A 47,038-nucleotide genomic window follows, 5' to 3' on the forward strand; every position below is an offset into this window, starting at 1 on the left:
ACGAAAGTCATTCAGGCACGTATGCACTTTCGCAAGGAGACAGGAGCACTTATAGAAGTGTTCCTTATGGAGCCAGCACAGCCAACAGACTATGAATTGATGTTCCAAACTAATCACGAGTGTGCGTGGCTTTGTATGGTTGGCAACCTTAAGAAGTGGAAGGAAGGGGCATTAAAGCGTGCGTTTGAAATCAAAGGACATAAGTTGACCCTCACTGCAACTATGGACCGTAGCAAGGTGCATGAGCAGGCAGGTGGTACTAATCATTGGATTCATTTTGAGTGGGATAATGCTAACATCTCGTTTGCTGAAATCCTTGAAGCCGTAGGCGAATTACCTATCCCTCCGTATCTTAACCGTGCGACAGAGGAGAGTGATAAGGAAACCTATCAGACGGTTTATTCAAAGATTAAAGGTTCTGTAGCAGCACCTACGGCTGGACTTCATTTTACAGATAAGGTGTTAAATGCTTTGGACGAGTATGGTATTGACCGTGAAGAACTCACACTCCACGTGGGTGCAGGTACTTTCAAACCTGTAAAGAGCCACGAGATAGAGGGACATAGTATGCACACGGAGTATGTAGTTGTTCGTCGACAAACCTTAGAGAAACTTTTACAGCATAATTGCAATGCTGTTGCTGTTGGAACAACAAGCGTCAGAACTCTTGAAAGCCTTTATTATATGGGTGTGAAACTTGTGTCAGCTCCCGATATGGCTGAGAAGGACCTCCACGTTAATCAGTGGGAACCATACGATTTACCACATAATGAAGAAGGACTGGTCGAGGTGAATGGCAAAGCTGTATCTGTTGATGAAGCTATAAGGAACTTACTTACTTATTTAGACAGGGACGGATTGAACGCACTTCACTCAAGCACACAGATTATCATAGCGCCAGGATATTCATACAAGATAGTCAAAGCACTTGTAACTAATTTCCATCAACCACAATCCACACTGCTACTTTTGGTAAGTGCATTCCTGAAAGGTGATTGGCGCAAGGTCTATGACTATGCACTTAGTCATGATTTTCGTTTCTTAAGTTATGGTGACTCCTCTTTACTTATACCTTAATATAATAAGGTGAATATAAGATTTTGAGGTACCATTCCAAATGATCGAGTGCATTATTTCCACTGGTAAGATATATTAGGAGGTGTGTGCTCAATAAATAATACTCAATGGGGAGAAGACGCGACTAAACTTTTTAATGTAGATAGATGTGTCAATCCCAAAAAACTTTAATGATAGGTTAAAGATGAAAATAGGAGATAAAGTTAGATTTCTGAGCTCTACGGGCGGTGGAATCATTGCTGGTTTCAAAGGAAAGATAGTGTTGGTTGAAGATGAAGATGGCTTTCAGATTCCAACGCCTGTCAATGAGGTTGTTGTCGTTGAAGATGCTGCAACCGACCGTGCCAAGCTGCGTATCGACCAGCAGCAACGTAAGATGGAGAAAGGTGAGGATAATCGCAGTATTAAGCAACGATTGACAGCTGCGGGAGCAGAAGAAGAGGAGGTAGGTGAGAATTGGCGTGATGTCGATGCTGACATTGAGCTTAATGATGACCCTTCCCTTAATTTTGAAGCCCCAGTAAAAGAGCGTATTGGTGGTGATGAATTGTCTGTCTATTTGGCTTTCACTCCTACTGATATTAAGAATCTTACGACGACACACTTCAAGTCTTACCTCGTCAATGATTCTAATTACTATGTTCATTTCTCTTACGCATTGAAACAAGAAGAGAAGTGGGTACTGAAAGCTGTTGGTGAGTTAGAACCTAATATGAAGTTACTCATAGAGGATTTCACACTTGCCGACCTCAATAACATGTTACAGGGCTGTGTTCAGCTTCAGAGTTATAAGAAGGATAAGCCTTTCACCCTCAAGCCTACTTGCGATCTTCAAGTTAAGATTGATGCCGTGAAGTTCTATAAGCTTAATACTTTCCACGAGAGTGTATTCTTTGAACAACCAGCTTTGATATACACGTTAATAGAGAAAGACAAGCCAGCACAGCATCCGATGTTAGAACCTCTGACAAGGAAAGCAGAGGACGAGGCTACCGAGAAACTGAAAGTGGGATATTCTTCTCCAAGTCGTCTTTCTGAAGAAGAAATCGACAAAAAGACTGAGGAACTTGCTAAACGCTACAAAGTTGAGCGTAAGAAGCCTGCGAAGCAGATTCTTAACGATGATAAGATTATCATAGATCTTCATGCTGATGAGTTGCTTGAGACGACAGTTGGTATGACCTCAGCCGATATTCTTGAATATCAATTGGATGTTTTCCGTCGTACACTCGACCAGTATAAGGGGCAGCGTGGTAAGAAACTCATCTTTATTCATGGCAAGGGCGAAGGTGTTTTGCGCCATGCCATCATCCATGAGCTCAACTATAAATACAAGCATTATTCTTATCAGGATGCTTCTTTCCGTGAGTATGGCTACGGAGCTACCCAAGTGACAATTAAATAAATTAGTTTTTTATATGAAAAATGGACTTATAAAGGTTGCTGCAGCTATTCCAGCGGTGAAGGTTGCTGATACGAAGTTTAATCTCATAGAGACTGAGAAGCAGATTGCCGTTGCTGATGGACAGGGTGTAGAGATTATTGTTTTCCCAGAATTGTCATTGACGGGTTATTCTTGTCAAGACCTATTTCAACAACAGTTATTGTTGGATGATGCCGAACAATCTGTCCTTAGATTACTTGAATTTACACGCCAGTTAGATATAACAGTCATTGTGGGTGCACCCGTTACTGTTGGTCCGCTGCTACTTAACTGTGCAATCGTGATACAGCAGGGTAAACTACTTGGAATCGTTGCAAAGACATTCCTTCCTAATTACAGTGAGTTCTATGAGAAGCGATGGTTTGCTTCCTCACAGGATTTACGTCCACAGCATATTCACTTTGCAGGGAGTAATATCCTCGTAACACCCGAACTACAGCTTTTCCGCACATCAGAAGGTGTGACCTTCTCTATTGAGATTTGCGAAGATGTATGGGCTCCAACCCCGCCAAGTAATCATCTTGCTTTGGCTGGTGCTGAGATTATCTTTAACCTGTCAACGAGTGACGACCTTATAGGTAAGCATGATTACTTAAAGAATCTTTTGTCTCAACAGAGCGCACGCACCATCAGCGGGTATGTCTATAGCAGTAGTGGTTTTGGTGAAAGTACACAGGATGTTGTCTTTGGGGGTAATGCTTTAATCTATGAAAATGGTACACTCCTAAAACAAGCGAAGCGTTTTCAGATTGATCCACAGTTAGTTATATCTGAAATTGATATCGAACGTCTGCGTGGAGAACGTCGCACTAATAGTACATTTGTCAATGCGCAGCGTCCTGTTGCTTCTGGACTTGTCGGTATTACAGGACAAATCGGTAAGTTGGGTATCCATGTTGAATGTATGCCACCACTTAATCCTATGCGCGACTTTGTGCTGACACGTGAGTTTGATAAGCATCCTTTCATTCCCAAGTCAGAGAACATAAAGGATGCTTGCGATGAGATTTACAATATCCAAATTAGTGGTTTAGCGAAGCGATTAGTACATACAAATTGTAAGACGGCAGTCATTGGTATCAGTGGTGGACTTGATTCTACCCTTGCTTTACTTGTAGTTGTCAAGACGTTCGATAGACTTGGGCTTGATCGTAAGGGTATTGTGGGTGTCACTATGCCAGGTTTTGGAACCACTGGGCGTACCTACAAAAATGCAATGTTACTCATGGAACGTCTTGGAATAACAATACGAGAAATTGATATTAAGGCTTCTGTCTTGCAGCACTTTGAAGATATAGGCCATGATGCCAATGTTCATGACTCAACATACGAGAATGCGCAGGCACGTGAGCGTACGCAGATTTTGATGGATTTGAGTAATCAGTTGAATGGACTTGTTATTGGTACAGGCGACCTTAGTGAGTTAGCTTTGGGCTGGTGTACCTATAATGGCGACCACATGAGTATGTATGCTGTTAACTGTAGCATACCAAAGACGCTGATACAGTATCTTGTTCGTTATGCAGCTGATACTGCAAAGGATAAGACAGTAGGTCAGACTTTGATTGATATTGTAGACACGCCAATCTCACCAGAGTTGACACCAGCTGATAATAAGGGAGATATAGCACAGAAGACAGAAGACCTTGTCGGTCCATACGAGCTTCATGATTTCTTCCTTTATTATGTCTTGCGCTGTGGTTTCCGTCCTTCTAAAATCTATTGGATGGCACAGAATGCCTTCCGTGGTGTTTATACTGATGATGTTATTCTAGATTGGTTACGCCTCTTCTATCGTAGATTTTTCTCACAGCAGTTTAAGCGTTCGTGCTTACCTGACGGACCAAAGGTGGGCAGCGTGAGCCTTTCTCCACGTGGCGACTGGCGAATGCCTTCAGACGCTATGTCTACAAATTGGCTCAAAGAGTTAGAAGAATTATCATGAAACGGACAGTTTTAAGTCTTTTCATCCTTTTATTGATTCCTCTGTGCAGCCTGGCACAGGGGAATCTTCCTTTGCTCCAAGTCCCTATATTAGACCTGTTACAATATCAGGTGCAGAAGGGTAAAAGGACAATAGCCCCCTTTCTTTTTAGCAAATACGGATTTAGACGAATACCGACTGAGCTGGTGAATGACGATGCTCGTCAGCTTTGGGGATGGCATGTCGGTCCAAACAGCGAATTCAATCAAGTGAAACAGCCTTTTTATCGACTCTTTGCAAAGAAGGATAATTCGAGTATAGCAATCATTGACGATAGGGGAGGAGCATTACAAGTCGTCTTTTGGAACAAGGAATATTACCATGTTTTTATCTCTGGACTTCAATTGCATGGCTATCGACTACAACCCATGAAGCATACGAGTAATATTCTTCGTTTTCAGCGAGAGGGTAGTTCTGTGATTGTTGATGTAACGGTGTGGTCGGATATATATGTTTTAGAACTCCATAACTAAGTTTGCTATTGTAGGTTTTCTTTTACTTGGAGTAAAAGAACTACCTTATTTGTTGAATGTAATAAAATATATTTACATTATTTTGCGGGTAGTTGGGTTGGGGAATGAAACAGATGTCTTTTAATCTTTCTTACAACTATCTCGTTCTTAGATAGTTATAGATGGCGTTGGAGAAGACGCCTAACAAGAGTCAAGAAAGGCGTTAACAACATGCTAAAAGGGCGTCTTTTAGATGGCAGTAAAGGCTTAGTTCGACTGTAGTTAAGCCTTAGTACATTTGGAATAGAGGAAAAATATTAACATTCTTGCTTGCTTTCTGTTTCTGTACGAAGAAGATATTTAGATTTAATAATCTATTCTATACCTAAAATGTAATCGTTATTTTAGTATTTTACATTCACTTTCTTCGTTTTCTGTAGGATATTACTTAACTTTGTAAACACATTAAACAATCTTTATCATTGATATAATCTAAATATAAAAACATCTTATGAGAAACGGACTAATTTTGTTGTTAATGTTATTATTTTGCTGCAGTAATGTACATGCAAAAGATGATGCAATCCCTGTTCAAGGGCGAGTGCTTGATAACATGACGGGAGCTGGAGTGCCAAGTGCCAAGGTTTACCTGATGACCTTAGACAGTGTTGTTATAGATAGTTTGATAGCCGCACCTGCAGAGGCTGGAGAAGATGCGGGCTTCTACCGCTTTGAACACTTGACAAAAGTCGGGAATTACATCGTACGTGCAAGTGCTGAGGGGTATGAGGACGGCTATATGCACTTTGTGTTGAGGAGTAAGCGAGAGTTTTTTGTACCTGTAAAGCCTATACGATTGGCAAAGGCGCACGAATTGGCAGAAGTGACAGTAAAGGCTACAAAGGTTAAGATGGTTGTTGCGGGCGATACGATTATCTATAATGCTGATGCTTTCAATCTTGCAGAGGGTAGCATGCTTGATGCGCTAATTAGCAAGTTGCCAGGCGCACGACTGACCAAAGATGGGCAAATATTCGTCAATGGCAAGTATATTCAAAGCCTTTTAGTCAACGGACGAGAGTTTTTCAGTGGAAACCCAATGTTGGCATTGGAGAATCTACCTGCCTATACGGTTAATAAAATCAAAGTTTTTAACAAGTCGGGAGCAGCTTCAAAGTTGGCAGGACGTGATATGGGCGATAAGAACTATGTGATGGATGTAAAGCTGAAGAAGGAGTATGCCGTAGGCTATATGGGTAACGTTGAAGCTGGTGCTGGTTCGAACAACAGATATAAGCTACGTGGCTTAGCCATAAAGTTCTCTGACAAAGAACGCATCGGAATATTTGCCAATAGCAACAACCTTAACGACAATCAGCGAGCAGCACTTAATGGCGAGTGGAGCCCACAAGATGTAGGGAGTGGATTGCAGACAACTAAAACGATTGGTGCTCAATATATGCGCTTTTTAGGAAATGATTTTTCTTGGTTCGACCTTAGTAGCCTTTGGAATCATACAAATACTGACAACGAGTCTCACTCATCTAAACAAACATTTTTGTATGGTGGAGACTCATATCAGCATAGCAGGTATAAATCGTTAGGAAGTTCTGATAATTGGTCAGCGGGCAGCAATTTATGCATCCAAAAAGACGAATATTATACGATTAATAATCTTTCCTTTTCCTATGCCAATAGCCATGGCTTAAATAATAGTAGTATTGAGACATCTGATAATCAATCACTGCTTAACCGTATGCTATCGGCAAATAGCCTTGAATCGAGGAATGTTGATTTTAATATTCAAAACAGAAATGGTATCGGCATTATTGCTGATATGATTAGGTGGAACTTTGGAATCAATTATAACCGTAACACGCAAAAGACATTTTCCCTACAGGATTTGACCTATCTACAGCATAGTCTTCCTCGTGATTATCGTAATCAATATATAGACCGCCTTAATCAAAACCTTAAGTTGTCAGCTGGTATCAGTTATAATTGGGCTTTTAGAAATATCAGTTTACAACCTGAGTATAATTACGCATATTCTTATATAAAAACGGATCATCCACTCTATCGTCTTGATAAGATTTCTGGACGTGATAGTAGTTTGTTCGATAGATTGCCCTCTGCCACAAGCATCTTGGCTACAGTCCTTGATAATGGGAATACTTATCACTTTACTGAGTATCAAAATAGTCATCAATTTAACTTCTGCTATAGAGACTTGCATAGTAAACTCTTGAATTGTGAGATAAGTGTCAATTTGCCTGTTCGTATAGCTCATGCCAACCTTTATTATCAACGCATGGGACGACACGATGTGTCTCGACAGAGGATATTCTTTGAACCTAATATATGGTTAAAGGGTAACGCATGGGAGATAAAAGCTAAGATGAATTCTGAATTCCCTGACCTCACAACAATGGTTAATTATCGTGATGACAGCAATCCTATGAATATCATATTAGGCAATACGCAGCTTCGTAATATTCATTATTATGACATAGAAGGTGGTAAGACATTTGAGGGGAAGAAACATAGTCGCCTTAACATTAATACGGGTTATCATCAGACGGATAATGCTGTGGCTTATAGTCTTGTATTTGATAAACAAACAGGTGTTTCAACCGTTCAGCCCATTAGCGTAAATGGTAATTATCGCATTGATTTAGGGATAGGATATACCCGTCCATTGGATAAAAAAGAGAAATTAAGTATTGATAATCAAGCATCCTTTAACTATAATCATAACGTTGACATGGCAATGCTACAAGGGGCTACACAAAGTCAACGAAGTATTGTAAATAACTGGAAGATAAGTAACGTCTTGAAACTTAATTATCGTCCCGATGATAACTATGAGTTCACACTTCATGGCGGAGGTACATATTATCTTATCAAGAGCCAGCGTGAGGGATTTAGTAATATTCATGCAGGAGATTATAATATAGGTATGAATGCGCAAATAACTTTGCCTTGGAAACTACAATTAACAACCGACCTAACAATGTTTGCTCGCCGTGGTTATCAGCTCTCAGAGATGAATACTACTGACTGGATATGGAATGCACAACTTAGTCGCAGTTTCATTAATAAGAAACTTTTAGTTAAGTTGCAAGGCTTTGATATGCTCCGTCAGCTCTCTAATACTCAATACTTAATGAACGCACAAGGAAGAACAGAAACATGGAATAATAGTATTCCACGATATGTAATGTTGTCCCTGTCATGGCGATTTAATGTAAATCCTAAAAAGAAATAAACACTTCAAAATAATCGGTCTTGATAACATTTTTTCGTTATAAGCCCTTTGTGGTATCAAAAAATGTTCGTATCTTTACACCTTGAAAAAGTGCGAAAACGGCTCAGAAAGGAAATAAAGGCTATTGTGGGCAATTTTAGTCTTTCAAAGAAGAGCTCGTTAAAGTGATAGAAACTTATAACAGAAAAAATATATAATGGACGAAAATCAGACAATTGATCAGGACAGAATTATGAAGATCAACATCGAGGAGGAGATGAAAAGCTCCTACATCGACTACTCAATGTCGGTGATTGTGGCACGTGCCCTCCCTGATGTTCGTGACGGTTTTAAGCCTGTTCACCGCCGTATTCTCTTCGGTATGCGCGGTATTGGTAACTTTAGCAACCAGCCTTACAAGAAGTGTGCCCGCGTTGTTGGTGAGGTACTTGGTAAGTATCACCCACATGGTGACTCTTCTGTCTATGGTGCGCTTGTGCGTATGGGACAGGAATGGAATATGCGCTACAAGTTGGTTGACGGACAGGGTAACTTTGGTTCTGTCGATGGTGACTCTGCTGCTGCGATGCGTTATACGGAGTGCCGCCTCTCAAAGATGGGTGAGCACGTTATGGACGATATCGAGAAGGATACGGTTGACATGGTCAATAACTTCGACGATACGCTGCGTGAGCCTGCTGTAATGCCTACAAAGATTCCTAACCTGCTTGTAAATGGTGGTAATGGCATCGCTGTGGGTATGGCAACTAATATCCCTACGCATAACCTTGGAGAAGTTATTGATGGTTGCTGTGCTTATATTGACAATCCAGAGATTTCTACCGATGGCTTGATGGAGTTTATTCCTGCTCCAGACTTCCCAACAGGTGCATATATTTATGGTCTTCAAGGCGTTAAAGATGCCTATGAGACTGGTCGTGGTCGCGTCATAATGCGTGCCAAAGCTGAGATTGAGAGCGATGAGAGCCATGATAAGATTGTTGTGACAGAGATTCCTTACGGAGTTAATAAGCAGCAGCTTATCGAATATATCGCTGACCTCGTAAAGGAAGGTAAGATTGAGGGTATCTCTAATGTCAATGACGAAACAGGCCGTCAGGGTATGCGTATCGTTGTTGATGTGAAGCGTGATGCCAATGCAAACGTCATTCTGAATAAGCTCTTCAAGATGACAGCATTGCAGAGTTCTTTCTCTGTAAATTGCATCGCCTTGGTAGCGGGTCGTCCACGTCTATTGAGCCTTCGTGAGTGCATTAAATACTTCGTTGAGCATCGTCACGATGTCACTATCCGCCGTGCACAATTCGACTTGAAGAAAGCACAGGAACGTGCACATATCTTAGAGGCACTGATTAAGGCTTGTGACAATATTGATGAGGTTGTACGTATTATTCGTGCCAGCAAGACACCTTCAGAGGCACAAAGAAACCTTGAGAAACGTTTTGACTTCGATGAGCTTCAATCAAGAGCTATCGTTGATATGCGTTTATCACAGCTAACAGGTCTGCGTCTTGACCAGTTGCATCAGGAGTTTGAGGAACTCATGCAAACCATTAAGGATTTGGAGGAGATTCTTAATAACCCTGAGCGTTGTAAGGAGGTAATGAAGGAAGAATTGCAGGAGGTTAAGGAGAAGTATGGCGATGACCGTCGTACAGAGATTATCCCTGATGAGCATGAGTTTAATGCTGAGGACTTCTATCCTAATGACCCTGTTGTTATTACCATTAGTCACCTTGGCTATATTAAGCGCACTCCGCTTGCAGACTTTAAGGAACAGGCTCGTGGTGGTGTAGGTTCTAAGGGTGCTCGCACACGTGAGAAAGACTTCACCGAATATATCTATCCAGCAACAATGCATCAGACGATGTTGTTCTTTACTCGTAAGGGACGCTGCTATTGGATGAAGTGTTATGACATCCCAGAGGGCGATAAGAACTCAAAGGGACGTGCTATTCAGAATATGCTTTCACTTGAGCCAGGCGATTCTGTTAACGCATTCTTGCGTATTCAGGGATTGGATAATGATGAGTTCCTCGATTCTCACTACGTAGTATTTGCTACAAAGCAGGGTATCGTTAAGAAGACTTCTCTCCGTGCTTATTCACGTCCTCGTACCAATGGTGTGATAGCTATCAATATCAATGAGGGTGATGAGGTTGTAGACGTTCGTCTGACAAATGGCCATAACGAACTTATCATCGCTGACCGCAATGGTCGTGCTTGTCGTTTCGATGAGTCAAATATCCGTACAATGGGCCGTGTGTCTACAGGTGTACGTGGTATGCGTTTGGACGAAGATGGTCAGGACGAAGTTGTTGGTATGATTGTTGTTAATGACCCTATTAACGAGACGGTTATGGTAGTATCTGAAGAGGGTTACGGAAAGCGCTCACAGGTTGAGGATTATCGATTGACCAATCGTGGCGGTAAGGGTGTTAAGACGCTGAATATCACGGATAAGACTGGTAAACTTGTTGCTATCAAGAACGTTACCGATGATAACGACTTGATGATTATCAACAAGAGCGGTATCGTTATTCGTATGTCGGTTGCTGAATGCCGTGTAATGGGTCGAGCAACACAAGGTGTACGTCTGATAAACCTCGCTAAAAAGAATGATGTTATCGCATCTGTATGTAAGGTGATGAGTTCAGAGATGGAGTCACAGGTTGAGGATGATAGTCGTGAAGACCTTCCAAACACTGATGAGAATATCAAGGGAGATGCATCATCCACAGCAGATAATACAGAGGTGACACCTGTTGATTTCGAGTAAGATGATGAGTTGAGCTGTCGACAAGTTGAAAAGTTGACAGGTTACTTGTACCAAGATTATAGGAGACAGCAGTAATCATAAGAATGAATTCAAAATTAATACATGATTATAAACCTTTTAATAAAGATCACTAATATGAAGAAGTTAATGTTCGCAGCATTGATGTTACTCAGTACATCTGCTGCATTCGCTGGTGACAGCGAGCCACTGAAGGCAATCCTTAAGGCACAAAGCTACGCAGAAGCTGCTGAGCTCGTTAAGGCTAACCTCGGACAGCTTACAGACAATGCTGAGAAGGCAAAGGCTTATGACAAGCTCTATCAACTTGCTATGAAGAAGGTAAGTGCAGAGCAGGGTGTTCAGCTTGAGAACCAAACTAACCAGCAAATGGGTAAGGAAGGTAACAAAGCTGTTGATGAGAAAGGTCTCTATGAGGCTGTAGGTCAGGCTTTCGATGCCGCTGAGGAAGTAGTTAAGTATGACAATATGCCTAATGCAAAGGGTAAGATTAAGCCTAAGTATACAGATATTGCTGATCAGCTCTACCCACTTCGTGGACAGTTGATTAATGGTGGTATCTTCTATCAGGGTGCTAAGGACGATGCAAATGCTTATAAGTATCTTGCTCGTTACGTAGACTCTGCTGATGAACCAATGTTCTCTAAGTTTGATAAGTCTAAGGATGAGAACTTGAATGAGATTGCTTATTTCGCAACTTATTATGCTTATCAGAATAAGGACTACAAGAAAGCTGAGAAGTATGCTGAATACGCTGTAAAGAGTAAGGACCGTAGTAAGGATGCTAAGCAGTTGCAGTTGGCTATCATGGGTGCACAGCTGAAGACTCGTCAGGACTCTGTTGCTTATGCTGATAAGCTTGCTGGTATCTATGCTCAGGACCCAGAGAATGACGCCGTATTGACAACTTTGACATCTATCTATAGTTCACTTGGTATGCAGAACAAGGCAGAGGAAATTGTAAATGCTGCCCTTGCAAAGAATCCTAATAGCTATGGAGCGTTGGTAATGCTTGGTCAGTTCGCAAGTCAGAAGAAGGAATATGAGAAGGCTGCTGACTACCTTACTAAGGCTTTAGCATTGGTAAAGGATGATAATGCAAAGATTGCTATCAATGCATCTATCGGTCAGTGCTGGTTCTATAAGGCACAGGATCGTGTAGCATCTGTGAAGGGTGTATTGTCACCAGCAGCACGTGCTCAGTTCAACGATGTTTACAATAAGGCTATTTCATATCTTGAGACAGCTAAGAAGCTTGATGTTCTTAAAGAGCAGAAGAGCTCTTGGGCTTACCCACTTTACGGTTGCTACTATTTCGTAAAGGGTGCACAAGCTCCTGAGACATTGGAAGCTGCAGCTATTGCTGGCGTTCAGCAGTAAAAGTCTTTAATATTCCCCCTCTTATATGAATTCATTTGTTAAGTCATATAAGAGGGGATTTTGTGTTACTAAAATATAGCCGATGAAAAGAGTACTAATACTGATTATTTCTATTTTTACAAGTTGGAATATCGCAGAGGCACAAGAAGCATATCAGCAGGCTGAGTCGTTTAACCGCCTTGCAAAAGAAGCTTTCACCCGTGTAGAGAAACATTCGAATAGGGATTCTGTTGCCATCTTCAAAGCTGTTGTGGATGGTGTGGAGTATTCATTGAAAAGTGATGAGTTTGACAGGATGCCTAATCGAAAGGGGAAAGTTAATCCAAAGTTTGAAGAGGAAAACAAGAATCGACTTGCTGTTCTGCATCCAATGCTGATAGATGCTGGTAAATATTTCTTGAAAGGAAGCTATACGAGAAATGAAGGACTTGATGCCTTGCAATTATATTTGAAAGCTCGTAAGTCTCTATTAGTAAAAGATAATGTCGATGAGTCAGGTGTTGCTGCTTATTACATTGCTTATTATTATTTGAAAGCACGTGACTTAGAGAAGGCTGACGAATATGCTGATATTGCAATTCAATATGATGAGACTGCACAAGCTGCTGTTGAAATTAAAGCACAATGTATGCATAATAAGATGGTAAACGAGGAAGATTCCCTGCGTTATCTGTCTGTAATACAACAACTTTATCGTACAGACCCTACGAATGAAACCTATTTCTCATGGATAATGAAGTTCTATCAAAATCCTACACCTAAATTTAATATAGAGGATTTTATAGATAGAATACTTGAAGAGAATACAAACTCAACGGTACCATGGATACTTAAGGGTGAAATTGCTATGCATGCAGAACGTTGGGAAGAAGCTATTGATGCTTATAAACATGCTGATGAAATTGAACCAAGTAGTATTCCTGTTGCTTATAATATAGGTGTATGTTTGAATACTGTGGGAATGGCAGCACGTGAAGATGTTGCTGAACGAAGGAAGAAGAAAGAAGTTGTCTCTGATAATGAATATATGAAGTATTTTGCAGAAGCACGTACTTATCTTGAGCGTGTAAGGGCAAAAGATCCACGTAGAAATAGGGTAGACTGGGTAGGTCCTCTCTATTTAGACTATACGGTATTGAACGATAAAATTAAGGCTGAAGAACTCGAACCTCTTGTAACAAATTATAGAAAGTGAAGTATATAAAGTCATTTTTAATATATATATGTCTGCTTTTTCCTCTTACTGGGATTGCGCAGAAGAAGCAGTTGCAGACTGTACGTGATCAGATAAAGTCTGGGAAGGAACTCATGAAAGCCGAGAATACACTTCGTAGATTGCTGGTTGACTCAGTATCTAAGAAAAATAATAAGATATGGCTCCTCCTATGTGATGCATTGACAAAACAGTATGAGCAGGGAAATGAGAAACTTTATTTGAAACAAAAGTATGACACAGCAGCATTCTTCTCTGTAACGAGAAGATTGTATGATACAATGTCACGCTTTGACTCTCTTGATGCTAAACCTGATGCTGAGGGTAGAGTACGTGCAAAGTATAGGACTAAGCATGCAGAGTTCCTAAACTCTATTCGCCCAAATCTATTCAATGGTGGTTCTTACTTTATTCATAAGAAAGACTATAATACCGCATTTGATTATTATAGCGATTACTTGGAGTCTGCAAATTATCCTCTTTTTGAAGGTTATGACTATATGAAGAATGATGCACTTATACCACATGCTGCTTACTGGGCTATGTTCTGTGGATATAAGCTAAGCGATGCAGATAAGATTATGCGCTTTAAGGAACAGGCCGAACGTGATACTTCTATGCTAAACTTTGTAAGGCAGTATGAGGCTGAGGCTTATTTGGTAAAGAGGGATACCGCTATGTATGTAAAGTCTTTGCAAGCTGGCTTCGAGCAATATCCTAACTTTGCATTCTTCTTCCCACGATTAGTTGAATATTATGCTAAGATAGGAGAACACCAGAAGGCATTGGAGATTACGAATCGTGCATTGAAAGCTGACTCTACAAGTCTGTTGTTTCGTTTTGCAAAGAGTACAGTGTTGTTGAACCTTGGCAGGTACAACGAATGTATTGAAATTTGTAAACAACTGATTAAGGATAACGACTCTTATGCTGATGCCTATTATAACATTGGACTTGCTTATTTTAATCAAGCCATAGAATTAAATAAGGATAGGCAGAAGTATCGGGCCAACAAAGAGAAGATAATAACATTATATCAGCGTTCTAAACCCTATATGGAGAAATTCAGAGAGCTTTCACCAACAGCTAAGAGCAAATGGTTAGCTCCTTTATACACTATTTATCTTAATCTGAATATGGGTAAGGAATTTGACGAAATTGATAAGTTGAGAAAGGAAAAATAATGATGAATAACGATATTATTGATAAGCTTGGCATAACACTCAATACAATGCAAGAAGCTACGGCTGACGCAGTGTTACATACAGGGAAGGATGTTGTCGTGATGTCACCGACAGGTTCCGGTAAAACATACGCTTATCTTCTTCCATTGATTCAGCGGTTGGATGCAAAGTCTGATGAGCTGCAAGCTGTAGTCTTAGTGCCAGGACGCGAGTTAGCGTTGCAGTCGGCTAATGTACTTAAAGACATGGGTAGCGGCTTACGCTCTATGGCATTATATGGTGGACGTCCAACGATGGAAGAACATCGTGTTTTGAGAGATATAAAGCCACAAATAGTCTTTGCTACTCCGGGACGATTGAATGATCATCTTGACAAATCAAATATTAATGCAGAAACAATAAAGTGGCTTATAATAGATGAGTTTGATAAGTGCCTTGAATTTGGTTTCCAAGACGAGATGATGAGCATTCTCTGTAAGTTACCAAATATTGAAAGACGAATCTTACTATCAGCAACAGAGTCAGAGACTATTCCTAATTTTGTATCAATGGGAAGAACTGTTCATTTGGATTATCGTACAGATGAAGAGACTATTCCTGATCGCATACGTCTCTACACAGTTACAAGTTCAGAGAAGGATAAACTGGAGGTGTTAAAGAAGCTTTTACTTTCTTTAGGTGATAAGAGTAGTATTGTATTCTTAAATTATCGTGACTCTGTTGAGCGTACTGCCACATTCTTAAAGGCAGAGGGTTTTACTATTAGTTGGTTCCATGGTGGCTTAGAACAGCGTGAGCGTGAAGCTGCACTTTATCGTTTTTCAAATGGTTCAGCACCAATACTTGTTAGCACCGACTTGGCTTCACGTGGACTGGATATTCCTGATGTTGATAATATTATACATTATCATTTCCCTGAAACGGAAGATTGCTATGTGCATAGGGTAGGACGTACAGCACGTTGGGACAAAGAAGGCAGAACCTTCTTCATTCTTGGGCCAGAAGAACATTTGCCAGAGTATGTTAGCAATGAACATGAGGAGTATAAGATACCAGAGTCTTTACCGAAACCTGCTCAGCCTCGCATGGCTACTATATATATAGGTAAAGGAAAGAAAGATAAAATCTCAAAGATGGATATAGTAGGTTTTCTTTGTAAAAAGGGAGGATTGAAGTCTTCTGAGATAGGAAAGATTGACGTAAAGGACCGTTTTGCTTATGTTGCAGTGGTACGCACAAAGATAAAAGAAATAATCTCGCTGACTAAAGGAGAAAAAATAAAAGGTATTCGTACCGTTGTGGAAGAAGTAAGGTGAAGCATTATACAATGTGTCACCTTTTCCTTGTCATGTCTGTCGACATGTATAAATTGTTTGATATCTTACAGATAAAAAAAGTGGTCTTTTATTTGGAAGTATAAAAATAAAAGCGTATCTTCGCATCGTAAACTATAGAAACCTATTACAATATTTAATACTGATAATAACTACAAAACATAAGTCAAACTTAAACTAAACAATCAGATGAAAAAGTACAATTTTGGTGCTGGTCCATGTATCCTTCCACGTGAAGTAATCGAGAAAACAGCAAGTGCTATTTTAGATTTCAATGGAATTGGTCTTTCAATTGCTGAAATCAGCCACCGTTCAAAGGATTTTCAACCTGTAATGGACGAAGCAATGGCTTTAGTAAAGGAAGTGTTAAATGTTCCTGAAGGCTATTCAGTGCTTTTCTTGGGTGGTGGTGCATCACTTGAGTTCTGCATGATTCCTTTTAACTTCTTAGTAAAGAAGGCTGGTTATTTGAATACTGGTGTTTGGGCAAAGAAGGCAATGAAGGAAGCTAAGTTGTTTGGAGATGTTGTTGAAGTAGCTTCATCAGCAGATGAAAACTACACCTATCTCCCAAAGGACTTCGATGTTCCTACAGATTTGGATTATTTGCACGTAACTACCAATAACACAATCTATGGTACAGAATATCACAAAGATTTGGATGTACCAGTTCGTTTGATTGGTGATATGTCTTCTGATATCTTCAGTCGTCCAGTAGATGTTTCTAAGTACGATTGCATCTATGGTGGTGCACAGAAGAACCTCTCTATGGCAGGTGTAACATTCATCATCATTAAGGACGACGTTCTTGGTCGTGTACAGCGTGAAATCCCAACAATGTTGGATTATCGTACACACATCAAGAAGGGCTCTATGTTCAATACTCCTCCTGTAGTACCTATTTATACAGCATTGGAAAATCTCCGTTGGATTATGGCTAATGGTGGTGTAGAAGCTATGGAGAAACTTGCAAAGGAGCGTGCTGATATTGTTTATGGTGAGATCGATCGCAATAAGTTGTTCCGTGGAACAGTTAAGTGTGAGGAAGATCGCTCTTACATGAATATCTGCTTCGTTCTCAACGATGAATATGCTGACCTACAAGACGAGTTCTTTAAGTTTGCTACAGAAAGAGGCATGGTAGGTATCAAGGGTCACCGTGATGTTGGTGGTTTCCGTGCAAGCTGCTACAACGCAATGACAGTTGAAGGCTGCAAGGCTCTCGTTGAAACAATGAAGGAATTCGAGGCTAAGCACTAAGCCGCATAGTCATTAGACTTAGCAAGCGTAAGTATTTCGTTTGCTAAGTCTAAGTAATTATCTTTACTTTTTATTAACCTAAACATTAAAGCTATGAAGGTTTTAATTGCAACTGAGAAACCATTTGCACCAGCTGCTGTGCAAGGTATAACAAACGAATTAAAGGGTGCAGGACATGAAGTTGTCCTACTTGAGAAATATGCGAGTACAGCTGAATTACTTGAGGCTGTGAAAGATGCAGATGCAATGATAGTACGTTCTGATAAGGTTACACCAGAGGTACTTGATGCTGCTAAGCAGTTGAAGGTCGTAGTACGTGCAGGTGCGGGCTATGATTCAATTGATACAGCTTATGCAAAGGAGAAGAATATCGTAGTAGAGAACACTCCTGGTCAGAATTCTAATGCCGTTGCCGAACTTGTATTTGGTTTGTTGGTATATGCCGTACGCAATTTCTATAATGGCAAGGCTGGTACAGAGTTAATGGGTAAGAAACTCGGTATTCTTGCTTTCGGTAATGTTGGTAGAAACGTGGCACGCATTGCAGAAGGCTTTGGTATGGAAGTCTATGCATACGATGCATTCTGTCCTGCTGATGCTATTGAGGCTGCAGGCGTTCATGCTTGTAAGAGTCAGGATGAGTTGTTCCAGACTTGTGATGTCTTGTCACTTCACATCCCTGCAACTCCACAGACCGTAAAGAGTATTGATTATCGTTTAGTAAATCTTCTTCCAAAGAAGGGAGTTCTCGTAAACACTGCTCGCAAAGAGGTTATTAACGAGGAAGAGCTTTTGAAGTTGATGGCTGAGCGTGAGGACTTAAAGTTTGTTACCGATATTAAGCCAGATGCAGACGAAGAGTTTAAGAAGTTTGAGGGGCGCTACTTCTCTACACCAAAGAAGATGGGTGCTCAGACTGCTGAAGCAAATACGAATGCTGGTATTGCTGCAGCAAAGCAGATTAATGCTTTCTTTGCAACAGGTGACACAAAGTTCCAAGTAAACAAATAACTTTCTAATACAATAAGGATTGATAGTCTTAATCTTCAAAATAGATTGTGACTTTCAATCCTTTTATTATTTTCTTAAAGATAAACACTATGGCAGTAATTAAACCTTTTAAGGGTATTCGTCCTCCAAAAGACTTAGTAGAGTCTGTTGCCAGCCGTCCATACGACGTGTTGGATTCAGAAGAAGCGCGTGCAGAAGCTGGTGACAACGAAAAGAGTTTATATCATATCATAAAACCAGAAATCAACTTTGAGGTTGGAACAAGCGAATATGATCCAAGAGCCTATGAGAGCGCTGTTGAGCAGTTCCAGAAGTTCCAGGACAAAGGTTGGTTAGTACAAGATGACAAAGAACATTACTATATCTATGCGCAGACAATGAATGGCAAGACTCAGTATGGTCTTGTTGTTGGTGCTTTTGTTGATGATTACTTGACTGGTAACATCAAAAAACATGAGTTGACACGTAGAGATAAAGAAGAGGACCGCATGAAGCATGTTCGTATTTGTAATGCAAATGTAGAGCCTGTATTCTTTGCTTATCCTGACAATGAGGTACTTGACAGTTTGTTGGCTCGTTATGCAGCTACAAAGCCAGAGTATGATTTCGTTGCACCTGACGATGGTTTCAGACATCAGTTCTGGGTAATATCAGACGAGGCTGACATCAAGACTGTTACTGAAGAGTTCAAGAAGATGCCAAGTCTATATATTGCAGATGGTCATCATCGCTCTGCCGCAGCTGCTTTGGTTGGTGCTGAGAAGGCTAAGAATAATAAGAATCATAAGGGCGATGAGGAGTATAACTACTTCATGGCTGTATGCTTCCAAGCAAGTCAATTGACGATTCTTGACTATAATCGTGTTATTAAAGACTTAAATGGCATGGAAGTTGCTGAGTTCTTAAAAGCTTTGGAGAAGAATTTCACTGTTGAGTTGAAAGGTAAGGATGAATACCGTCCAACGAAATTGCATGAATTCTCCATGTATCTTGATGGCAACTGGTATAGTTTAGTGGCTAAGCCTGGTACATACGATGATAATGACCCAATTGGTGTACTTGATGTAGACATCTCAAGTCGACTGATTTTAGACGAATTGATGGGCATAAAGGATCTCCGTTCAGACAAGCGTATCGATTTCGTTGGTGGTCTGCGTGGTCTTGGAGAGTTGAAGCGTCGTGTTGATAGTGGTGAGATGCGTTGGGCATTGGCACTCTATCCTGTATCAATGCAGCAGATTATGGATATTGCTGATAGTGGTAAGATTATGCCACCAAAGGCAACATGGTTTGAGCCGAAACTTCGTTCTGGTCTTGTCATCCATAAGTTGGATTGATACAAGATTAGCATTAATTGAATGAATAGCGATAAATATAAGACAATAAAAGAGAAAGCGATTGGCGAGGGATATTACTCTGAAAAGCGGAGTAAATTCCTCGCTTTTGCGCATCATGTTGACTCTGTCGACGAGGCTTTAGAGCTTGTAAAGGAATATCGAAAGAAATATTATGATGCTCGTCATTGCTGTTATGCTTATAGAGTGGGCTTTGATGGTACTGAGTTTCGTGCAAATGATGATGGAGAACCTTCTTCTACAGCAGGAAAGCCTATTCTTGGACAGATCGACAGTAACGGTTTGACAAACACGTTTATTTGTGTTATTCGTTATTATGGTGGCATCAATCTCGGTACAGGTGGTTTGATTGTTGCTTATCGAGAGGCTGCTGCAGACGCCTTAGCTAATAGTGAAATAGAGGAGAAATTCATAGAGGAAGAGGTGACGTACAGCTTCTCTTATCCTATGATGAATGCTGTCATGCGTATTATTAAGGACATGAATCCACGTATTATCAATCAAGTCTTTGATAATACATGCGAGGTAACTCTTTCTATCAGGAAAGGAAAGGCTGATGAGTTACGAACGCGTTTGAACAAGTTATCTTTTGATTAATCTTTCATGTTAGGTATATTCTGTGGGCTAATAGATTTTTCGAACAATGCTATAATCATTCTTTATTGCAGTAAGATTTGTTTTCTCTCAGGCTGTAAGATTTCTTCTTAATTATTGAATAGCCATCACGCATACTCTCATAGTAGTATATTATGTAGGAAACAGCGATTTTCTCATGTGCCATCATACAGGACATATATCGGACACCTTCATTTCTTACAGATATACGCTGATTATGAGTAGTTTATCCACACATGTACAGGGCTCATAAATGGCCTTGTAGTCAGCTGACATCACTAAATACTCCCACTAATATCATGCTTTTATAGTACTTCGGAATGACTGTAACCCTTATTACTTAATATGCTTTTTCCAAAAGATTAAATCACTTTCTTTCATCGAAAGTCTCCAGTCATTGATATCTCTATGATAGAGTAGGACAATTGCGTCTCGCTCGTATAGGCTATACAGTAAAGCGTTCGTTGCATAGTCAGTTGTGGAGTCTTGAAGGAGAGACAACCATGTTTCTCTCTTGATAGTCTTAATGATACTATCCTCCTTGTTCGAAAGTTTTATGAGAACACGATAGCCAATATCATGAATAGGGAAGCAAGAATCACAAGCAACCTTCAATATCTTGTAATGGAGGTCTTGGTTGTTAATAAACTGTATGTCAGTTTCCTGTTGTTTGTTTTGCTTGTATTCCTTGGGCTTACAAGCATAGAGAGTAAAAGATAGCGTTACTAAGAAAAGTAATTTGGAGGATATCCACATGTCTTTATCACCTATAAATATTGTAATACTCAGTCTTTATAATCCCTTATTATATGTTGTTTTGTAACTGTTACTATCGTATGCGAAGATCAGGAAGACGTCTTCAATCACCTATTCATAATGCATTGATTTAGCAGGATGGATATGACTAATTAGATAGCTTGGTGCAATTAAGACAACAACACAAACTAACAAAGTAGCGAGGTTGAGCGCAATAACAAATGGAAGGTTTACTTCTACGGGTACCGTACTTACATAGTATGTTTGTGGATCGAGTTTTATTAATCCCGTCCACTTCTGTAAGAATACGATACCAAAGCCTATAATATTACCAATCAGTAGACCTCGACTAATAATAAAGGTAGCAAACCAAAGGAAGATATGACGTATCTGACGATTTCGAGAACCAAGTGCTTTTAATATACCAATCATCTGTGTACGTTCGAGAATGATAATTAATAGCCCTGAAATCATCGTCACACCAGCTACAGCAATCATAAGTGCAAGGATAATCCAGACATTTAAGTCCATCAAATCAAGCCAAGAGAAGATTTGTGGATTCTGCTCAATGATGTTCTCTGATGAGTAAGTCTCTCCATAGTGGTCGACTGTATTTTTAACCTTACTAAGCACCAGAGAACTAATAGGATTAAGCTGAGAGAAATCGTTTACTTGTAGTTCAGCACCGCTATATTGGTCAGGTTCCCATCCATTTAGCTTGTTTGCTGTATATAAATCAGTGAAACATATCTGTGAATCAAACTGTTTCATATTTGTAGCATATATCCCAGCAATAGTGAACTTACGAGTCCTTACACCCTGGTCGTTGATGAAGTATGCAAAAATACGTTGTCCTACCTTTAGATTGAGTTTGTCTGCTATGGTCTTAGAGATAACCAGTTTCTGATGACTTTCTTTATCAGAGAAATGGGGTAGGCTACCCTCTACCATATTGTTATGTATGAAGGTCGTATCAAAGTCAGGTCCTACTCCTTTAAGCATAACACCCAAGAAATCTTCATTCGTCTTTAATATACCTTGTGTATAAGCATAACGTTGAACATGCTTAATCCCAGGAACATCTTTAAGAACCTTGATAAGTGAGTCGTTTACTTGTATAGGATATTGCTCTGAACCCTGAAGTGTAAGGAAATTAGCCACTGTTATATCACTTCCAAACCCAATTACTTTATCCCGAATAGTATGTTTAAACCCTAAAACAACACAGACAGATACAATCATAACGGCCAAGCCGATTGCGACACCAACTGTAGCAATCGTAATAGCAGGCTTTGACACCTTACGTGTCTTGTCTCCTCCGTTATATATCTTACGTGCAATAAAAAGTGGATAGTTCATTATAATGATGAGTGTTGAATATAGGGTGATGATGAATTAGTGCAATATAGGTAGTGAATGAAGAATATCGTATGATGAAGAATTTGCTACATATAAGTGTATTGAATAATTTATACTATTATTCTTCATCATCTAACAATCCCCAGTCAACATCCCATTATTCTTCTTCTACACGTCCAGGATAAGCCTCTAAAGCTTTCTGAAGCACAACCAAGGCACGCTGTAAGTCTTCTCGTTTCAGTACATAAGCAATACGAACTTGGTTACGTCCTGCGCCAGGAGTAGTATAAAAGCCACTTGCTGGTGCCATCATAACAGTCTCACCTTCATAGTTGAATTCCTCTAAACACCAACGACAGAATTTGTCGGAGTCGTCAACAGGGAGTTTAGCTACTGTGTAGAAGGCGCCCATAGGGATAGGAGAGTAGACACCAGGGATGCGGTTTAGTCCATCAATAAGGCATTTACGACGCTCTACATATTCATCGTAGACATCACGATAGTAGGAAGCAGGTGCGTCAAGACTTGCTTCTGCTACAATCTGTCCAATCAATGGGGGAGAAAGACGAGCCTGACAGAATTTCATGACAGCCTTGCGAATCTCTTCATTCTTCGTGATAAGTGCACCAATACGAATACCGCACTCGCTATAACGCTTTGACACAGAGTCGATAAGAACGGTGTTGTTTTCTATTCCCTGTAGGTGCATTGCAGAGATATATGGCGACCCAGTGTAGATATATTCACGGTAGACTTCATCAGAGAAGAGGTAGAGGTCGTATTTCTTAACAAGGTCTCTAATCTGATTCATCTCCCTTCTTGTGTATAGATAACCCGTAGGATTGTTCGGATTACATATCATGATAGCACGTGTCTTCTCGTTGATAAGTTCCTCAAACTTCTCAACCTTAGGTAGGGCGAACCCTTCTTCTATGGAGGTTGCAATCGTCTTTATCTTCGCACCTGCAGATATTGCAAATGCCATGTAATTAGCGTATGCAGGTTCAGGGACGATTATCTCGTCTCCAGGATTTAGGCAAGCCATGAAGGAATAGAGCACGGCTTCAGAGCCACCGGCCGTTATGATAATATCATCTGGCTTGACATTAATATTAAACTTCTTGTAGAAGTCGCATAACTTCTCCCTGTATGAAAGATAACCTTGGGAAGGTGAGTATTCTAAAAGTGTACGGTCAATCTTCTTCAAAGCGTCCAACCCGCATTGTGGAGTAGGCAGATCTGGTTGACCAATATTTAAATGATAAACTTTTATACCACGTCTTTTTGCCTCAACGGCAAGTGGAGCCAGTTTTCTAATAGGTGACTCCGGCATTTCAAGTCCACGAACTGATATTTCCGGCATAATGACTTTATTTATTCTCCCGATAATGAATGAGAGTCGAAGATATCTACTCTTTCATTCTATACAATACTGCAAAGGTAGACAATTTTTTTATTTTAACCGCACTTTTAGCCGATTAACGCAGATTTTTTACTACTTTTGCATATCTATAAAAACAGCTTTTACTCTTCTTAAGTTAGGATATTTGCGAGGGAAGAGATGGTCATAACAAATAAAGAATAATTATGAGAAGTAGAACAAGTACTTGGTTTGAAACACGAGTTAGATATGATAAGACCATGGAAGATGGTCAGAATAAGAAGGTCATAGAGCAGTATGTTGTTGATGCCTTCAGTTTCTCTGAAGCTGAAGAGTTTATAACTGAAGAAATGTCACACTATGTCAGTGGTGAATTTGACGTTAAGGCAATCTCTCCAGCAGCGTATGGTGAGATCTTCTTCAGTGATATTGATACTGATGACAAGTGGTTTAAGGCAAGGCTCGCATTCATCACCTTAGACGAGAAGACCGAGAAGGAGAAGCGCTCTTCAGTGACTTATCTTGTTCAGGCCCACTCTGTGAGTGGCGCTGTTAAGCATGTAGAAGAGGTGATGAGTTCTACAATGATCGACTATGAGATTGTTGGTATTGCCGAAACAAAGATTATGGATGTCTTCGAACATCGTGCTGGTAAGAAGAACGACAAGGACGAGAAGCCTGAATACGAGAAATAAAGAGATAAGAATCTAAGGTACTTACGATTATGTATGATGTAGCAAATAATTTACACAAAGTTCTTGGAACTCTTCCTGATGGTGTGAAGTTGGTTGCCATCAGTAAGTTTCATCCTAACGAATATATTGAGGCTGCATATCAAGAGGGGCAACGTCTCTTTGGTGAGAGTCAAGTACAAGAACTCTCACATAAGGTTGATACGCTCCCCAAAGATATCGAATGGCATTTTATTGGTCATCTTCAAACCAATAAAGTAAAGTATATTGCACCTTATATCTCTATGATTGAAGCTGTCGATTCACTCAAGTTATTGAAGGAAATCGATAAGCAAGCTGCTAAACATAATCGGATTATCAATGTCCTTTTAGAGCTTCATATCGCAGAAGAAGAGTCGAAATATGGTTTTAGTCCTGATGCTTGTCGTGAACTGTTAGCCAACGGCGAGTGGAAAGAACTGAAGAATGTGCATATCTCTGGACTAATGATGATGGCTTCTAACGTTGATGATCGTGAGCAGATAAAGCGTGAGATGACGTTAGCAGCCGACCTCTTTGATGAGCTAAAAGAGAAGTACTTTGCAGACGATTCAGCATTCAAAGAACGTTCATGGGGCATGAGCCATGATTATGACATTGCCGTTGAATGTCGTTCAACGATGGTTCGTGTGGGTACAACCATCTTTGGTCCACGTGTTTATTAGGCCCATTGATTGATGGGTGTTGGGTGGTGAATGATAGGTGTTGAGTGTTGAATGATAGGTGTTGATGGTTAGAGATATGGAGTGTTGAGTGTTGAATGATGGGTGTTGATGGCTTGAGTAAAGCTTTTAATTCTTACTTTTAACATACAAAATCACGGCGAATTTTGTCCCGTTAGGCGCTCCCCTCCCTTTCGGGGAGGGGCTGGGGGAGAGGTCTTCGGGGCTGGGGGAGAGGTCTTTTTCTCCTCTTCTTGTCAACTATTTTCGCTCCCCATGAATCCACTACATGCTCTTTAAGCAGAAAGAAGGTGCCTTTCAACGATTAAGAACACGCCTTTCTTGCATGCAGAAGACGCCCTTCTTGAAGCAAGAAAGGCGTCTTCTTTAATGCTATATGTAACATATTGAGTTCTTGTAGGTTACAAACTATTATTTAAGAGATAATATACTCTTATATAGATGCCGTTTAGTTTAATGCTATGTAATGATTTTTCGCAATTTCAATAACCTTTTCGTTGTTTGAAATAATTACTTAGATAGTTCTATGGATGACATTGATAGAAATAGATAGGAGTTTTCTTTCCCTCACTGATAAAGCATCTCAAAAGCTATAAGGAATGTTTTAGACAGTAAACAAAAAGTTGGATAGGCTATCAATAAAGCTATTTTGTTGGTTTATAATATCTAAGTATGCCAAGGATTTCTGCGTTCTCTGCTTTGGCACCTATCGTTATTCTTAGGCAGTTGTTACATAATGATAGGTTGGAGCAGTTCCTTACCTTGATTCCTTTTTGGCACAAATAGTTATACACGCTTTGTGCATCTTTCATCTTTGCTAAGAAGAAGTTAGCATTCGATGGATAAACTTTTTCACAACAAGCTAAGCTCTCAAAAGCAAGCATCATACGTTTGCGTTCTAACAAAAGAATCTTTATCCAGTCCTCAATGTCGTACCGATGTTTGAGAACATCAAGTGCCTGTTCTTGTGTGAGTTGATTGATTGGATAAGGATTACTTACTTTCTTAAATATATCAATGATTGCTTCTTGTGCATAGACCACACCCAAACGGATAGCTGCATTTGCCCATGCCTTAGAGAAAGTATTGAGTACTATCATGTTTGGAAACTCTGATAGTCGTTCTCGAAAGGCTGGTAGACGTGAGAAATCAGTGTAGGCTTCATCAATTACAACAATACCGTTAAACGCTTTTAGTAGCTTTTCTACTTCGGTGATATTCAGTATGTTACCACTTGGAGAGTTCGGAGAGCAAAGCCAAATGAGCTTTGTATGCCTGTCGCAAGCCTTCAAAAGCTTCGTAGCACTTAATTGAAAGCTATCATCTAATAGTACTGGGCGATACTCAATATCATTCAGTCTTGCGAAGCGTCTGTATAGTTCACAAGTGGGTTCAATGGCTACAACGTTGTCTATCTTCGGTTGACAAAAAATACGAAAACAAATGTCTATCGCCTCCGTAGACCCATTGCTTAGGAAAATCTCTCTATGAGTGACACCTCTCAACTTTGCCAGTTCCTCCTTTACCGCAGCCTGGTTGTCAGAGGGATAACGGTTCAAAGGCTTGTTATATGGATTTTCGTTTGCATCAAGCATAATATGTTGAGCATCTCTTTCAGTCTGTTCAGCTTTTGCATCAACGTCAGAGATGAGTGCTCTAATATTTGTTCTGACCAATTGTTGTAAGTCTATCATATTATGATTCTTTGTCGGTTAGTAGTTACTTGTCCCACAGAAGTAGGCGTTATCGCCGTCTGAACTCTGCGCAAACGATAGAGGTAGCAATGGCCACGTTCAATGACTCTGCCGTTGCTCGCTCTGGTGGGTAGTTTGGTATCAGTAGTTTTCGATTGATTCTGGCTCTTAGTTGTGTGGTGATACCGTTCCCCTCGTTTCCCATGACAATTATTCCGTGATGGGAGAGTTCCTGCTCATAGATGTTGTTGCCGTCAAGGAGGGTGGCATAGATAGGATAGTCAGCAGGGAGATGGTCTATCAACTCGTTCAAGTTTAGATAGTGGAGTCGAACTCTCGCAATACTTCCCATTGTTGCCTGAACGACCTTTGGGTTCCAACAGTCAGCTGTTTCTTGCGAACAAAAGATGTCTTCAATACCAAACCAGTCCGCAATTCGAATGATAGTTCCAAGGTTTCCTGGGTCTTGTACGCCGTCAAGAGCTAAAACAAGTTGGCCCTCAATATGTTTACTAAAGATACTTGAGTATTCGTTTGAATGTTTTTCATCCTCCTTAGACATTCTGAACACGCCTAATATCGGTTGTGGATGTTGGAGGAAAGACACCTTCTTGATATCGTCTAAATCGTCTAAAATCGTTTCTGCCACAAATCCCTCGTGCAGCAGATCATTGACTACTTTGGGTCCTTCTGCCACAAACAATCCTGCTTTCTCTCTTCCTTTTTTGGTTTCAAGAGACCGGATAAGCTTAATCTTGTTTTTTGATAACACTTCGCAAATTTACAAAAAACTATCCAGTCACAGCCTATTACTTCTTAACTTTTTACTACCTTTGCATAAAATAAGCTGCGTTCGGCAAATTGAAAGTAAACTTTCTTTGCCCTCACTTGCATTATTTTTGCATAAAATAAGCTGCGTTCGGCAAAATGAAAGTGAACTTTCTTTGCGCTCACTTGCATTATTTTTGCATAAAATAAGCTGCGTTCGGCAAATCGAAAGTGAACTTTCTTTGCGCTCACTTGCATTATTTTTGCATAAAATAAGCTGCGTTCGGCAAATTGAAAGTGAACTTTCTTTGCACTCACTTATATGTGTTTTGCTGCTAAAATAATTAGGATATCAATGCTATCTTTAAAGTTATATAGATTAATTGCACCTGTCTTTGTCGTTATGACGATATTTATTGTCGTGGCATGTTCGTCAGATAAGTTTGTTCCTGACGGACAATATCTATTGGATAAGGTTGAGTTACACTCTGATAAGAAGGATGTTAATTCGTCACTTCTTATGCAATACGTACGCCAAAAAGGTAATTCACGCTGGTTCTCTCTATTCAAGATACCATTAGGAACATACACCATGGCAGGGAAAGATACCACAAGATGGATTAATCGCACACTCCGTAAAATGGGCGAAGAACCTGTGTTGTACGACTCTGTTCAGGCTCGTCTTTCCTCTGAAGACCTGACTGTTGCGTTGCAGAACATGGGTTATATGAATGCTACTGTCGATTTGGAGAAAAAAGTAAGAGGTAAGAAACTTGTCCTTAATTACTTTCTTCACCCCGGAGAGCCATACATCATTGATCGATTTAACTATGAGATAGAGGACTCTGTCATAAGGAGAGTATTGGAGTCGCAGCTCAACTCAGATACAAAACGTCCACGACAATTTACGGTTACATCATTGGATAATGAGCGTAAAAGACTCACACACATCCTTAACGACTCTGGATACTATCGGTTTCACAAGGATTTTATCTATTACACAGCCGACTCTACGCAAGGTAGACAGCATGTGAACGTAACATTACATTTGATGAAGTATGTTGAGAACAGCAATTCTACTCCTACACTCCATCCTCGATATGTTATTAATAGTGTAAATTTCATCCCTGGAGACTCAACGGGTTTCCATCTTAGAAAGGGTATCTTAGAAGATAATACACTGATAGAGAAGGGCAAGTACTTCTCTGCCACCGATTTACAAAAGACTTATAATAACTTCTCACGACTGGGTGCTGTTCGTTACACAAATATAAACTTTAGAGAAGCACCTCGTTATGATAGTCTGAAAATAGGTAAGGCTTTCACCTATACAACCTCGTCTACACATTATTTAGATGCTGACATCCAAGTATCAAACAATAAGCCTAACACCATATCATTCCAACCAGAGGGAACGAACACGGCTGGTGACTTAGGTGCTGCAGTTGTTCTCTCTTATCAGAATAGGAACCTCTTTAGGGGTAGCGAGCATTTAAGCTTGGAGTTTCGAGCTGCTTTTGAGGCCATCAAAGGTCTTGAAGGTTATAAGAATAGTGATTATGAGGAGTATAGCGTACAAGCACATCTGCGCTTCCCACGCTTCTTAGCGCCTTTTCTCTCTAAGGAATTCAAAAGGAGAAGTAGTGCAACATCAGAAGTATCAGTGGGTTGGAACCTGCAAAACAGACCAGAGTTCCATCGGAGAGTCTTCTCTTCTGCATGGAAATACCACTGGTCTAATCCTGCACATCACTTGACATACGACTTTGATTTACTTAATCTTAGCTATGTATATATGCCTTGGATTAGTGAAACCTTTAAGCATGATTACCTCGACAATGTGACGACACGTAATGCTATCTTGCGTTATAACTATCAAGACTTGTTCATCTTAAGAACAGGATTTGGCCTGAACTATAGTAGTACTAACTATGCGCTTAGAGCAAAGGTCGAGTTAGCTGGTAATATGCTAAATGCTTTAAGTGGTATCTTTAGGTTTAAGGAGAATAGTGAAGGAAAGCGTACACTCTTTAATATAGCCTATGCGCAGTATGCAAAGTTTGACTTTGATTATACAAAGGTGATTCGTTTTGACGAACGAAACGCCTTAGCCTTGCATGGAGGATTGGGTATCGCTATCCCATACGGGAATAGTACTGTCCTCCCATTCGAGAAGAGGTATTTCTCTGGTGGAGCCAATTCTGTGCGTGGATGGAGTGTGAGAGAATTAGGACCAGGAAAGTTCAGAGGTGTTGATGGTCGAATAGATTTCATTAATCAGACGGGTGACATGAAGCTTGACTTGAATGCAGAGTATCGTACACATCTGTTTTGGAAACTTGACGCAGCGGCCTTCGTAGATGCAGGAAACATCTGGACACTACGCGATTATGCCGATCAACCAGGTGGACAGTTCCTTTTCAAAGATTTTTACAAGCAAATAGCAGTAGCTTACGGACTCGGTCTTCGTCTTAACTTCGATTACTTCATCATTCGTTTTGATGGTGGTATGAAAGCGATAAATCCGGCTTATACGAGTGTGGAAGACCACTATGCGTTGTGGCATCCTAACTTAAAGCGTGACTTTACATTCCATTTTGCCGTTGGACTACCGTTTTAGTTGATTCGTAGAAACATCTATAATTAATTATTCCTAAAATTAATAAGCATCAAGAGGTAAGTGTATAGAATATTTTGTCTATCCGAATAGTTTTGTTACATTTGCCTAAAATAAAAATAAAATGCTAAAGTTTTTATCGTTTGGCAGCGGTAGTAGTGGTAATTGCTATCTTTTGTTTACTGACACAGATTGTCTTATGATAGATTGCGGGGTCGGTATTCGCACGCTAAAGAAGCATTTCCACAATTACGGACTGCAATTAAAAATGGTTCATAATATGCTCATTACCCACGATCACGCTGACCATGTTAAGTCGGTTGGGTCGGTAAGTGGTGATTTGCAACTACCTGTATATACAACAGAAAAAGTTCATTCGGGGATTAGCCAAAACTGGTGTGTGAGGCGAAAAGTAGATGCGCAGTTCGTTAGATACTTGGAGAAAGGAGAAGAGAAACTTATTGGTGAGTTCAAGGTAACGCCATTTGAAGTCCCTCATGACAGTACAGACTGCGTCGGTTATTCAATAGAACATAATGGTATTAGGTTTACGTTGATAACAGATTGTGGTCATATAACAGAGGAGATAGCTCACTTTATTTCCATTTCTAATTACTTAGTGATCGAAGCTAATCATGAACCGGAGAAATTAATAGCTGGTCCTTATCCACGACACTTGAAAGAGCGCATTAGTGGACCTAATGGTCATTTAAGTAATGAGGCCTGTGCACAAGCACTTGTAGAGAACGCCTCTCCCATATTACACCATGTTTGGCTGTGCCATCTGAGTGATGAAAACAATCATCCAGAGTTAGCTAAGAAGACAATTGAGACTGTTTTGCGAGACAGTGGAATAGTTGTTGGGAAGGATTTTATGGTCGAAGTCTTGAAACGAAAGATACCGAGTGAGTTGTACGAGCTCAATCCTTAAAGGGTACATCATTATCGACTATAATCATCGTACTCGTATGTAAATCAATAGATTTCGTCTTTGTGCATAAAAGAAAAGCATTATGATGATAGCATTTTTTAACTAATTAAATGTGTAATTATTCCAAAATACTTGTAACTTTGCACACGATATAATTCAAAATAACAATATTCTTAAACATTATAAACAAAGCATTATGAAGAAGTACGAATGCAATACATGTGGTTATATCTATGACCCAGAGGTTGGAGACCCAGATAGTGGCATTGAGCCAGGTACAGCATTTGAGGATATCCCAGATGATTGGGTATGCCCTCTATGTGGTGTTGGTAAGGATGATTTCAGTCCAGTTGAGGATTAATCAAACTATAATGATAGAATACAAGGCCTGCTCATTTTTATGGGTGGGCCTTTTCTGTAGCTAAAAAAAGACTCAATGGGAGGGTAGGGAAGCATGAAAACAAGCTTGCTCCTATTTATACTTACATCTATACAACAGAACAGGAGTAGCCGATAAGACAATCAGGAGAACTGTTGTTCAGCATGTTCTTTTGTAATATCTTTTCCTTCCTTGTTTTGAGTATATGCCTAACAACGTTCGAGACAAGGCTTATCAACACTGCAGAAGACGCCTTTCTTATATGTTGTTAACGCCCTTCAAGAACTTAATTAGACGTCTCTGACTTTGGCGTATACATAACCCACTGATGTAGTGCACTATATATTGAATGCATAGATGTTGTTGTCCACTTTATTTATAAGTAAAAACACCATCGTACATGTAAATATATTTGATAATACATACAGGTTAGTTTAATGGTTATTACGTTCATAATAAGATATAGGAAAAAGCACAAGTAAAACTAAAAAACAAGCAAATATAAGCTCTGTAATCGCTTGTATATAGGCTGATAAGAAAGAAATACCGTTTCTAAAAGACTTAATCGAGAAAAAAAAGTTATCTTTGCAGAAGATAAGCTGTATTCGGCAAATTAGAAGCAAGCTTCTTTTGCGCTCATTTGCATTATCTTTGCAGAAAATAAGCTGCACTCGGCAAAATGGAAGCAAGCTTCCTTTGCGCTCGTTTGCATTATTTTTGCAGAAGATAAGCTGCATTCGGCAAAATGGAAACAAGCTACATTTAGTTGTTTGAAGACTGTCTTTCTCTGCCGATACTTGCACAGCTCTTAGATTTGTATAACAAAAGATATAACAATGATTGACGTCAAAGTAAAAGATAGCGATATACGCAAAGCCGTTGAAGAAGGAATGGACAGTTTTGTTCAGGTCTTTGTTGATGCCATTGGCAATGCAATAGATAACAAACTGACATTGGAAGCTATGCAGCAACTAAATGCTGACCAGATAACATTGTTGGCGTGGAGTTATCTGCATCAGGAGGTGATGGATGGCGGCTATGTCCAGTTGATATACAATGGTTATGGTGCTTTTATCTTCAAAAACCCTTTTGCCGTAGCAATGCGCAACTGGGGAATTCGTGAGCTATACACACACATTCGTCACGGAAAGAAATATTACGAAAAGTATCACGAGGCGATTGAAGCTGTTGAATCTGATGAAGATTTCATGGCTTTATATGAACAGATGCCTGAATTTGACGAGTTTGATGATGAGTTTGTGGTCAATGAAGAACGTTGGTGTGCAATGATTGCAGCCTATATCGATGACCATATTGAGAATTTTGCAACAATTGAAAATGAATAAGGAACAACAAGAGAAAAGAAAGAAATCACCTGTACAGATAAGAAATAAGAAAGCTTCTTTTGAGTATTTCTTCGTTGATACTTACACAGCAGGTATTGCTCTTACTGGTACGGAGATAAAGTCTATACGTGCTGGTAAGGCTTCGTTGGTTGATTCTTACTGCTATATAACAAAAGGTGAAATGTGGGTTCAGGGGATGAACATATCTCCTTATTTCTATGGTTCGTATGCCAATCATGAGGCAAAACGTCCTCGTAAACTCCTATTGAACCGAAAAGAAATACGCAACCTTGAAGCCGATTTAAAGACTCCGGGTTTCACTATTATTCCAACACTTATCTTTATTGATGAGAACGGACGAGCAAAGGTTGACATTGCCTTAGCAAGAGGTAAGAAAGAATACGACAAACGACAGACACTAAAAGAGAAGGAGGACCGACGAGAAATGGATCGGGCAAAGAAGCACTATTAAAAAGGTAATGAAGTTAAGGGATAACATTAAAGATAGGATACTGATTTTAGATGGTGCTATGGGCACTATGATTCAAGGATATAACTTGACGGAGAAGGATTTCCGTGGTGACCTTGAACTTTTACAGATGCTCAATTATCAGGGTAATAATGATATGCTGAATCTATCACGCCCTGATATTATAGAGGAAATTCATCGTAGATATTTAGAGGCCGGAGCAGATATTATCAGTACAAATACCTTTTCTGCACAGCGTGTTTCGCAGGCAGATTATCACATGGAGAGTTTCTCCCGTGATATAGCCTTTGCTGGAGCAAAGTTTGCACGTAAGTGTGCTGATGAATTTTCAACCATCGATAAACCTCGTTTTGTTGCAGGAAGTATTGGTCCTACGAACAAGACTTGTTCGATGTCGCCTGATGTAAGCGACCCTGCTAAGCGTGACCTTACGTATGATGCACTCTTTGATGCTTATAGCGAGCAGGTTGCAGCGATGATAGAAGGGGGAATTGATGCTATTTTGATTGAGACTATCTTTGACACGCTTAATGCTAAAGTAGCAATTGATGCGTCATTGTCTGAAATGAAGAAGGCGGGTGTCGATTTACCTATTATGCTGTCAGTGACCATTACCGACCTGTCTGGAAGAACGCTTAGTGGTCAGACACTCGATGCTTTCCTTGCATCAGTATCGTCTTATCCTATCTTTTCTGTTGGTCTTAACTGTTCGTTCGGAGCAGAACAGATGCGCCCTTATTTGAAGGAGTTAGCTACTAAAGCACCTTATTATATAAGCATCCATCCAAATGCAGGTCTGCCAAACTCGATGGGGGAATATGATGAAACAGCAGAAATCATGGTGCCACAGATGGCTTCATTCGTGGATGAAGGGCTTGTGAATATCATTGGTGGCTGTTGTGGAACAACGGAAGAGTTCATTGCAGGCTACGTAAAAGTTGTTGAAGGAAAGAAACCTCATATACCTGTTGATGCACCAAAGGAGATGATTCTCTCTGGACTTGAGCAGTTCCGATTGACCCCAGAAATATCATTTGTAAACGTTGGTGAACGTTGTAATGTTGCAGGAAGCCGTAAGTTCCTTCGCTTAGTCAAAGAAAAGAACTACGAGGAGGCGCTGACAATTGCTCGCAAACAGGTGGATGATGGTGCGTTGGTACTGGATATCAATATGGACGACGGTCTGTTGGAGGCAAAAGATGAGATGGCTCATTTCGTCAATATGATTTCATCAGAACCAGAGATTGCTCGTGTTCCATTGATGATTGACTCATCTGATTGGGAGGTAGTTGTATCTGCTTTGAAGTGTGTACAGGGTAAGGCAATTGTCAACTCTATTTCTTTGAAAGAAGGTGAAGAGGTATTTATTCGCCACGCAAAGGATGTGCTACGCTTTGGTGCAGCTGTTGTTGTGATGTGCTTTGATGAAGAGGGACAGGCAACAAGCTATGAGCGTCGTATCGAGATAGCTGAAAGAGCTTATAAGATTCTTACCGAGAAAGTGGGTTTCCCACCTCAGGATATTATCTTCGACCCTAATATTCTTGCTATTTGTACGGGTATGAAGGAGCATAACAGCTATGCTGTCGATTTCATCCGTGCAACGGAATGGATAAAGAAGAACCTACCTGGTGCGCACGTTAGTGGTGGTGTAAGTAACCTTTCATTTAGTTTCCGAGGTAATAACTATATCCGTGAGGCTATGCATGCCGTCTTCCTTTATCATGCTATTCAGGTGGGTATGGACTTTGGCATTGTCAATCCAGCTACCAAAGTGACATACGCCGATATACCAGAAGACCATCTGAAGATAATTGAAGACGTTGTTCTGGATAGGGTAGAAGGAGCCGACGAACTACTGATAGAATTAGCTAACAAGATTCTTGAGGAAAAAGAAGCACAAAAGAATGGGGGTGCTACACAGGAAATAGCGCAGGAAGCATGGCGTAATGACATTTTGGAAGATAGATTAAAATATGCACTGCGCAAAGGTATTTCAACCTATTTGAATGAGGATATTCATGAAGCATTGGGGAAGTATCCACACGCTGTGAATATTATTGAAGGTCCTTTGATGCAGGGTATGAATGAAGTAGGCGACTTGTTTGGTGCTGGTAAGATGTTCTTACCACAGGTTGTCAAGACTGCCCGCACAATGAAAGATGCTGTAGCTATCCTTCAACCTCATATTGAAAAGGAGAAGGTAGACGGTAAGGCTATTGCAGGAAAGGTGCTATTGGCTACAGTAAAGGGCGATGTACACGATATTGGAAAGAATATTGTGGGTGTTGTGATGGCTTGTAACAACTATGAAGTAATTGATTTGGGTGTTATGGTGCCAGCTGACCAGATTATTAAGAAAGCCAAGGAAGAGAATGTAGACATGATTGGACTGTCTGGCCTCATTACACCAAGTCTTCAGGAAATGGTAAATAGTGTTGTAGCTTTTAAGGAAGCAGGACTGAACATTCCTGTTATGATTGGTGGCGCAACAACTTCTCAACTTCATGTTGCACTGAAGATAGCCCCATTATACGATGCTCCAGTTGTATGGGTTAAAGACGCTTCTGTCAATCCTTCCATAGCAGCAGCACTGCTTAATGACAAAGAGCGTGAACATTTCTGCAAAGAGTTAGATGCAACATACGAGAAACTCCGTGCAGGTTATAAAGAAGAACAACAAAAGGTAATGTCTTTAAGTAAGGCAAGAGAGAATAAACTAAACCTTTTTTAATAAGTCTAAAAGCTTTCTGTATAGACAGAATGACATAGTTTTAAGAACCTTATTAACTATGTCATTCTGTCTATTTTTTATTTTTTTTCTTGATTCGCTTTGATATTTTAATCTTTTTTGTTACTTTTGCGTCCGAATTAGGGATTAATCACGATGATACAAGCAATAAATAATAATTTTAATAAGCGTAGCACTTTGCAAAACAAAGGTGTTCGCCATGCTATTGCTGTATCTAATTCATTGATGGACGAGAGTAAAAAAGTTGAAAAAAAGATAGTAAATTATTTGGTAGTTCCAAATAATTTTGTACTCTCTCTCTCTCTCTCTCTCTCATAGAGCAGGCTTAACTTATTTTTTAATTTTGTTCATACGCGCGCGAGGCTCGCCGTGTATAACCATGGTAAACAAAGGACTTTTAGGAGTTTCCTTTGTTCATTTTTTATATCCCTACATGAACTGAAATAAAGCACGAAGAAATAACTATTTTAATTATTGATAACAATGAGAAAAAAGAAACTGAAAAAGGAGTATTTTGCTCCGTGGTGTACAATTACAATGGTACAGGCAGAGTGCCCCTTGCTAACGGGGTCTATTCATGTCACTGTTAATGAGAACTCCTCAAATGATCAGAACTGGGGCTATGATAACCGGTTTGAAGGAACTCCTCATAAGAATGGTAGTAATCCTGACGATAGCTGGTTCGGAACAACGAGTGAAGTTGCTCCTTAAAATGACAACTAAAGCAAATTACTGTATTAAACAAAAAACAATGAAAAAGAGAGTTTATTTATCGGCACTTTTTAGTGCTATGTTTCTGATTCTTTTCTCAGCTTGTAGTAGTGACGAGAACATGGATAAAGGACAGACCGTAGATGTTGCAAAAAACATTATTTTTAACATGAACTTTGTAGATTATAATACGGGGGATTCTATTGAAGGAAAAACGCGTGCCTCACAGCCAGAATTAAGTAAAAAGCAGATTGTCCCGATGGGCGATTTCTTTGCAGAGGTAAGTTTAGAACGCGATACAACAAAAGCATCTAAGAAGGAGCAAGCTGCAACAACACGTGCTCTTGCTGACGGAAATTACCGTGTATATGCTTATCAAGGGAGTGTACAAAAAGGAATGATCACAGGAACAATGGCAAGTAACACTTTTACTCCAGACGGAGGTATTGATGGAATGTCACTTTTACCTGGCACCTATACTTTTATTTGTGTAAATGATGGCATTGATGTCTCAGGCAGTCTTTGGAAAGTATCACAATCTGATATTGAGAAGGCTAGAATAGGTGTCGCTGAAAATGTAAATATCGCAACTTCTCCCAAATTACAAAAAGTAACTTTTGATATGAAGCATGTTGGCTGTCGCATTAGACCAGAAATAGATGCTGAAGGTTACAGAGCATTGGGGATACAAGCTACACTTTCTTCTGTCAATGACATTCCGCAGCAGGTTATGTTTGACCCTGCTACTCGTGCTTATTCATATGGGAATACAGCAGCGTTCTCTGCAAATATAAATAATGATTATACTTATGTATATATGTGGCCAAGAAAATATTTGTACGTTTGTCCTGGAGCCAAAATCGCAGACTTTAAGATGACTCTTAACAGCGGAATGGGATTCAATATCCCTATTACAAACAAACGAACCTGGACATTTAGTAATCAAACAATGATGCAAGAAAATGGTTCTTATATACTCCACATCACATTGAAATACAACTATATTTACCTCTACAGTGATGGTACAACTGGCCAGTATACCGATGCAGATTTTTCTTCCCATACCCCAGTCGGTATGGTTGTAAGTAGAAGTAAGCGACTAGCTATAGCTTTAAAGGATGCGGCACATTGGAATGATGCTGGTGGGACTGGATATTTCTGGAGTACTCTAAATGAACAAAGTAATCCTAATACAAGTACTGTACTGAACAATCATTTAAATGATTTTAATGGTGAAGATTATAGTTATTCTTCAACTTATGCAAAAAATGGTGTCCTGCGTGCTAATGATGCTGTCAACTTTCCAGCTTTCCATAAGGCTGCAACTTATGATGCTGGTGTTACGCTGACGGGAGGTCTCAGTAATCATAAATGGTTCTTACCTACAATTGCAGAGTGGGATCTTTATGTGAAGAACCTAAGGCTATCTAATAGGCAGTTTGCAGAACCTTCTACTGATTGGAAATCAACTGCCGACGAGTTTGGCTTTAAGCGTGGAGGTGGAGAACCTTTGTATCATCTTGAAAAGACACTTCCTATAGGTACCCCAAGTTTGGTTTATGGTGGTAGGTATATGTCTGCATCTGAATATTCAACAAATGATTATTTTGCTATGAAGATTAATGTTACGGCAAGTCACATCAACCCTTGGACTTCAGATGTAACATATTATTATAGCTTAGACGGTTCATATGATGCACCAAAGAATAATGCATTTGGTTTTATTTCTTTTGTAGCTATTCGTCCATTTATTCACTATTAATTATATTTTCGTTGTTCTGAATTATCTAGAATAGCAGTAACTATTTTTAATAACATCAATAAAATTATCACCCCTCCGCAAGTTTAAGGTCTCCGGCTTGCGGAGGTTAACAAGAGGAGCCCCCTTAATAACAATATGGCTAATAAACCTATTCAATTTATCTTAAAAGAACAGAAACTGAATATTGGAAAACAAGCAGGGAAGACTGTAATCGTAGCGCGCCCGACAGGCAGACAGCGTGTTGACTTCCGCAACTTTTGTGAACGTATTGCTAAGTCAACAACCTTTAATGCGCAAGAGGTAGCTGCCGTGCTTAATCTTGCGAGTGAAACCGCTCGTGACATTGTAGCCAATGGTGACATCGTAGAGTTTGGCGACCTTGGGACTTTGACACCTTCGTTTAAGAGTAAGGCTGTTTTGAAAGGCGAACAGTTTCGTGCACAACAGCACATTGAGAAGCCTGTTGTGAAACTCCTTGCTTCTCGTAAGTATTTCACGCTAAACGATGTTACCTTTGAGCAGGTAACACCAGGGGAAAAGAAAGCAAAGAAGGAAAAGAAGACAGAGAAAAAGAACGAAAATCCAGGTCCAGTTCCTGCAGATTAATAAAGATATAATTCTTTTGTCTAAGACATCCAATGTAAAGTTCGCGAACAAATCGAAAAAAGTTCGCGAACTTTTTTGTGTTTGTCATAGCTATACGTTTAGCTTAATAAATTACAAGATGTAAGAGTTTATAGCAGTCTATGGCTTTGAGACATCTAAAAAGGACTTGATTTATTTTGTATTGTCTTTGAATTATAGTACTTTTGCAAAGACTAAGTAAGCATATAAGGAGAAAAGATTGTTTTCTTATACTTGTTTGCTTTATTCTTGTAAAAAGATAAAATTGACGATATGCAGTTGAAAAAGAAAAGGTGGCATTGTCTTCCAGGACAGGAGCCAACCGAAATGGACTTAAAGATAATGGCTCTTGAGAAGAAGGGCAAACTCGTTCCTACACGTGATATGATTAAGACACCTGAGCAGATTGAAGGTATCCGAAAGAGTGGTATAGTCAATACTGGCTGCTTGGATGCTGTCGCTGAGGCTATCCATGCAGGAATGAATACACAGGAGATTGATGATATCTGTATGCAGTATTGCAAGGACCATAATGCAATCCCTGCCTGCTTGAACTATGAGGGATATCCTAAGAGTGTATGCACAAGTATTAATGAAGTTGTGTGTCATGGTGTTCCAAAGAAAGAAGATGTTCTTCAAGAAGGTGATATTATCAATGTTGATATGACCACGATTGTAGATGGCTATTATGCTGATGCAAGTCGTATGTTCATCATAGGAAAGACAACACCTGAGAAGGAACGATTAGTTCGTGTAGCGAAGGAATGCCTTGAGATTGGTGCAGAAGCAGCTAAGCCTTATTCCTTTGTAGGTGATATCGGTCATGCTATTCAGAAGCATGCCGAGAAGAATGGCTATGGTGTTGTACGTGACCTCTGTGGGCATGGTGTTGGTATCGAGTTCCATGAGCAGCCGGATGTTGTTCACTATGGACATAAAGGTACTGGTATGTTACTGGTTCCTGGTATGGTATTCACCATTGAGCCAATGATTAATATGGGTACATGGAAAGTCTTTATTGATGCTGACGACCCGTATGGTTGGGAGGTTATCACAGGTGATGAGAAGCCTTCAGCTCAGTGGGAGCATACTTTCGTTATGACAGAACATGGATTAGAGATTCTGACACATTAATGTCTTTTATTCTCTTAGGAGAGAATCTAACAGAAAATGGTAAAAGAAGATATTTATATATTAGGTATAGAAAGCAGTTGTGACGACACAAGTGCTGCTGTCTTGAGGAATGGTGTTATCCTCAGTAATGTAACAGCCTCACAGGAGGTGCATAAAGCTTACGGAGGAGTTGTTCCTGAACTTGCATCAAGAGCACACCAGCAGAACGTGGTACCTGTTGTTGACCAAGCGTTGAAGCGTGCAGGTATTACCAAAGAACAACTTTCAGCCATAGCCTTTACACGTGGTCCTGGATTGATGGGTAGTCTTTTGGTTGGTGTAAATTTTGCCAAAGGTTTTGCTCGTTCTTTGAATATCCCAATGATAGAAGTAAACCATTTACAGGGTCATGTTATGGCTCACTTTATCAAGGAAAGCGATGACGACAATCACATGCCTCCATTCCCATTCATTTGCCTCTTGGTTTCTGGTGGTAATTCTCAGATTGTTAAAGTAAATGCCTATAACGATATGGAAGTACTCGGTCAGACTATTGACGATGCAGCTGGTGAGGCAATAGATAAGTGTTCAAAGGTAATGGGACTCGGTTATCCTGGTGGTCCAATCATTGATAGGCTTGCACGCCAAGGTAATCCTTTGGCTTATAAGTTTGCAGAACCAAATGTAGCTGGTTTTGATTACTCTTTCTCTGGTCTTAAGACATCATTCTTATATAATATGAGAAAGTGGGTACAGGAAGACCCAGACTTCATTGAGCATCATAAAGAAGACATTGCTGCCAGTCTTGAGCATGCGATAGTTGACATACTTATGAAAAAGCTGCGCTTAGCTGTTAAAGAAACAGGCATTAAGCATGTAGCAGTTGCGGGTGGCGTATCGGCTAATAATGGGCTTCGTAATGCGTTCCATGACCATGCAGAGCGTTATGGTTGGACGATTTACATACCGAAGTTTAGCTATACGACAGACAATGCAGCAATGATTGCCAGTGTAGGTAACTTCAAGTATCAAGACAAAGACTTTACAAAGATGGATATTCCTGTATTTAGTAAAGTAACTTTTGAATAATAATAAAATAAAGTCCTATAATAAGAATAAGTTTATGGAATTTGAAAGTAAGATAATATCACGTCAGATTGGTGACATCCTTTATGCTTCAGGTTACACAATTGGAACAGCAGAAAGCTGCACAGGTGGTCGTATCAGCGAAGCGATTATGGCTATCCCAGGATCATCTAATTATTATAAAGGAGGAGTAGTTGCTTATACGGATGAAGTAAAGGAGAAACTACTTGGCGTATCTCACGAAGTACTTGAGGAGAAAAGTGCAGTATCAGAGGAGGTTGCACGTGAGATGGTATTAGGCACTATAAAAACTATTGGAGTAGACTTTGCCATTGCATCTACAGGAGTAGCCGGCCCTGGAGGCGGTACAGCAGAACATCCAGTGGGTACTATTTGGTTGGCATATGGCAACAAAGATGAGGTAAGAACATTTAAGTTAACCGAAGACTTCGGACGTGACATAAATCTTGCCATTGCAACAAACAAAGCAATCCGTCTATTCCTTGATTTCCTAAAAGAATTAGATATTAAGTCCGAATAAACTCGCAAAAAAGCTTAAAAGCAACAATTATTGTAGTAAAAGTTTTGCTCATTTGAAACTTTTTTGTAATTTTGCACCCTGTTTGGAATAGGTATCAATTAACGAATCACAAAACAAAGATAGAAATGTCTAAGATTTGTCAAATCACAGGAAAGAAGGCACAGATAGGTTGTAACGTGTCTCACTCAAAGCACCGTACAAAGAGAAGCTTTGACGTTAACCTCTTCAGCAAGAAGTTCTACTACGTAGAGGAGGCTTGCTGGATTCAGCTGAAGATTAGTGCTGCTGGTCTTCGTCTTATTAACAAGGTAGGTCTTGATGCAGCACTCAAGCAGGCTGTTTCTAAGGGTTATGTTGACTGGAAGGACATTAAGGTAATAGGAGACTAAATATCATGGCAAAGAAAGCTAAAGGAAACAGAGTCCAAGTTATCTTGGAATGTACCGAGATGAAGAACAGCGGTGTAGCTGGTACAAGTCGTTACGTAACTACAAAGAACCGTAAGAATACTCCAGAGCGTCTTGAGCTCATGAAGTATAATCCTGTTCTGAAGAAGGTTACCCTTCACAAGGAGATTAAGTAAGCTCGCTAAAAAGAGTAGTATAGTTAATAGTTAAAATTAATAGACTATGGCAAAGAAAGCGGTCGCTACCCTCCACGAAGGTTCTACGGATGGTCGCGCATATTCAAAGGTTATCAAGATGGTAAAGAGCCCTAAGACTGGTGCTTACATCTTCGATGAGCAGATGGTCCCAAACGAGGACGTCAAGGAGTTCTTTAAGAATTAATTCTATAAAGATACAATCAATAAAAGGCTATAGGATTTCCTATAGCCTTTATTTGTTTTAGCACATTATACCAACTTTAATTCACACAACACATCCAAATTTGTTTTCATAAATGCTTATAAGAAACAATAAAGTAGGAGAGTTACTTACGACAATAAATGTATATTCTAAGGGTAAATAGCTTAATCTACTGGCATGTATTTAACCATAATCAGTCATTATATAGTTTTATTACTATGATATTGTTTCCTAACATCTTTTATTTTCTTATCAGTATCTTGTCTGTCTTTGTAACTTAACATAGTACGATACGCCTGCGCTAAAAAGATAACCTATCTGCTCGATAATAAAACAAAATATGTTTAGAATCTAACGACCGGTATGAGTTTAAGCAGACAAGAATGATTTTATTATAAAGCTATTCTTAACTTCATCGTATATATACATATCTTACAAGAATATTTTTATTTTAATTTCCTGTCACTTTTAACATTTCATCTACTTTTCTGTGAACCAACAAGTTAAGAATATATAACAGATGACAGTAGTGACAGCAAATTAAATTTAAGGCATTCAGGGCATTGTTCGGAGGAGTGACAGATATTCCTTTCTTTTTATATAGACTTATGAAATTATGTGCTTAAGGGGGATAGGCTTGCAATTGGGCTTTAGAACTGACCCCAAAATTCACCAATCATATAAAACAAGAAAAGTCCAGCTTAATAGCTGAACTTTCTTTTGGTAGTCGATAGGGGAATCGAACCCCTATGCCAAGATTGAGAATCTTGTATCCTAACCATTAGATGAATCGACCAGAATAATTATTTCTTACTAAGAGGTGTTTGGTAGTCGATAGGGGAATCGAACCCCTATGCCAAGATTGAGAATCTTGTATTCTAACCATTAGATGAATCGACCAAAATACATTTGAGATTATGAGATAAAGCGGAAGGAGGGGGATTCGAACCCCCGGTACGCGAATGCGCACGGCAGTTTAGCAAACTGCTGGTTTCAGCCACTCACCCATCCTTCCAAGATGGCCTTTAACCGAATTACCAAGCATTATCTCAAATGCGAGTGCAAAGATAGTACTTTATTTTCATACCTCAAAATTTTTCGTTGTCTTTTTCTTTTATTCTATGAAAAAACACAGCTATGACAAGAATATTAATGATAGAAACAGAATATATCTCTTTTAGAAAAGAAAATGTAAGTATAGTTTAATCGAATTGAGTTTTCTTGAAAAAAGTTTGCATATATGAAATGTAATAACGACTTTTGTATAACATATTTGTTAAGAACGATAGTTTGGTATCTAAGAGCTATGTGTTAATTGGATTTACATAATTAACCGCCCTATTAAGTTAATATAGTATCTTGAAGAATAAAGAATTGATAGCATGAGGGTAAAAATGATATTACCAGCGTTGCAAGAGGCAGAAAGCCCTTATTGGCGACCAATCAAATACTCGCTTTTTCCACCTTTGGGATTAGCTACACTTGCAGCTTATTTCTCTGAAAATGACGATGTAGAGATACAAGATCAACACATTGAGAAACTAAAGTTGGATGATACTCCAGATTTGGTTTGTATTCAAGTCTACGTTACTAATGCTTATAGGGCTTACAAGATTGCTGATGAGTATAGAAGAAGAGGTGTGTATGTAGTTATGGGAGGACTTCATGTTACAAGTCTTCCTGATGAAGCTGCGCTACACGCCGACACACTTATCTTAGGGCCAGGGGAAGAAGCATTCCCACGATTCATCAAAGACTTACGCGAAGGACACCCTCAAAAGCGATATGTAGCAAGTTGGAGAAGCATTGAAAACATTCCTCCTGTACGTCGTGACCTTATTAAAGGAGAGAAGTATTTTGTACCAAACTCGCTTGTTGTTTCCCGTGGTTGTCCTCATCATTGTGACTTTTGCTACAAGGATGCCTTCTATAGCGAGGGTAAATCGTTTTACACCCGAAAGGTAGACGATGCCTTAGCTGAAATTGATAGTCTGCCTGGCAGACATCTTTATTTCCTTGATGATCATCTTTTAGGTAATCCTCACTTCGCATCAGAATTATTTGAAGGTATGCGCGGTATGGGTAGAGTTTTTCAGAGTGCCTCTACAGTTGCAGCAGTACAAAATGGTAATTTGATAGAAAAAGCTGCCGAGGCAGGATTACGAAGTTTGTTTTTAGGCTTCGAGACATTTTCTCCAGACAATCTTCGTTCAAGTAACAAACTACAAAACTTATCGAAAGATTATGTAGCAGCTGTTGAACGACTGCATAGTCTTGGTATAATGATTAACGGAAGTTTTGTTTTTGGACTTGACCATGATGATAAAGACGTATTTCGAAGAACTGTTGATTGGGGGATTGAACATAGCATAACAACAGCTACCTTCCATATTCTAACTCCTTATCCAGGAACTCGTCTGTTTCAACAGATGGAACGAGATGGACGGATTACATCCTACGACTGGAGCAAGTATGATACCCGAACGGTTGTGTACAAAACATTGGGATTGACCGCAGAAGAGTTAAAACAAGGCTACGAGTGGGCTTACCGTAACTTCTATTCATGGAGTAATATTTTTAAGGCAAGCTTTGGGCACGATAACATAAAGCAGCAATTGGCTCATCTCTTTTATATGGGAGGGTGGAAGAAGTTTGAACCTTTCTGGAACTTTATGATTCAATATGGTAACCTCAATCGTATGTTACCCGTGCTGGAGAACCTATTGGCTAATACAAATGGTCATAAAACAAAAAGTACATGATTAACAAGGATATATACTAAAAAGAGGGTGTGTCAAAATTGATACATACTCTTTATTCTTCCTTCACCTTGTCTACCACATAATTCGTTATTTACTGCAGCTATGCTGCTAATTTCATATAAAATGATTTATTGGGCTTTAAATAGCCTATATAAACTTGTATAGAGCATCTGAAGGTTACTAAAAGTACCTCCATAACGGCTTTTAGTTTCTTGAGATTGGTTTTTCTACACATTTTCCCTATGTTAAAGGCAATAGCAAAGAAGGCAAAGTCCATATTGACCTTGTCTTTTCCAAAATGCCTAAACCTCTTATAGGCTTTATTATATTTTGTTTGTCCAAAAACAGCTTCAGGTTCTATGCACCTTCGTCCTCGATGCTTGATGCCTTCTTCCGAGGTCAGTAGTTCCCGTGCCTTTTGTTTATAGTGCTGTAGTTGGTGGTTTACTTCTATAATTCTGTTCCCTCTTGCCTTAAAACATGAGCTTCTCAACGGACAACCATCACAGCGTTCTGCCTGATAACGTACGCTGTAAGTAACGAATCCGTTAGGGGTTAGGGAACGCTTCATACCTATACGCTTCATGTGCTGTCCCATAGGGCAGACGTAGAAATCCTGTTCCTTATTATAATAAAGGCTTGCGGGACTGAATGGGTTAGGTGTGTAGCGTGGACGCTGCTCTTGATGGAAGTAGTTATACTTCACATAGGCTTCCATATTATGTACGTCCATGAACAGATAGTTCTCCTCGGAGCCATACCCCGAATCGGCTACGACTGTCTTGGTATAACGATGATAGCGTGATTTGAAAGACTCCAAGAAAGAAGAAAGTGTGAGCGTGTCTGTACGGTTAGCATAGAGTGCAAAGTTGGTGATAAACTGGTTCTCAGTTGCTATCTGCAGATTATATCCAGGCTTAGTCTGTCCGTTCCGCATAGCATCCTCCTTCATGTGCATAAACGTGGCATCAGGATCGGTCTTGCTGTAGGAGTTTCTCTCTCCCATAACCTCAAGTTGTTGGTCATACTCCTGGAGTTTATTACGTTTCTTCTCAAGCTCTTTAGCTGTTTTTTCTTGGTTCTAACAGCCTGCTTCTCTTCTTTTGTCTTAGGCTCAGGGGCTGATTCCAAAGACTTGTTCAATTCCTCGGATATCTCATCGAGCAGAGCTGCAGTAAACTCGACACCTTCTGTTTTAGCGGCATTGTCCTGCGCTATGACATCATCAACCTGAAGCAAGAGAGTGCGTATTTATTCCTGCAACTTGGCGCGGTTCTTTTCCACGGTTCTCTTCCAAACGAAGGTATACTTGTTGGCTTTCGATTCTATCTTTGTGCCGTCAATATATTCAACGTCAAGACTTATCAAACCT

The 47,038-nt window shown here is 39.8% G+C and carries 39 protein-coding genes, 3 tRNA genes and 1 pseudogene (1 of these 43 running past the window's edge); 33 read left to right on the top strand and 10 right to left on the bottom strand.

The features are described from left to right. The 14 genes from CHB62_RS06460 to CHB62_RS06525 form a co-directional block, all read left to right on the top strand. Positions 1-1,077: the 3' portion of an S-adenosylmethionine:tRNA ribosyltransferase-isomerase gene (locus CHB62_RS06460; protein WP_089366171.1), read on the top strand. Its footprint begins 195 nt before the window's first position; only the last 1,077 of its 1,272 coding nucleotides appear in the window; the start codon falls outside the window, past its left edge; its stop codon occupies positions 1,075-1,077. A gap of 184 nt (positions 1,078-1,261) precedes the next feature. Beyond that, a complete protein-coding gene (locus CHB62_RS06465) occupies positions 1,262-2,482 on the top strand; it encodes a DUF2027 domain-containing protein (RefSeq protein ID WP_089366172.1) in 1,221 nt (406 codons plus the stop codon). Positions 2,483-2,495: 13 nt separating this feature from the next. Continuing rightward, positions 2,496-4,466, top strand: coding sequence for an NAD(+) synthase (locus tag CHB62_RS06470; protein ID WP_089366173.1), 1,971 nt, complete (start codon positions 2,496-2,498; stop codon positions 4,464-4,466). Then, positions 4,463-4,978, top strand: a complete 516-nt coding sequence (locus tag CHB62_RS06475) for a hypothetical protein (protein ID WP_089366174.1) — start codon at positions 4,463-4,465, stop codon at positions 4,976-4,978. Before CHB62_RS06470 ends, CHB62_RS06475 begins: the two co-directional genes overlap by 4 nt. Positions 4,979-5,468: 490 nt before the next feature. Further along, positions 5,469-8,225, top strand: a complete 2,757-nt coding sequence (locus CHB62_RS06480) for a TonB-dependent receptor (RefSeq protein WP_089366175.1) — start codon at positions 5,469-5,471, stop codon at positions 8,223-8,225. 196 nt (positions 8,226-8,421) lie between these two features. Beyond that, complete coding sequence (gene gyrA, locus CHB62_RS06485; protein ID WP_089366176.1) at positions 8,422-11,004, top strand: DNA gyrase subunit A; 2,583 nt, start codon at positions 8,422-8,424, stop codon at positions 11,002-11,004. Between the two features lie 135 nt (positions 11,005-11,139). After that, on the top strand, positions 11,140-12,402 hold the full coding sequence (locus CHB62_RS06490) for a tetratricopeptide repeat protein (protein WP_089366177.1): 1,263 nt from the start codon (positions 11,140-11,142) through the stop codon (positions 12,400-12,402). 82 nt (positions 12,403-12,484) lie between these two features. Continuing rightward, entirely contained in the window at positions 12,485-13,597 is a 1,113-nt protein-coding gene (locus tag CHB62_RS06495) for a hypothetical protein (protein WP_089366178.1), read from the top strand. After that, a complete protein-coding gene (locus CHB62_RS06500; RefSeq protein WP_089366179.1) occupies positions 13,594-14,799 on the top strand; it encodes a tetratricopeptide repeat protein in 1,206 nt (401 codons plus the stop codon). The genes CHB62_RS06495 and CHB62_RS06500 overlap by 4 nt, the downstream gene beginning before the upstream one ends. 2 nt (positions 14,800-14,801) lie before the next feature. Beyond that, a complete protein-coding gene (locus CHB62_RS06505; RefSeq protein ID WP_089366204.1) occupies positions 14,802-16,115 on the top strand; it encodes a DEAD/DEAH box helicase in 1,314 nt (437 codons plus the stop codon). 207 nt (positions 16,116-16,322) lie between these two features. Next, positions 16,323-17,393, top strand: coding sequence for a 3-phosphoserine/phosphohydroxythreonine transaminase (serC, locus tag CHB62_RS06510; protein ID WP_089366180.1), 1,071 nt, complete (start codon positions 16,323-16,325; stop codon positions 17,391-17,393). Positions 17,394-17,486: 93 nt separating this feature from the next. Then, positions 17,487-18,404 carry an NAD(P)-dependent oxidoreductase gene (locus CHB62_RS06515; protein WP_089366181.1) on the top strand — a complete coding sequence of 306 codons (918 nt, stop codon included), beginning with the start codon at positions 17,487-17,489 and terminating at the stop codon, positions 18,402-18,404. 89 nt (positions 18,405-18,493) lie between these two features. Continuing rightward, positions 18,494-19,741, top strand: a complete 1,248-nt coding sequence (locus CHB62_RS06520; RefSeq protein ID WP_089366182.1) for a DUF1015 domain-containing protein — start codon at positions 18,494-18,496, stop codon at positions 19,739-19,741. A gap of 21 nt (positions 19,742-19,762) precedes the next feature. Beyond that, entirely contained in the window at positions 19,763-20,356 is a 594-nt protein-coding gene (locus CHB62_RS06525; RefSeq protein WP_089366183.1) for an IMPACT family protein, read from the top strand. Between the two features lie 354 nt (positions 20,357-20,710). On the opposite strand, the gene CHB62_RS06530 is transcribed toward CHB62_RS06525, so the two are convergent. The 3 genes from CHB62_RS06530 to CHB62_RS06540 form a co-directional block, all read right to left on the bottom strand. Then, positions 20,711-21,130 carry a hypothetical protein gene (locus CHB62_RS06530; protein ID WP_240616308.1) on the bottom strand — a complete coding sequence of 140 codons (420 nt, stop codon included), beginning with the start codon at positions 21,128-21,130 and terminating at the stop codon, positions 20,711-20,713. Between the two features lie 111 nt (positions 21,131-21,241). Further along, positions 21,242-22,489 carry an ABC transporter permease gene (locus CHB62_RS06535; RefSeq protein WP_089366185.1) on the bottom strand — a complete coding sequence of 416 codons (1,248 nt, stop codon included), beginning with the start codon at positions 22,487-22,489 and terminating at the stop codon, positions 21,242-21,244. Between the two features lie 157 nt (positions 22,490-22,646). After that, the gene (locus CHB62_RS06540) at positions 22,647-23,852 is read right to left on the bottom strand and encodes a pyridoxal phosphate-dependent aminotransferase (protein ID WP_089366186.1); all 1,206 of its coding nucleotides are present in this window, start codon (positions 23,850-23,852) and stop codon (positions 22,647-22,649) included. A gap of 224 nt (positions 23,853-24,076) precedes the next feature. Between CHB62_RS06540 and CHB62_RS06545 the strand changes: the two genes are divergently transcribed. Beyond that, a complete protein-coding gene (locus CHB62_RS06545) occupies positions 24,077-24,565 on the top strand; it encodes a DUF4494 domain-containing protein (RefSeq protein WP_009010683.1) in 489 nt (162 codons plus the stop codon). A 29-nt stretch (positions 24,566-24,594) separates the two neighbouring features. After that, entirely contained in the window at positions 24,595-25,266 is a 672-nt protein-coding gene (locus tag CHB62_RS06550; RefSeq protein WP_009010684.1) for a YggS family pyridoxal phosphate-dependent enzyme, read from the top strand. Positions 25,267-25,928: 662 nt separating this feature from the next. Here the strand turns inward: CHB62_RS06550 and hisC are convergent. From hisC to CHB62_RS06565, 3 genes are read right to left on the bottom strand one after another with little or no spacing between them, the layout of a single operon-like run. Further along, positions 25,929-26,978 carry a histidinol-phosphate transaminase gene (gene hisC, locus CHB62_RS06555; protein WP_089366187.1) on the bottom strand — a complete coding sequence of 350 codons (1,050 nt, stop codon included), beginning with the start codon at positions 26,976-26,978 and terminating at the stop codon, positions 25,929-25,931. A gap of 49 nt (positions 26,979-27,027) precedes the next feature. Next, positions 27,028-27,750, bottom strand: coding sequence for an RNA methyltransferase (locus CHB62_RS06560; protein ID WP_089366188.1), 723 nt, complete (start codon positions 27,748-27,750; stop codon positions 27,028-27,030). A 44-nt stretch (positions 27,751-27,794) separates the two neighbouring features. Continuing rightward, positions 27,795-28,064: a biotin synthase gene (locus CHB62_RS06565; RefSeq protein WP_240616309.1), complete on the bottom strand. Its 270-nt coding sequence runs from the start codon at positions 28,062-28,064 to the stop codon at positions 27,795-27,797. 85 nt (positions 28,065-28,149) lie between these two features. Between CHB62_RS06565 and tamL the strand changes: the two genes are divergently transcribed. From tamL to CHB62_RS06650, 16 genes are all read left to right on the top strand, one after another. After that, positions 28,150-30,366 (top strand): translocation and assembly module lipoprotein TamL, encoded by a 2,217-nt coding sequence (gene tamL / locus CHB62_RS06570; RefSeq protein ID WP_394341637.1) that lies wholly within the window; start codon positions 28,150-28,152, stop codon positions 30,364-30,366. Between the two features lie 121 nt (positions 30,367-30,487). Next, positions 30,488-31,294: an MBL fold metallo-hydrolase gene (locus tag CHB62_RS06575; protein WP_009010689.1), complete on the top strand. Its 807-nt coding sequence runs from the start codon at positions 30,488-30,490 to the stop codon at positions 31,292-31,294. Between the two features lie 196 nt (positions 31,295-31,490). Then, complete coding sequence (gene rd, locus CHB62_RS06580; RefSeq protein ID WP_009010690.1) at positions 31,491-31,655, top strand: rubredoxin; 165 nt, start codon at positions 31,491-31,493, stop codon at positions 31,653-31,655. A gap of 854 nt (positions 31,656-32,509) precedes the next feature. Beyond that, on the top strand, positions 32,510-33,019 hold the full coding sequence (locus CHB62_RS06590) for a DMP19 family protein (RefSeq protein WP_089366191.1): 510 nt from the start codon (positions 32,510-32,512) through the stop codon (positions 33,017-33,019). Continuing rightward, positions 33,012-33,491: an SsrA-binding protein SmpB gene (smpB, locus tag CHB62_RS06595; RefSeq protein WP_089366192.1), complete on the top strand. Its 480-nt coding sequence runs from the start codon at positions 33,012-33,014 to the stop codon at positions 33,489-33,491. Before CHB62_RS06590 ends, smpB begins: the two co-directional genes overlap by 8 nt. 7 nt (positions 33,492-33,498) lie before the next feature. After that, positions 33,499-36,243 carry a methionine synthase gene (gene metH / locus CHB62_RS06600; protein WP_089366193.1) on the top strand — a complete coding sequence of 915 codons (2,745 nt, stop codon included), beginning with the start codon at positions 33,499-33,501 and terminating at the stop codon, positions 36,241-36,243. Between the two features lie 153 nt (positions 36,244-36,396). After that, positions 36,397-36,579, top strand: a complete 183-nt coding sequence (locus CHB62_RS06605; protein WP_141240404.1) for a hypothetical protein — start codon at positions 36,397-36,399, stop codon at positions 36,577-36,579. Positions 36,580-36,744: 165 nt separating this feature from the next. Next, a complete protein-coding gene (locus tag CHB62_RS06610; RefSeq protein WP_089366195.1) occupies positions 36,745-36,972 on the top strand; it encodes a hypothetical protein in 228 nt (75 codons plus the stop codon). A gap of 40 nt (positions 36,973-37,012) precedes the next feature. After that, positions 37,013-38,734: a hypothetical protein gene (locus CHB62_RS06615; protein ID WP_141240405.1), complete on the top strand. Its 1,722-nt coding sequence runs from the start codon at positions 37,013-37,015 to the stop codon at positions 38,732-38,734. Between the two features lie 135 nt (positions 38,735-38,869). Then, positions 38,870-39,340: an HU family DNA-binding protein gene (locus CHB62_RS06620; protein ID WP_089366197.1), complete on the top strand. Its 471-nt coding sequence runs from the start codon at positions 38,870-38,872 to the stop codon at positions 39,338-39,340. Positions 39,341-39,631: 291 nt separating this feature from the next. Then, positions 39,632-40,492 (top strand): type I methionyl aminopeptidase, encoded by an 861-nt coding sequence (map, locus tag CHB62_RS06625; RefSeq protein ID WP_004359774.1) that lies wholly within the window; start codon positions 39,632-39,634, stop codon positions 40,490-40,492. A gap of 36 nt (positions 40,493-40,528) precedes the next feature. Next, positions 40,529-41,560, top strand: coding sequence for a tRNA (adenosine(37)-N6)-threonylcarbamoyltransferase complex transferase subunit TsaD (tsaD, locus tag CHB62_RS06630; protein ID WP_089366198.1), 1,032 nt, complete (start codon positions 40,529-40,531; stop codon positions 41,558-41,560). Positions 41,561-41,594: 34 nt separating this feature from the next. Continuing rightward, the gene (locus CHB62_RS06635) at positions 41,595-42,098 is read left to right on the top strand and encodes a CinA family protein (RefSeq protein ID WP_004359777.1); all 504 of its coding nucleotides are present in this window, start codon (positions 41,595-41,597) and stop codon (positions 42,096-42,098) included. Positions 42,099-42,223: 125 nt separating this feature from the next. Continuing rightward, on the top strand, positions 42,224-42,487 hold the full coding sequence (rpmB, locus tag CHB62_RS06640; RefSeq protein ID WP_004359782.1) for a 50S ribosomal protein L28: 264 nt from the start codon (positions 42,224-42,226) through the stop codon (positions 42,485-42,487). A 5-nt stretch (positions 42,488-42,492) separates the two neighbouring features. Then, positions 42,493-42,681 carry a 50S ribosomal protein L33 gene (gene rpmG, locus CHB62_RS06645; RefSeq protein ID WP_004359784.1) on the top strand — a complete coding sequence of 63 codons (189 nt, stop codon included), beginning with the start codon at positions 42,493-42,495 and terminating at the stop codon, positions 42,679-42,681. A 46-nt stretch (positions 42,682-42,727) separates the two neighbouring features. Further along, positions 42,728-42,886 carry a DUF4295 domain-containing protein gene (locus CHB62_RS06650; RefSeq protein ID WP_004359785.1) on the top strand — a complete coding sequence of 53 codons (159 nt, stop codon included), beginning with the start codon at positions 42,728-42,730 and terminating at the stop codon, positions 42,884-42,886. Between the two features lie 739 nt (positions 42,887-43,625). Here CHB62_RS06650 and CHB62_RS06660 read toward each other — a convergent pair. The 3 genes from CHB62_RS06660 to CHB62_RS06670 all read right to left on the bottom strand — a co-directional run bounded on the left by CHB62_RS06660 (position 43,626) and on the right by CHB62_RS06670 (position 43,919). Next, positions 43,626-43,700: transfer RNA gene (locus tag CHB62_RS06660), tRNA-Glu, on the bottom strand. 29 nt (positions 43,701-43,729) lie between these two features. Beyond that, positions 43,730-43,804 (bottom strand) — tRNA-Glu (locus CHB62_RS06665). Between the two features lie 28 nt (positions 43,805-43,832). Further along, positions 43,833-43,919, bottom strand: a tRNA-Ser gene (locus tag CHB62_RS06670). Between the two features lie 367 nt (positions 43,920-44,286). Here CHB62_RS06670 and CHB62_RS06675 point away from each other — a divergent pair. After that, a complete protein-coding gene (locus CHB62_RS06675) occupies positions 44,287-45,666 on the top strand; it encodes a B12-binding domain-containing radical SAM protein (RefSeq protein WP_089366199.1) in 1,380 nt (459 codons plus the stop codon). 100 nt (positions 45,667-45,766) lie between these two features. Here the strand turns inward: CHB62_RS06675 and CHB62_RS06680 are convergent. Beyond that, a pseudogene (locus CHB62_RS06680) lies at positions 45,767-47,038 on the bottom strand (IS1182 family transposase); the annotation flags it as partial.

The organism is Prevotella jejuni (assembly GCF_900187995.1).
GTDB classification, from domain to species: Bacteria; Bacteroidota; Bacteroidia; order Bacteroidales; family Bacteroidaceae; genus Prevotella; species Prevotella jejuni.

Coding starts and splice junctions, on each gene's coding strand:
- tamL (WP_394341637.1), top strand. CDS start 28,150: ATGACGATATTTATTGTCGTGGCATGTTCGTCAGATAAGTTTGTTCCT.
- CHB62_RS06475 (WP_089366174.1), top strand. CDS start 4,463: ATGAAACGGACAGTTTTAAGTCTTTTCATCCTTTTATTGATTCCTCTG.
- CHB62_RS06480 (WP_089366175.1), top strand. CDS start 5,469: ATGAGAAACGGACTAATTTTGTTGTTAATGTTATTATTTTGCTGCAGT.
- CHB62_RS06590 (WP_089366191.1), top strand. CDS start 32,510: ATGATTGACGTCAAAGTAAAAGATAGCGATATACGCAAAGCCGTTGAA.
- CHB62_RS06535 (WP_089366185.1), bottom strand. CDS start 22,489: ATGAACTATCCACTTTTTATTGCACGTAAGATATATAACGGAGGAGAC.
- hisC (WP_089366187.1), bottom strand. CDS start 26,978: ATGATAGACTTACAACAATTGGTCAGAACAAATATTAGAGCACTCATC.
- CHB62_RS06465 (WP_089366172.1), top strand. CDS start 1,262: ATGAAAATAGGAGATAAAGTTAGATTTCTGAGCTCTACGGGCGGTGGA.
- CHB62_RS06545 (WP_009010683.1), top strand. CDS start 24,077: ATGAGAAGTAGAACAAGTACTTGGTTTGAAACACGAGTTAGATATGAT.
- CHB62_RS06575 (WP_009010689.1), top strand. CDS start 30,488: ATGCTAAAGTTTTTATCGTTTGGCAGCGGTAGTAGTGGTAATTGCTAT.
- rd (WP_009010690.1), top strand. CDS start 31,491: ATGAAGAAGTACGAATGCAATACATGTGGTTATATCTATGACCCAGAG.
- smpB (WP_089366192.1), top strand. CDS start 33,012: ATGAATAAGGAACAACAAGAGAAAAGAAAGAAATCACCTGTACAGATA.
- tsaD (WP_089366198.1), top strand. CDS start 40,529: ATGGTAAAAGAAGATATTTATATATTAGGTATAGAAAGCAGTTGTGAC.
- CHB62_RS06540 (WP_089366186.1), bottom strand. CDS start 23,852: ATGCCGGAAATATCAGTTCGTGGACTTGAAATGCCGGAGTCACCTATT.
- CHB62_RS06470 (WP_089366173.1), top strand. CDS start 2,496: ATGAAAAATGGACTTATAAAGGTTGCTGCAGCTATTCCAGCGGTGAAG.
- map (WP_004359774.1), top strand. CDS start 39,632: ATGCAGTTGAAAAAGAAAAGGTGGCATTGTCTTCCAGGACAGGAGCCA.
- CHB62_RS06520 (WP_089366182.1), top strand. CDS start 18,494: ATGGCAGTAATTAAACCTTTTAAGGGTATTCGTCCTCCAAAAGACTTA.
- CHB62_RS06505 (WP_089366204.1), top strand. CDS start 14,802: ATGAATAACGATATTATTGATAAGCTTGGCATAACACTCAATACAATG.
- CHB62_RS06615 (WP_141240405.1), top strand. CDS start 37,013: ATGAAAAAGAGAGTTTATTTATCGGCACTTTTTAGTGCTATGTTTCTG.
- rpmB (WP_004359782.1), top strand. CDS start 42,224: ATGTCTAAGATTTGTCAAATCACAGGAAAGAAGGCACAGATAGGTTGT.
- CHB62_RS06610 (WP_089366195.1), top strand. CDS start 36,745: ATGAGAAAAAAGAAACTGAAAAAGGAGTATTTTGCTCCGTGGTGTACA.
- CHB62_RS06490 (WP_089366177.1), top strand. CDS start 11,140: ATGAAGAAGTTAATGTTCGCAGCATTGATGTTACTCAGTACATCTGCT.
- CHB62_RS06635 (WP_004359777.1), top strand. CDS start 41,595: ATGGAATTTGAAAGTAAGATAATATCACGTCAGATTGGTGACATCCTT.
- CHB62_RS06530 (WP_240616308.1), bottom strand. CDS start 21,130: ATGTGGATATCCTCCAAATTACTTTTCTTAGTAACGCTATCTTTTACT.
- gyrA (WP_089366176.1), top strand. CDS start 8,422: ATGGACGAAAATCAGACAATTGATCAGGACAGAATTATGAAGATCAAC.
- CHB62_RS06650 (WP_004359785.1), top strand. CDS start 42,728: ATGGCAAAGAAAGCGGTCGCTACCCTCCACGAAGGTTCTACGGATGGT.
- CHB62_RS06525 (WP_089366183.1), top strand. CDS start 19,763: ATGAATAGCGATAAATATAAGACAATAAAAGAGAAAGCGATTGGCGAG.
- metH (WP_089366193.1), top strand. CDS start 33,499: ATGAAGTTAAGGGATAACATTAAAGATAGGATACTGATTTTAGATGGT.
- CHB62_RS06495 (WP_089366178.1), top strand. CDS start 12,485: ATGAAAAGAGTACTAATACTGATTATTTCTATTTTTACAAGTTGGAAT.
- CHB62_RS06550 (WP_009010684.1), top strand. CDS start 24,595: ATGTATGATGTAGCAAATAATTTACACAAAGTTCTTGGAACTCTTCCT.
- CHB62_RS06605 (WP_141240404.1), top strand. CDS start 36,397: ATGATACAAGCAATAAATAATAATTTTAATAAGCGTAGCACTTTGCAA.
- serC (WP_089366180.1), top strand. CDS start 16,323: ATGAAAAAGTACAATTTTGGTGCTGGTCCATGTATCCTTCCACGTGAA.
- CHB62_RS06515 (WP_089366181.1), top strand. CDS start 17,487: ATGAAGGTTTTAATTGCAACTGAGAAACCATTTGCACCAGCTGCTGTG.
- rpmG (WP_004359784.1), top strand. CDS start 42,493: ATGGCAAAGAAAGCTAAAGGAAACAGAGTCCAAGTTATCTTGGAATGT.
- CHB62_RS06675 (WP_089366199.1), top strand. CDS start 44,287: ATGAGGGTAAAAATGATATTACCAGCGTTGCAAGAGGCAGAAAGCCCT.
- CHB62_RS06620 (WP_089366197.1), top strand. CDS start 38,870: ATGGCTAATAAACCTATTCAATTTATCTTAAAAGAACAGAAACTGAAT.